Consider the following 48906-nt stretch of genomic DNA (forward strand, 5'->3'; position numbering starts at 1 on the left):
GTTGTAAGTCCGGTTCGGGGGCGAGTGTCCGGAAACCTACCGCAGCAATGCGGCAAGGCGCTGGGTACTTAGCCTACGGAACTCTGTGAGCATGGCAGACGGGCGTAAGTACCACAGCAATGCAAAGAGTTATTATACGGAGATCCGGAAGATCTCCGATGAGCTGTGCAGAAAATATGGTCTGTCTATCATTGAATCCAATCAGAAAAAATCAATCCCTTATGTACAGTGGAAAGCAGAACAGGAAGGAAAGCCGACATGGAGAACGGCGATCCGTTTGGATATCAGGGAATCGGTACAGGAAAGCTACTCCTGGTCACAATTCCTAAAAGAGATGGAAAAGCGGGGTTATACATGGAAACTGAACAGGAAATACATTTCTTTAAAAGCTCCGGGAATGGAGCGGTATATTCGTCTGCGTTCCCTTGGAAAAAATTATTCTGAAGAGGAAATACGTGGGCAGATACTACAGCCCAAGGTGAAACGAGTCTATCAAAAGGCAGTACAGATTCATCCCAAAAAGAAACTGACCGGGATTCAGGCACTGTATTATTCCTATTTATATCAAATGGGGGTACTGCCAAAAAGACCGAAAAGGAGTCCATACGCTGTCAGAGAGGATATCCGGAAACTGGATCAGAGGATTGAACAGATTGAGTTTTTAATGAAGCATGACATTACGACCAGAGAACAGCTTGCCACATACCGTGAGCCGTTACAAAAGCAGATTTCAGAACTGATGAAGGAACGCAGAAAGCTCTATCGGAATGACAGTGAAGACAGTGGAAAAGCACGGCTGTCTGAAATCAATGAGGAATTAAAAAATCTCGGAAAAGAAGTCCGTATGACCGTCCGGATTGAAAAGCATTCATTGGAAATCGAAGAAAGACTTCGAAAGGCAGAAGAACAAAACCAGAATGAGAAACGTGTGGAACACAAAGAAAAAGAGAGTCAGGAGGTGAGATAAGTATGAATTACGGAGCAGAACCGGCAGATCAGGTGGTGCGGTACAGTCTGGAAGGAATGGAATACTCTTTGAAGATTACCGGAAATGTGGCAAAGCATGTGGCAATCTTTATTGCGGCCGCCCTGAAAGATCAGAAAAAGACAAGAGGGAAAACAAGGCTTACCAGAATGTTAAAGGAACAGCGCCCGATGAAATTTTTTACCGTTCCGGGTGACCGCTTAAAAGAATTTGCGAAAGAAGCCAAAGCGAGAGGTATCTTATATGTTGTCATCAAAGATAAGGTGAATCCGGATCAGACAGAGGTCATGGTATTTGCAGATGATGCAGCAAAGATGAACCGGGTATTAGACCGGATGAATCTGGATTTTGTAAAAGCAGAATCAGGCTCTATGGTTACAGAAGCAGTGGAAAAAGAGAATGCACCGGAAAAGGCAGAGAACCAGATGGAAAAAGAAACCGGGGAGAATGTACGGACAGAGACTGTTGTCCTGCCGGAAGGCAAGATAGAATTTGAACTGGATGATGCGGAAGAAATGTTCCAGATCGGGGATGAGGCTTTCCCGGAAGGAAATTTTACACATGCGCAGGAGGGGAAAGCAAAGAATCCGTCCGAACCTTTCTCGCGCAACAAAAATATTTCTTCCGGTCGGGAAACTAGCTGGGAAGAAAAGAATGAAAAACCATCTGTGCGGAAAGAACTCGGAGATATCCGTAAGGAACAGGAAGAGAAACGTAAGAGGCCGGACAGACGGAAAAATGCCAGAGAGAGCAGGAAGAAACGTAAGAATATGAAAACGAAAGGCAGGTAATGTATATGGATTTAACAGACATGATTTCAGGTGGAACGGAAGAACAGCAGATTCCTGAACAGAAATTGACCAAGGAAGAATATGCAGCCAAGAAGCAGCAGGAAAGAGAAGAGGTATGGGCTGAAGTAGATTCACAGGCACAGGGAGTTTTTCAGGATGGAGAAAAACTGAAAGGCTTTCTGGATTTTATGGCAGAGTGTAATACACAGAGAACTCCGAATCTGCTTTTGATCTACGGACAGCATCCGGATTTTAAGGTGGTAAGGTCTTATGAACGCTGGAGAGAAGAACACCGTTCAGTAAAAGCAGGGGAGCATGGCATTACTTATATGATTTCCACTGAATACGAAAAAGACGGAGAAATGCGGAGAGGATATACGATCGGAAAAGGATTTGACATCAGTCAGATGTCAGGAAAGCCATTAGAAGAACGCCCACAGCGAAGTCTGACAGAACTGGTAGGAGTTGTCTTAAAAGACCAGTCGGTGCGTGTACAGATTGAGGATAATCTGCCAGACAAAGTGCAGGCCCAGTACAATCCGAGATACCGTACCATTTATATCCGCAACGGAATGAGTGAAGTAACGACATTCCATGCACTGAACAGAGAACTGGCATGTGCAGCACTGGACCAGCATACCGGAACCTACAGCCGACAGAAAGTCAGCGCACAGGCATATTGTGCGGCCTATGTGATTGCAAAACGTTATGGTGTGGATGTTACCGGATTCAATCTGGAGTATATTGCACAGAGAAATGAATGTGGAAAGAAAGATCCGCAGGAACTGAGAGACTTTTTAAATGATGTCCGTCAGGCTTCCTACAGTATACGAAACCATATCGAACGCAATTTTGGTGCAAAGGAACAGGAGTATATAACCGATGAGTTCGCAATCGGAGACCCTGTAAAAATACCGGAAACCAAGGATGAAAAACCATCTGAACAAGTATCCGGAAAAGAGAAAAAAGCAAAGAGCCAGCCGGAACGATAAAAGTGAAAAAGTTGGACGGTTGGAGTAGCTATTACGGAGGTCTTGTGATATGGTTGGTGTAATAAAAAAAGGAGGTCAGCCAGATGACAAAATACTATTTGAAGATGGATAACATTATGAAAAATATGTTCGTGGTGGCACTGAATGATGAGCTGCAGGCACAGAGTGAGCAGGATGAATGTTTGGAAGAAACGAAAGCTCTTCTGAAAAAAGTAAGTGAATACGACCTCGCCCAGAAACGGCTGCAGATTACAGCCGGGGAACAAAGGCAGATCCGTAAGGCACTGAACAGGCTTAGAAGTAAATATCTTGCAGCCGGAAGATATAGTGATGGAATAGATAAAATCATTATTCAGGTTGCAAAACCGAATACCACCAGACACATGTTCTGGTAGAGAAAGGAGTGGTTGATTGGTCATTTATTCAAGAGAAAAAGTGGCACGACTTAGAGAACAATATCCGGCAGGAACAAGAATCTGTCTGGATTCGATGGACGGAGAAGCGGGTATGCCGCAGGGACTGGAAGGAACTGTGCAGTATGTGGATGATGCAGGTCAGCTCGGCATCAGTTGGGACAACGGCAGAAGTCTCTCACTGATACCGGGAGTGGATTCCTTTCATAAGAAAGAAGGACAGGAACATCCAGAAGAAAAGCCACGCAAGAAAAGAGAATCTGACTTGCAGAGATAAGTAAAAAAAAGCAGGACTTGGTTCTGTGTCTTGTCTTTCTGCCATTTGTCTGGTGGGCGGCAGCGATTACCGCTTGTGCCATTGCACCGGATAAGAATTTTATTCAAATCTTAGAAACGCTGAGCGAAAAACTCGAACAGCCGTTTTTTATCACGTATACACCGTATACGTTCAAATGTATTCTGATATTCACAGCAGCCTATTTCTTAGGCATTGGTATTTATGAATCCCAAAAAAGAAATTATAGAAGAGGTGTGGAACATGGTTCCGCAAAATGGGGCAACGTGTCCGAAATCTGCAGACGTTACTGCGAAAAACGATACACGCAAAATCTGCTTTTAACACAGCATTTCCGTATGGGACTGGACGGCTATAAGCACAAACGAAACCTAAATGTGCTGGTAGTCGGAGGTTCAGGAGCTGGAAAGAGCCGGACGTATGCAATCCCAAACATCATGCAGTGCAACTGTTCGATGGTGATTACTGATCCCAAGGCAGAACTTTTGCGTAAAACCGGAGGTGTTCTGGAACGGAATGGATATGAAGTCCGGGTTTTTGATTTGATCAATCCGGAGACTTCCTGGTGTTATAATCCGTTTGCGTATGTCTGGGATGATAAGGATGTACTGAAGCTGATCAATAACCTGATCCGCAACACAACACCGAAGGGAGCGCAGAGTTCAGACCCGTTCTGGGAGAAGTCCGAGACTGCACTTTTACAGGCACTTATGCTGTATTTGCTGCATGAGGCTCCACCGGAAGAACAGAACTTTCCGATGATCATGGAAATGCTTGGAAGCGCTCAGGTCAAAGAAGATGATGAGGATTACCAGTCCCCATTGGACATTTTGTTTGAAAGACTGGAAATGCGGGACCCGGAGAGTATTGCGGTCAAGCAGTATGCCATTTATAAGCAGGCAGCCGGAAAGACTGCAAAGTCTATTTTGATCTCGGTTGGTGTCCGTCTGGCAGCTTTTAACCTGAAACAGATTGCAAATCTGACCTGTACAGACGAACTGGACTTATACAGTATCGGGGAGAAAAAAGTAGCACTGTTTTGCTGTATTCCGGATGCCGACACCAGCATGAATTATCTGGTCGGCATGATTTACAGTAATCTGTTTCAGACACTGTATTATGTGGCAGACCGGAAGTACGGAGGAAGGCTTCCAATTCCGGTACACTGCATTATGGATGAATGGCCAAACGTAGCCTTGCCGGATGATTTTGACAAGATTCTGGCAACCATGCGTTCCAGAGGGATTTCCTGCAGTATCATCATCCAGAATATCGCACAGATGAAAGCCTTATTTAAAGACTCGTATGAGAGTCTGATCGGCAACTGCGATGAATTTTTATATCTGGGTGGAAATGAAAAAGAAGGACATAAGTATGTCTCGGAATTATTGGGAAAAGAAACATTGGATACCAATACCTACGGACAGACAAAAGGGCGTAGCGGCAGCTATTCGGTGAATTATCAGCAGACTGGAAGGGAACTTTTAACACCGGATGAAATACGGCTTTTAGATAACCGCAAAGCGATTTTGTTTATTCGTGGGGAGCGTCCGATCATGGACGATAAATATGATTTAAAAAAGCATGTGAATTTCAGATACACAGAGGACGGTGGTGCATCGCCTTATGATTATGCGAAAACACCACTGGCTCACGACGACCTAAAGATTGACATTAACAGATTAGACGACTACGAACTGCTGTCTACCGAAGACATCCTTGGTGAATAGCAGTTTTTTGATGGATTGGAGTGATGTGTATTGAAGAAATTTCTCACAGGAGAAAAGAATAGAACAAAAAAGAATACAACTGAAAAAATGACAACCCCGATGCCGATGGGGAGAAAACAGAAAAAGTGGATGAGCCTTTACATGGCACTGGTACTGACCGTAACGGTTGGAGCAACGACCGCATTCGCAGCCGGTGATCCGTTGTCCGTTATCAATAACCTGTCTACTTTTATTTTTTCCCTGATTCGTGCAATCGGTTTGATTTTGCTTGGATTTGGTGTTGTGCAGGTTGGTCTGTCTTTAAAAAGCCATGATCCAAGCCAGAGGGCAAATGGATTTCTGACACTGGCCGGAGGAGTAATTATTACGTTCGCCAAAGAAATCCTGGATCTGATTATGGCGTAAGCCTCTTTGAAAAAGTATATCAGGAAACAGCAGGAGTGCCGGAAGGTACTCCTGCATTCAAAAGTATGTTCAGGGAGGTGAAAGTTTTTGAGCGATAACTGGATTGTACAGAATCTGAACTCTGCGTTGTCTACATGGAGTGAAAAGATGGCAGAACTGTGGACACTGCTTACTGAAAATCCGGCAACTTTTAAAGGCGGCGGCATCTGGCGGATTATGACCAATATCAATGATGCACTGACAGCTATTGCCTATGGATTACTGGTGTTGTTTTTTGCAGCCGGAATCATTAAAACGTGTGGCAGTTTTACAGATCTGAAAAAGCCGGAACATGTGCTAAAAGCATTTATCCGGTTTGCACTTGCTCAGGGAGCAATCACGTATGGAATGGAACTTATGCAGGCACTGTTTTCCATTGTGCAAGGAATCGTGACAACCGTAATGAGTGGCTCCAGTATGGCAGGAAGCGTGACGGAACTGCCAACGGAGATTGTAGATAAGATCGAGAGTGTGGGAATGCTGGAATCCATTCCATTGTGGATTGTCACACTGCTTGGCAGTCTGCTGATCACCGTATTGTCATTTGTGATGATCCTGACAGTGTATGGCAGAATGTTCAAAATCTATATGTATACGGCAATCGCCCCGATTCCGATTTCCTCGTTTGCAGGAGAACCCACGCAGTCTATTGGAAAGAACTTTATCCGTTCTTATATAGGCGTGTGTCTGGAAGGGGCAATTATTGCACTGGCGTGTATTATCTTTTCTGCTTATGCGGCAAGTCCTCCGGCAGTGGGAGATACGGAGCTGAGTGCAGTTACAATCGTGTGGAACTATGTAGGAGAACTGGTATTCAATTTATTGGTACTTGTTGGAGCAATTAAGGCATCTGACCGTATTGTCAGAGAAATGATGGGACTTGGAGGTTAAAAAATATGGATACAAAGAAAACATTAAGATATAACTGGGAATTCGGACGTGAGACAGTAGCGATACGAGTGAGCTCTTATCGGAACAATGGGAATTTATATGTAGGACTCTGCCATAAGGAAGGGAGAGACTGGGAAGATTTTGGAGATGTAACCATTAATCTGCCCTATCAGTTCTTAGAGCCAAATGAGGCTTTTATAACAGGAGATTTTACCAAGGATATGCTTCATTTTATCAAGGAACATAAACTTGGAAAAGTGTTGAATGAAACAGGAAGATCAGGATATGCAACCTATCAGAAGGTAGCGTTTGACCTTGCAAGACTTGCGGAATTTGATCCGGAAGGCGTTGCGGAACACTGTAGATTTGCCGGGATAGAAGTACCGAAAGAAAAACCACAGAAAACGAAGAAACAAAACAGGGGAGAGGAACGATAATTTATGGAAGTAAAGATGAACAAAGAAATCAGGGACTATCAAGAATCCATGTTTATGGGACTGGACCTGAGACAATGTGTGTGTTCTGTTCTTGCGATTCTTACAGCAATCGGAATTTACTTTGGAATGCGTGATATTACCGGACAGGAAATAACCGGATGGCTGTGTGTGCTTGGTGCTGCTCCATTTGCTGCCTGTGGCTTTTTCAAATATCATGGTATGACAGCCGAACAGTTTTTATGGGCAGTGATCAAATCCGAATTGCTGTATCCGAAGAAACTGGTGTTTCAGTCGGAAGATATCTACTACTCCTGCATGCAGGAGACCATCTCGCTGGGAGAAAAGAATCAAAAGGATGGAGCGGAAATCATAAAAGAGCGGGAGCAAAAAGCAGAAGCAAAACAGAGAAAGAAACGCAAGGGAAGGAGTGATGCCTTTGATTAAAACCTTAAGTCAGGCACTTCGGATGGATAAGGAACGCTTCAAAGTTCCGAAATCCGTCCAACAGGCAATTCCCATCCAGCGAATCTGGCCGGATGGAATTTTTCAACAGGGAACGAAATTCTCAAAAACATATCGTTTTACAGATATCAACTATTATATTGCGAGTAAGGACAATAAGACAGAAATGTTTCTGGATTATTCTGAACTCTTAAATTCACTGGATTCCGGCATTTCTGCCCAAATTACCATCAATAATCGGAGAATCAATAAAGAAGAATTCGAAAAGTCTATTCTGCTTCCAATGAAGGAAGATGGACTGGACCACTATCGGGAAGAATACAACGAAATGCTCCTGTCTAAGATTACAGGAACAAACAACAGCATCTATCAGGAACGGTATCTGACCGTCAGTGTACATAAAAGATCGATTGATGATGCAAGAACCTATTTTGCACGTATCGGAACAGACATCGTAACACATCTGGCAAAGTTATCGTCCACAGCAGAAGGACTGGACGCAGAGAGCCGGCTCCAGATTTTCAGGGATTTCTTCAAGGGAGATGTCCCACAGGCATTTCCGTTTGATCTGAAACAATTTGCCAAGAAGGGAACAAGTTTCAAGGACTGGATGTGTCCGGATTCTATGGAATTTGAACGTGACCATTTTAAAATCGGTGACAGATACGGAAGAGTCCTGTATATGCAGGATTATGCAAGTTATGTCAAAGATGACATGATTTCAGAATTGTGTGACTTTAGCCGGAATCTGATGTTGTCGATTGACATCCTGCCAGTCCCTACGGATGAAGCGGTAAGGGAAATCCAGAACCGACTGCTTGGTGTGGAAACTAACGTGACCAACTGGCAGAGAAGGCAGAACGCTAATAATAACTTCTCGGCAATCGTACCATACGATATGGAACTTCAGAGAAAAGAAACCAAGGAAATGCTCGATGATCTGACAACCAGAGACCAGCGTATGATGTTCGGGATTTTGACAATGGTACATCTGGCAGACAGCAAAAAGCAACTGGATTCCGATACGGAACTGATTCTGTCAATCGCAAGAAAGCATCTGTGTCAGATGGCAACATTAAAGTGGCAGCAAGTGGACGGACTCAATACAGTGCTTCCTTACGGACTGCGAAAGATCAATGCCCTGCGTACATTGACAACGGAATCAACGGCTGTTTTAATCCCGTTCCATACACAGGAAATCCTGCAGCCGGGAGGTATCTATTATGGGCAGAATGCAGTCAGCAAGAACCTTCTGGTAGCCGACCGGAAGAAACTGATGAATGGAAACAGTTTCCGGTTGGGCGTCAGTGGATCAGGAAAGAGCTTTTCGGCAAAAGAAGAGATTGTGCATCTGGCATTGAGTACCGATGACGATATCCTGATTCTTGATCCGGAGTCCGAATTTACAAAATTAGTAGAGGCTCTGGGCGGACAGGTTGTAAAAGTATCTGCGACATCAGACAATCATCTGAATGCAATGGATATGGACGCAGCCTACGGCAATGAAAAGAATCCACTGATTGAAAAATCGGAGTTTATCCTGTCTGTGTTCGAGCAGTTGGTTGGAGCAGGAAATCTGTCGGCAAAAGAAAAGTCGATTCTGGACCGCTGTGCTGCAGATGTGTACCGGGATTATATCCGAAGTGGTTATACCGGAGAAGTTCCGACATTGAAAGATATGTACCGACAGTTGATGTTACAGCCGGAAGAAGAGGCAAGGGGACTTGCACTGTCATCCGAACTTTTTATCAATGGAAGCCTGAACACCTTTGCACAGCCGACCAATGTGAATAAGAAGAACAGGATCATGGATTATGATATCCGGGAACTGGGGGAACAGCTTATGCCACTGGGAATGCTGGTTACCTTAGACAGTATTTTCAACAGGGTAATTCAGAACTGGAAAGAAGGAAAAACGACATGGATATTTGCCGATGAGTTCTATCTGTTATTCCGCTATGAATACAGTGCAAATTTCTTCTACCGACTGTACAAGAGAATCAGAAAATACAATGGATTCGTGACAGGTTTAACCCAAAATGTTGAGGAACTTCTGAAATCGGACACTGCAAGACTGATGTTGGCAAACAGTGAGTTTTTGATTCTTTTGAATCAGGCAAGTACAGACAGGGAAGAATTGGCAGCTCTTTTGAATATTTCCGAAAACCAACTGTCCTATATTACAAATGTATCGGTTGGCAGTGGCCTAATCCGTTGCTCTGGGAATATCGTACCATTTGAGAATACGTTCCCAAAGAATACAGACCTTTATAAACTAATGACAACAAAACCGGGAGAATCATAATGAAGAAAAAAGAAGAAGTAACGATAACTTTTTATGCTGCAGAGTGCGGTGAGTTCCATGATTTAGGAGAATATACAAAATGCAGAACGCTGGAAGAGGCATATAAAAAGTACCAGAAATATTGTAGAACATCTGCCAATATGTGTCCGGCTATTGAGTTTTCTATTCATGATCCAGAATCAATTTATTCAGACATGGAATATCCATTACCGTTGTCATCAAAAGACAGGGGAGACTTGGAACTTGTGCCATATTACAACGAACATCCACTGGTAAATGAGGCAATCAGACAGGTGGAGCAGTTGCAGAAACAGCAGGAAAAAAAGAAACATCGGGATGTTGCCCGATGAGATAAGAGATACGGAAAGAGGGTGACCGGATGAAAGATATCAAGGAACGGGTAAGGGATAAGAATCCGAAGATTCGAAATCCGGCTGCCCGACTTCCGAAAGAACTGGTTCGCTCAGCGGTTCTGGAAGCAAAAGAAAAGCCAAGGGAACTACATGAAAAAAGCAGTGGGCAGTCAGAATCCCCAACACAGTATGGAACTGAAAAAATAGAATCCGTACAGTACAGAGCGGCGAGTGTGGCAGGAAAAAGTATAGGGAAAACCACATATCAAGGTGGAAAAAAACTTGCTGGAGTGACCTACAGGAAGATAAAGGAAAGAAAAAGCAGACAGGAAGAAGCGAAAGCTGCCGAAGAAGCAATGGAGCAGGGGGCAGAAAGCGGAAAGAAATTAATCAAGTTGAAACCGGAGCAGGCAGCACTTGCCAAGGAGAATGGTAAACGGCAGGTGAAAGCAGCACCGAGAGTGGTAAAAGTATCCGGTCTGTCTCAAGAAAAAATAAAGACACAGGCATCCATGCAGAAACAGCAGATGGAAAAAAGTCTTCAGGCGATGCAGAAAGCAAGAGCAGCCCAGATGGCAAGAAAGTCAGCACAGGCATCGGCAGAAAGTGGAAAAGCAGTCCTTCAGGTAACTGGAAAGGGTTCAAAGTTATCCGTACAGGGAATTACAGCAGCGATTCAAAAAGGGGTAGTAGCTCTTGAAAAAATGGGAAAATGGATTGCTGCCGGAGGTAGTGCATTTCTTCTGGTATTTATTCTGATTGTGGGAATCATTGCAGGAGCAGCTTTCAGCAGTAATTCGGAAAGCTCCGAATCCCTAAGTGAAGAAGTGCTTGCGTATACTTCTGTGATACAGCAGTATGCATCCCAATACGGCATTCCGGAATATGTGTCTGCGATACAGGCCATCATGATGCAGGAATCTGGAGGCAGGGGAACAGACCCGATGCAGTGTTCGGAAAGTCCATATAATACAAGATTCCCACACACTCCTGGTTCTATTACTGATCCGGATTATTCGATAGAGGTTGGAGTACAGACCTTTGCAGACTGTATCAGACAGGCAGGATGCAGCAGTCCACAGGATCTGGACAAGCTGAAACTTGCATGGCAGGGATATAACTATGGAAATGGCTACATAGGATGGGCATTGCAAAGAGGCGGTTATACAGAAGCCAATGCATTGCAGTTTTCACAGGAACAGGCAGCTTCGCATGGATGGAGCAGTTACGGAGATCCCCAATACGTTCCCCATGTGATGCGGTATTATTCCGGTGGCAGCCTGTTTGCTGGTTTGTTTGGTAATCAGCAGATTGTGTCGGTTGCAATGGGGCAGCTTGGAAACAGTGGCGGTCAGAAGTTCTGGAGCTGGTACGGATTTGACAGTCGGGTAGAATGGTGTGCCTGTTTTGTAAGCTGGTGTGCGGATCAGAGCGGTCTGATTGCAAGTGGGAATGTTCCTAAATTCTCATTGTGCAGTGATGGAGTGTCCTGGTTTCAGGGAAAGAATAAGTGGCAGAGTGGCGGAACAACTCCGACAGCTGGAATGATCATCTTTTTTGACTGGGATCATGATGGAACATCGGATCATGTAGGAATAGTAGAAAAGTGTGAAGGTGGAAGAGTTTACACGATTGAGGGAAATTCCAGTGATCAGGTACGGCAGAGAAATTATGCAGTAGATTACAGTTCTATAATGGGATATGGGGTGATAAATTGATGGTTTCTTTCATAATTTGTTAAGGATTTTATAAGGGAGTTAATGAATTCTTTGGAAAATAGTCACAAAATAGGCACAGTTGATTGATAAATTGTTATTGTAACTTTTAGTGATAGACATATAAAGAGTTAGAAATCTTTATAATTGACTTGAATTAGGAGGTAGTGAATATGAGTGATCAGAATGTAAAAGCAGCACAAAAATATTTAAATGCGATGTTTGGTGGACATAAGGATTGGGTAAAACTGGATGAAGATGGAAAGACCGGAACAGCCGTGATGCAGGGAATCATTCGTGCATTTCAGATTCAGAATGGAATCTCAACGATTACAGGAACGGTTGGACCACTTACTATTAATACCATGAAGAAGTTAGCCATTATTACAAAAATGGATCCGAATGATACTCCGCAGGTTAATGTATGCTTGATTCAGTGTGCTCTGTTTTGCAAAGGATATGCTGCTGGAGGAATTACTGGAATTTATTATACATCAGGAGTAAATGCAGTTAAAAAGATGCAGGAAAATGCAGGACTGGAAGTTACGGGCAAAATTGATTGGAAAGTTTGGTCTGGATTGTTATCCCTAAACTGGTTTACAAAGGTTTCTGGTGGGGATTCCAATATTGTTCTTATTCAACAGCAATTAAATAGTGACTGGTCAGATGTTATTGGTGTTGGACCTTGTGATGGAATTGCCTCAAGACAGACAATTTTGTCTTTAGTTGGTGCATTGCAGGCGGCTGAAGGAGTTACAACTGAATTAATTACAGATTTGAATTCAGTTAATTTTGGCGATGCAACAACAAATGCGTTTCCGGGTACATTACAGAACGGACAGAACTCGACGAAATATGTTCCATTTAATAAGATTGCTCAATACGGACTATATTTTAACGGATATAATCCGGGAAGATTCGATGGCGTGTTTGATTCGACTACAGAGTCAAAGGTGTCAGAATTTCAGGAGTTTTATGGTCTGACAGGAATTGGACTTGTAACAAAAGGAAAAGTAAATGTTTCTACTATGAAATCATTGCTTACGAGTAAAGGCGATACAAACAGGGCAGCAAAAGCGTGTGACTGTGCAACAGTATTAAATAAACAACAGGCATTAGATATAAAAAATGCAGGGTATACTCATGTAGGACGTTATCTGACAGGTTCTGTTGGAAAAGAACATACACCGAAATATTTGACATCAACAGAAGTGAAAAACATTGAAAATGCAGGATTATCGGTATTCCCGATATATCAGGATGGAGGATATGAATTAAACTATTTTAAGGATCCGTCCCAGGGAAGTGTTGATGCACAGACAGCAATTTTAGCAGCCGAGAGAATCGGTATACCAAGTGGAACGACTATATACTTTGCAGTGGATTTTGATTGTTATTCATATCAGATTGATACATTTATTATACCTTATTTTGAACAGATTCACATGATCTTTTTCAGTTCGACAAATGATAAAAATTATAAAGTCGGCATTTATGCACCAAGATATGTATGTACTAAAGTTTATGAAGCAGGATTGGCAAGTAAATCATTTGTGGCAGATATGTCAACTGGATTTAGCTGTAATTTGGGATATTCGATGCCGAAGAACTGGGCATTTGATCAATTTTGTGAGTTGAACTCATTTTCTTCATCACCTTCGTTCCCACTGGATAAAGATGCATATTCAGGGAGAGATACTGGATTTAAAAAGTTCGATGCCGTATCGACAAAAACAGATGAGGAAATAGCGCAAGAAAATCTTCGGGCAAAGGTAAAAATAGCACGAAATCAATATGTCTATAATGTAATGGAGCCGCTTGGTTATCTGAATAAAATTATGGATGTGGGTGTGGAGTATGATAAGGAAATTTCACTGGGAACAATGATGAGTCCTCAAGGAGCAATTGATATTTCTACTAAAATATCCACATCGCTTGAAAGTTCAACTGGTAAAATTTATAATATAAAAGTGGATATAGGAAATGATGGAGAATTGACACAAACTTGCAAAAATCAAATTATGGAGATTTCATCAAATTTATCAGATACAGGTATAGAGGGAGCAGATAACTTTGGAAATACGATAGAAAAAATTGCTTTATCGGTTAAATCTGGTAATATTGCTTTTGAAATAAATAATGTTTTTGCCAATAGTGTAGAGTTTTCCATTGTATTTAGTACATCAGATTTGCTGCCAGAAGAGGAAAAAGAGTGGACAATATCGGTTGCTTTGATTTTTACAATGACATTAAATTCTAATAGTGGTCTTGAATTTAATGTTGTAGAATTCACAAAAGAGCATAGTAATATACTGGCAGGAGCCGTAATATTAGTTCTTGCGGGTGCATTAGTTGTAAATGCAATTCCGTCAATTATTGCTTTATTTTCAGCTGGAGCAGGTACTGTTTTTGGTTTGTTGATTCAAGCGCTGTAAATTGTAAAAGAATAAAAGAGACAATGGCCAGAGGTTCGATTTTATAAAGAGGACCTCTGGCAAAAGGGGGATTAAGAAGAATGCATATTAAATCAATTGTGTCAGATGAGGATAGGGAAGAATTAGAAAGAATGCTTTCGCTTGGGTTTATAATTCCTAATCAATTATTTAAAACAAGACAGAAAAGTAGAATGATTATCTATATTTTTACACCTGTAGAATTTTTACTGTCGATTAATTGTTATCTGTCGGAAAGTTATTTGATGTTTGGAATAGGGATTGGAACTTGTGTGGCTTGTGTGGCTTGGATTATTTGGTATCAAATGATTGGTAAAAATTTTGAAAAAAATGTTCATGAATTTGTCTGGGGTAGATCAGGATATGAAACGGTGGATATCGATGAAAACGCAATTAAAATAGATGAAGATCAAATTTATGAATTTAAAAATATTGATAGAATGTTCTTATATAAAAACTTCTTTTTTTTCATAACAAATGAAAAGAAAATATTTATATTTAAAACGACAGATATGGAGTCGGATGAACTTATAAAAATTATTAAAACAACAGGGATTTTATTTGAAAAAAAAGAAAAACCATTTAATATTTATAAGTATTGTAAAAAAGGAAAAAGTTTTTAAAAATAAGCAGAGGATGGTGGATTTATCATCCTTTTAGAGAAGAGCATGTATTTTAAAGGGAATCTGGTTTTGCCAGTCCCTTTTTTGCCATCAAAAACGTTGATGTTTTATCAAATGACGCTAAAAATAAAAAGAATAATGCAGGGGGTGACATTATTAGTTATTGCTGTAATATTTGGATAAAATATAAATAAAACATAAAAAATATAAATAAATTATAAAATGGCGACAGTTTTTTCTTGCTCAAGTGTTTATTATATAGAGGACAAAATAAGACAGCAAAGGAAGTGGTGCTGTTGCATCGGAAAAATGACACAAAATTAGTGATGTCCATTCGGGAAAAGAATTGAAGGGGATTCTTTTCCCCATTTGTCGTGTTACGAAAGACTGAGGGTGAGAAAATATGCTGGAACTTGCAATCTGTGATGATGATATCATCCTGTGTAATTGGTTAGAACAGAAGCTGCTCCATTATGGGAAAGCGAATGACTGTCAGATATCTGTAGAAATATACTATTCTGCGGAGCAGCTTCTTAACAGGCTGGAAGAAGAATCCTACGATATGTTATTCCTTGATATTTGTCTGGAACATGAGAATGGAATTGATATCGGAACAGAGATACGAAAGAAAAATTATGGAAAAGAACTGCAGATTACCTATATTTCAACATATCAGGAATATGCAATGAAATTATTCCGCATCCATCCATTTGATTTTCTTGTAAAGCCGATCCGAGAGGAAGAACTTTTCCGGGTAATAGGTGAATTACGAGAACTGTTAAAAGAACGGAAGAAAATATTTGAATATACAGATACAAAAGGAATCCACAAAATTTCTTATGACAAGATCCTGTATTTTTATAGTCTGGGAAAAAGAGTACATATCGTGACATCGGAAAAAGAATTTGAATATCGAGGAAAATTAAAGGATGTAGCGGATGTAACAGAAGAATATTTCTTACTGATTCACAAGTCCTATCTCATCAATATGGAACACGTGGAGCATTACAAATATGACAACGTGGTTATGAAAGACAAGACACGTCTCAGTATCAGTAAAGCAAATCGCAAGAAGGTCAGGGAAAGACTATTACAAACGGAGAAGAAAAGATTATGAATATCCATTTGATCACTTATCTGACAAGTAAATTATTCTGGATTTATACTGTGTTCCGTTATAATACCATCCTGTATCCAAGAAATGAGGATACACAAAAGCTATTTGCATATTTTTGTGCATATCTACTTTCCTGCTGGGGAAGTATGCAGTGGGGAACGATGTACGGAGATCTGATCTTTGAGCTGATCGCTCTGTTAATTATAACAGTGGCATATCAGGCAGACTGGCAACATCATGTCTGGAATACACTTATGGTATATATTATGGGAATTTTATGTGATGGGATTCCAATCGTGCTCTTTCAACGGTATGCGGTAGCAAGAAATCCGGTGCATCATCACATGGGACCGGGAACTATCGTAATGGGAAATTTTATATTCTTTTTACTGGAAGTTATTATTGAAAGAAAAGTGGATGTAAAGAGAAGTTATTATATAAAGAACCGTCATTGGCTTGCTATGCTTTCTGTCCCGGTGATCAGTATTATAGTCTGTATCAGGATATTGCTGCTAGACAGAAGAGGTGTGCGGTCTACGATTGTATTATTCTTACTGTTTATCAATGTGTTTATTTTTTATCTGCACGATGAGGTTCAGAAAAGTTATATTGAAACAGCAAAACAGGAAGAGATGAAGATTCAGATGAGCCAGTATGCAAAAGAACTGGAGATGATGATGAAATCACAGGACAGGCTGAATAAGATACATCATGATTACAATCACCATCTTACAACAATAGGGGCAATGGCAAAAACGGGAGGAAATGAAGAGATTCTATCGTATCTGAAACAAATGGAGAATATAGCCGGAACAGCCTTATGTCATCATTTATATACAGAAAACCGTAATATGAATAATCTGCTGAATTATATTCTGGAAGATTCGAAATCAGTAATTGAAAATCCAGAGATTTCTGTGGAAATACCGAATCATATAGGGGAAGAACTATTTGATTTAAGTATAATTGTGGGAAATCTTATGGATAATGCTATTCGTGGGACAGCAGCTTCAGATGAAAGGAGATTATCGTTTCAGATGTATTATCGAAAAGGAATCATGAATATCCAGATTGAGAATAGCATAAAAGATACACCAAAAGTGCGGAATGGAATTTATCTGACAACGAAAAGCAGGAAAGAAGGACATGGAATAGGATTACAAAATGTGAAACTCGTAGTAGAAAAGTATCATGGTCAGATGGAGATCTGCCATACGGAGAAATCCTTTCAAGTGAAAATATTATTATATATGAAATTAGATGAAAAATAGTAAGGCGATGGTGTCTTACTATTTTTTTCGACCGATTTCGTCTATTTTTGCCACCTCAAGGGTCATTTTTACCATTTGTGAAAATTTTGTGATTTTTCAGATTATAGTAGTGCAAAAGTCAGAAAAAAAGGAGGGTAGCGGTTATTTTGTAAAGGAATTATAGAAAAAGATTACAAGAGGGAGAAAGAGACTATGAAGAGATTTCGAAAGTCGGCTATAGCCTTAGTACTTGCACTCCTGATGGCACTACAGGGAACAGAACCTATCTTTGTACAGGCAAAAGAGGCCATTGAGGACGTACAGAAGAATGCAGATTTCTCCAGACCAGAGGCTTTGACGGAAGAGGAAGCCGGGATAACAGATTCCACATCTGGAGAACAAGATAAGAGTCAGCAGTCTGATGCGGACGTACAAAATAAAACGACGCCATCAGAAGATACAGAGACTCAGGAAGAACAGACAACTCCAGCGGAAGAAACAGAAGAAAATCCGCAGGAAAAAGAAGTGGAGTTGAAAGAACCTCAGGATTACTATCCGATTCCGGAAGAACCGGAAGGTGAACTGATCGATTATGATGCCATCTCCAAGACTTATAAGACAGGAGACAAGCAGTATACAACCGTTTATGGAGGTTATGTCGGAACTTATAAGAATGAGGATGGAGATACCGAGCTGGTTGATAATACACTTGTAAAACCAGAAGAAGCAGATACTCCGGCATCCGAAGAAGCACAGGAAGCTAGCAGTGCATCGAAGGATGACCAAAAGGAAGAGAAAACAGAAGTTTATCAGAACAAGGCAAATGACTATGCCATTCTTCTTCCAGAACAGATGTCAGAAGAGAATGGTGTAACGATTGAAAATGGAAAGACCAGAATCGGGATCATTCCGGTAGATGGAGATTATACACATTCCGTTATTAAGGACAATGCGATCCTTTATAATGAAGTTTATGAAGGAGCGGATGTTCAGTATACGGTACTGGATTCCAGCATTAAGGAAGATATCGTACTTCAGCAACCAACAGACAGAGAATCGTATGAATATGAACTTCAGATTCCGGGATATCAGGCTGAAGTAAAAGATAATCAGGTATACATTTATCCAGAAGGAAAAACAATCAAAGATGCAAAGTATCTTCTGGAAGCACCGTCTATGGAAGATGCTGCCGGTGAGATCAGTTTCCTGATCACATTGGAACTTCGGGAAGAAGATGGAAAAACAATCCTGACCGTAAAACCAGACAGGGATTGGCTTTCGGCAGAAGAACGTCAGTATCCGGTCAGGATTGATCCGACACCAGTGGAGATTCAGAAGAGTTCCTTTAACATGATCGGTGTGGAAGAGGGAAGTCCAACCAGTCAGATTGGAGACAACAATTATCCGTATGTCGGATTTGATGATGGTATTAAGTCTGGGAACCTTGCAGGATTTGGTACTGCACACCAGAATTGCCGGACTTATATCAAAGTCAATTCTGATTTTAGTCAGATCCCGAAAGATTCAAAAATCGACAGTGCAACCTTTGCAGTGAGCCAGCGGACAGCATATAGTGGTGGTACATCGCAGTTTGGTCTTTACCGTGTGGATCAAACCTGGAACACATCGATTACATGGAAAACAAAACCAATGCAGCTTACATTCCAGGATGTACAGAATGCAAGTACCGCAAGGAACAGTTATATCAATTATGACGTTAAAGATCTGGTAAATGACTGGGTGCAGGGAACGCATGCGAACAACGGATTTGCACTGGTAGCAATCGCAGAGGCAAATAATCTTGGGGCATCCATGCAGTGTGAAGTGCTGAATAACCGAAATTCAGCCTATGGACCGAAGCTCAGTATCCAGTGGTCTCCGGCAGAAGATCCATATCTGCGAGATATGTCACTGGATGAAACAACCATCCTGCTTCGCCCGATGACAGAAAAGAATACAAATGGAAAGCTGAAGTTTGATGCCGTATTTGCAGACGGAATTGCAAAGAGCAAATCTACAGTAGAATATTATCTGCTCCCAGATGAGGAAAATGAAGAACATCACGAAACAGATGCAAAACCATTGTATTCCTATCCAGACAGCACTGAATACAATAAGCAGTTCCCGGAGGCGAATAAGTATTACAGCAAAGATTCCAACTGGCAGAGTGCTTTATATTCAGGACTGACAAAAGATAAACTCTATAAAATAAAAGCAAAAGCATCAAAAGAAATCGATGGCAAACTGGAAACCGGAAAAGAAGTGACCAGTGACAGCTTTGTGATCTATGAAGTGAAGCAGTTTGATACATTCCCAAAGATTGCAAAATATTATGGTGTTCCGCTTAAGAACATTATGAAAGACAATCAGGTTATGGATGCACTGGTAGTCGCAAACAACACGATCTTTATCCGTAACCCACAGACAAATGTTCCATATAGTCCTGCACCGCTTACCGATCAGGATAAGATGCGGATTGACGGAGCATTGATGGGAAGAGGCCTGCACTGTGAATTTGGATTTGAACCAGTCAACTTAAATACTGGTAACTTCTACATGGATCAGTCCGATGTGACGATGAATGAGCTGAATGGGGAATTTTCCATTACAAGAAGCTACAATTCCCAAGGAACAGACCAGCATTCCATGTTCGGACGTGGATGGAGCTTCAACTATGACCAGTCACTTTCTCAGATGGAGGACGGAAGCCTTCTGTATATGAGAGGGGACGGAAGTTATCTGATCTTTGATAAGAATGAAGATGGCAGCTACACTGCTCCGGATGGTTATGTATACGATTTAAAAGCAGTCAGCTATAAAGATACAGACCATGACTACATTGGATGGGAACTGACAGATGCGGATCAGAGTATCTGGTCATTTGATAAATACGGAATCTTACGTTATGTAACGGATGTGAATGGATTTAAGACAGTATTAGATTATGACGATGATTATAATCTGAGCAAGATTACCACACCATCCGGAAAAACATTCGGGGTAAAACAGGATAAATTCGGGCATATCAAGGAACTGTCTCTTCCAGATGGTGGAAAAGTTTCTTACAAATATGATGAGCAGGGAAACCTGATATCTGTAACAGACCCGAATGGAACAACAAAAGAATATCAGTATGATGATGACAGCCGTATGACAAGCTGGAAAGATGAGAATGGCAATACGGTTGTAAAGAATACTTACGATAAAGAAGGAAGAGTTGTAGAGCAGACTGATGCAGAAAAAGGAACGGCAACTTTCAAGTACGGAAAGAGTTCTACTATAACATCGGATAACGAAGGAAATAAGACCGTTTATCATTATGATGATCAGTACCGCACAACATCCATTGAATATCCGGATGGAACAACCTGTGAAAAGACTTATAATGCAGAAAATCAGCTTGCTTCCGAAACGACAGCAGCCGGAACAAAAACTTACACTTATGATGCATTTGGCAATGTAGCAACGGAGACAAGAGAGGATGGAAAGACAGCCTCTTATGCTTATAATGAGCAGAATAAGCTGACCAGTGCAACTGGATATAACGGAGCAACGGTTACTTACAGTTATGACGGTAATGGAAATATGGTCACATCTACAAAACCGGATGGAACAGCCATTACCTATACTTACGATGACAAACATCGTATGGTATCCCAGACAGACGGCAGAGGTGTCACAACAACGTATTCGTATGACGGAGCAAACATGACCGGATATGTGGATGGAAATGGAGCAGCATGGGGATTCACGTATGACGCGATGAATCGTGCAGTTACCATGACAGATCCACTTGGAAATGTAACCTCGAACAGTTACGATGCGAATGGCAATCTGACTTCCAAGACAGCAGCCGATGGCGGTGTGACCGCTTATACACTGGATGGTGTGGGAAATATTACAGCAAGTACTGACGCACTGGGGAATACCACCACTTATACTTACGATAAGATGTACAACATGACCAGTGGTACAGATCCGAAAGGAAATCAGATCAGCTACGTTTATGATAAGAATTATCAGCAGGTCAAAGCAACCGATGCAAAAGGAAATACAATTACTTATAAGTATGACAGCATGGGACGTGTCATAGAAGAGAGTAATAAAGATTTTGGAACAAAGCTCTATGAATATGACAAAGCAGGAAATCTGAAAAAATATACCGATGGAAATGGAAATGCAACCGTATCCAAGTTTGATTCTCTTGGACAGGTGCTTCAGTCCAAAGATGCAGTTGGTAATATAACCAAATATGAATATGACGCATTAGGAAATGAAACCAAGATTACTTATGGAGATGGAAGCAGCCATTCCAAGGAATATGATAACTGCGGAAGACTCGCTAAAGAGACAGATGAATTAGGTGCAGTTACCACTTACGCTTATGATGCGGCAGACAATCTGGTATCAAAATCAGATGACAGTGGAAGAACCTGGACTTATACCTACGATAATACAGGAAATCGCTTAAGTGAAACCAACCCAGAAGGTGGAACTACCACATATACTTATGATAAAGCAGGAAATCTGGTATCTTCTACCGATGAAGAGGGAAGAACAGATACTTATGCTTACGACAAGGCAGGAAATCTGACTACATCCAAAGATGCCCTTGGATATACCGTATCCATGAAGTATGATTTAAATGGAAATCTGGTATCCTCTACCGATGAAAATGGAAATACCAGTGCCATGACTTACGATGGTAATGGAAACATGACATCGGTAAGCGATGCAAAGGGCAACATTACAGCAATGAAATATGATTCCACCGACAATCTGGAACAGACGGTGGATGCCCTGAAAGGAAAGACCACTTACGAATACGATTCACAGGGCAACAGCACAAAGATGACAGATGCCCTCGGCAATGCGTACAGCTATGTATATGATAAAGAGGGAAATAACACATCCATAATACTGCCGACAGGAGACAAGGTGCTGATGGAGTACGATGCCATCGGACAGCTTGTAAAATGTACGGATGCACAGGGACTCGTAATTACCTATCAATATGACGGAGCAGGCAATCTGATCCATTCCTCCGACAATGGCGGAAACAGTATGGATTATACATATGATGGTGCCGGAAATGTACTGACACAGACCGATGAACTTGGCAGGACAGCAACATACAAGTACGATCAGTACGGCAGACTCCTGAAACTTACTGAAGCAGACGGAAGTACCACATCTTATGAATATGATGTTATGGACCGCATTACAGCGGTAACGGATGCGGAAGGTCATAAAACAACCTTTACCTACGATAAAGTCGGCAACCAGTTATCCATGACAGAAGAAGAGGAAGCCACATATAAATACGCTTACGATAAGAAAGACCGGGTTATTTCTCAGACAAATCCACTGGGAGCATCCAGCACCTTTAAGTATGACGGAAATGATAATGTGACGGAATCTGTCGATGAAAACGGTACGGTTACCAAGTATGCTTACGATAAAAATGACAATCTCGTATCCCAGACAGACGGAAATGGAAATACGACAACCTACCAGTATGATGAACTGGACCGCAAGATCGGGGAGACTTCTCCGTTAAAAGAAACAAATGAATACCGTTATGATGCCATTGGAAATCTTACCAAATCAAAAGATCCGATGGGACTTATTACGGAATACAAATATGACAGCTTAAGTAATCTGACGGAACAGATCTCTCCAAAGGGAGCAGTTACCAAATATGATTACGACAAGCATGGCAATGTCATTTCTGCAACGGATGCAAAGGGAAATGAGACACAGTACAGTGTTGACCTGAATGACAATGTCACAAAGATGACACAGGCGAATGGCGGAGAGTATACCTATAGTTATGATAAAGCCGGACGTCTGAAGAGTATGACCAGTCCACTGGGTTATACCAAGAATTTCTCTTATGATAAAGTGGACAACGTGGTAAAAGAAAGCGACAGCTTAAAGAGTACTACCACTTATACTTACGATAAGCTCCATAACATGAAGTCTTCTACCAATGCACTGGATGGAACAACCAGCTTTTCTTATGATAAGTATGGCAATCTGGTGAAGGAGACAGATCCACTTGGACGGAGCAATACCTACAGTTATGACCTGGCAGGCCAGATGACTTCTGCAGCTGATCCGCTTGGTAAGATAACTGCTTATACTTACGACCCGGCAGGAAATATTACTGAGATCACCAAACCGGGTGGAAGAAAGACCAGCTATGGATATGACAAGAATTATAATGTGACATCTGTAACAGACCCGATGGGCTATGTTGCAAAGACCGTCTATGATAAAGATAATCGTGTAACAGAAGAGACGGATGCACTGGGACAGAAGGAATCCTATACTTATGATAAGGACAGCAGGGTAACTTCTATTACAGACAAGCGTGGATTCACAACGGGATTTGATTACGATGCACATGGTAATATTCAGGTTGTTACAGATAAGACCGGATTAAAGAGCCATCTGGAATATGACAAGAATGATAACCTGACCAAAGTAACTGATGCCCTTGGCGGTGTAACAACTTATGGTTACGACAACATGGATAACCTGGTGACCTTCACCAATGCAGCAAATAAGACAACGAATTATACTTATGATCTGGAAGGCAACCTGACATCCATCAAAGATCCGGCAGGAAGAACAGAGAAATTCGACTATGATGAAAAAGGCAGACTGACCGGACATACACAGGCAAGTGGCAAGAAAACCACGTATGATTACGACAAACTGAATGACCTGTTGGAGAAATCATATCAGGACGCAAAAGGCGAGACATCCGAAAAGGACGTGACCTACGCATATAACAGTGCCGGGGAACGGGTATCCATGAAGGATCAGACAGGCAAGAGCAGCTACGAATACGATGCACTTGGAAGAATCACCAAAGTGACAAGCGGTTCGAAAAAGGATGTCAGCTACGTTTATGATGACGCAGATAATCTGCAGGCAATCGTATACCCGGATGGGACAAAGATCAGCTATGAATACGACTTAAATGATAATCTGGTAAAACTGACAGACCGTAATAGAAAAGTAACCACTTACAAGCATGATGCACTGAACCGTGTGACAGAAGTTACTAGAAGTAATGGAACAAAGACGGAAGTATCTTACGATGCAGAAGATCATATCACAAAGATTGTGAATACCTGTGGTTCCTGCGGCAAAGTAATCAGTACTTATGAGTACAAGTACAATGATCAGGGATATGTAGTTGGAGAAACAGCTACGGAACTGGAAGCTGGAACAAGAAAGACGCCAAGCTGGGAAGACTGGTACAACTGGGGCGATACACAGAAAGAGACAGACAAAGCAGACTGTGAGCATCAGGAAAAAGAGATCCAGACGACACGTACCTATGAATACGATGACAACTGGGAACTGACACGCTGTACAGAAAAAGCAGAGGGCGGTAAAAAGACAGTCCATAATTATACTTATGACAAGATTGGAAACCGGACCTCTTACGAGAAGATCGAGGATGGTGTCAGCAAAGCAAAATATAACTATAAGTACAACGATTCCAACCAGCTCATCAAACGCACCAATGCAAAGATCTGGGGCGATCCGGGAACAACCTACAGCTATGATAAAGATGGCAATCTGATCCAGGAATGTGATAAGACAAACAGTGCAGATCCGGTTACTTATGAATACACAGCAGAGAATCGTTTGGCAGTAGTAAAACAGGGTGGAACAGTCCTGATGGCAGCCATGTACGATGGAGATAACAACCGGGTATTCGAACTTGATAACACCTATAAATGGGAAGACTGCTATGGCGATGAAGTCCTGATCCCGGCGAACCAGCGTACCGAAGATGGAAACAGCCCGAAAGAGCAGCTTGCCTCTCTGGTAAAAGGCGGTTCCAATGCCAAAGGATACACACTGACAGAGTATATCAACGATATCAATCGCGAGAATACAGAAGTCCTTGCAGAGTATGGAGCAGACGAGAAAGTACGTCAGGCTTATACTTATGGAGAAAGTGGAATCGGAGAACGGGTAAGCGTTGATAAATCGGAAGAAAGCAGTTATTATTTATATGACGGAAGAAACAGCGTGACCGGAATCCTGACCGAAACAGCTAATCTGACGAACAGTTATCAGTATGATTCATACGGTAACCTTACATCAGGAACAGCAGACGGTGTCAATTACTACGGTTACAATGGGGAGTCCACAAATGTAAAAACAGGACTTCAGTATCTGCGGGCAAGATACTATAACGCAGAGAACGGAACCTTTACAACTGAAGATAGTGACCTTGGAACGACAGAAAATCCATTGACCAGAAACCGCTACGATTATACGACCAATAATCCGCTGAATTACAGTGATCCGACAGGACATTCATTGTGGAGCAGGATTAAGAGTACAGCTAAAAAAGCAGCGAAAGCAGTCAAGAGTGTCGGCAAGAAAATCGTTAATACTGCGAAAAAGGTAGTCAAAACAGTAGTAAATACAGCTAAGAAAGCAGCAAAAACTATTGTTAACACAGTGAAGGGGGTAGCAAAAACTGCCAAAAATGCAGCTAAACATGCAAAACAGACATATCAATCTGTGAAAAATCGTGTAACCAGTAGCAGTACATATCAAAAGATCACATCCAGAGGAAGTCAGTTTATTCGTTCTGTAAGCAATGGGGTACAGAAAATTGGAAAAACTTATACATCTTTCAAATCCTATGTTTCAGAAAGAACGGCAGAAATCCGCTCAGAAGTGGTACGACATATGTGTACGACAACAAATCGTATTACAGATAAGCTTGGAAAAGTAGACTGGAATGCGGTGAAAAAAGTAGCCATTGGTATAACTGCGGTTACAGTTTCTGGTCTTGTAGTTGCTGCAACAGGCGGTTTGGCTGCAGGAGCAGTTCTGGCAGCATTGCCAGCAATGGGTGGCTTAGGAACGGCGATGGTTTCAGGAGCAGTTATTGGAGCTATTGGTGGAGCTTCATATAGTGCAGTGAATTCAGGTTTGTCTGGAAATAGTCTGAAACAAGTAGCAAAAGATACGTTAGTCGGTGGTATTGCAGGAGCAGTGACAGGTGGCGTTATGGGTGGCCTTAGTTATGGGGCTGGGAAACTTTTGAATGTAGTAAGGAGTGCAGGAAGTACCCATAATGATGGGATTGATAAATCGTTTAAAAAATTAGTTGCAGAAGTAACCGAAACAAAATTGCCAGAAGGCACTTGGGAAAAACCACCATTAGAGCGAGGAGATATTATTGACAAAGCTATGGGAAATAACTTGGGACACAATTTCCCGACCATAGATAAAGTAGAAAATGGTGTTGTGACTAGTGTTAAAAGCCGAGACTTAGGTGCAAAGACTTATCAAAATGGTAATAAATTGGAAAAGGTAATTGTCAAGGACATTAATAAAGTTTCAGGATTTATAGGAGAAACATTTAATGGTAAATTTGTTAATGCGGAAGAAATAGTGGGTAGACAATTACAAGTAGTTGTTCCAAATGTAACATTAAGCGAAGCTCAGATAAATGCAGTTAATAATGCTACAAAACATGGTATTGATAAAGGTGTTAAACTCATTATTACAGTAGGAAAATAATAGCAAAGTAAATAGCTTAAGGGGAATATTTTATTCCCCTTAAGTAATAGAGAGGAGAAAACGGATATGATTTCTGTATATTATAATCAAAAATATGGTTTCTTAATTGTGCCTAATGCCATTGAAAGGTTTATGGGATGTTATATTTCTATCGAACCTACAATTGAAATTATGGCTGAAGAAACAATAGATAAGATAGGCTGTGCAATTAGAAAAGGAATAAAAATTGCAGAAAGTTCCCCAAAAGTAGACGAATCTCAATTAAACAATTTTTGGAAACAAACAAAATATAAAAGTTTTCCAACATTTTCCAAGAATTATCAAAGAATTGATTTGAAACAAAATGGAGATGAATTAGAAATTAGAAGATGGGAACGGAATAATAGAGGGGGATATTCGCGAAAAACGGAAGAAAAAGATTATATTAATTTTATAGAAATGTCGGATTATGAATTGGGCTTGTTTATAAAAAAAATGTTTGAACCATGTGAAATTAGAATTGATGAAACAGAAAGATTTGAAACATTAGAGGGGAAAATAATTAGTTATTCGATTCCAAATGAGCATTATAAAAATATTGGTGATGGTCATACAGATTCTTATATGACATATAGAAATGAAGATTATGATAAGTTGTATATTTCTTTTTTGATAGGTGATGGAACTGATTGTACAGATGAAGTAAGCATAAAAAATCATTACAAAAAAATATACAAGCAAATGTCGAATATTAAATTTGAAAGTAAATGTAATAAAAAATATGTACATTTTTTAACAGAAAATGGAGAAGTATTGCTGAGTTTTATTGATAATGGTTATGTGGAGTTTTTTATGTGCATTCCATATAATATTGAAAGAAAAGTTCAAAAGGAGTCAATAGAACAGTATTTAAAAATGTTATTTTCGATAAAAATTGAAGATAAATAAAGCGTGAAGGAGAGAATATGCAAAAGAAGAATTGTGTTTTGTGCATAAGTATAGGAATTATAGTATGTATATTGTTATCAGCTTGCTCCAGACAACCAGACTTTGATGCCAAATCCTACGTCCAAAGTTCTCTTGATGCACACTATCATGGAGAATATAAGGACTATGCGAATCTGTTAGAAATCTCGGAAAAAGATGCCAAGAAAGAAATCGAAGAGGATTTTAATGAGAGTATCCAACAGCAATTTGATGATTCCGATAACATTACGGATAAAGGAATTGCTGATTATGCGGAAAAACTGACAGAAGTAAAGAAACTGGCAAAATACAAAGTACAAGATGTGAAAGAAGAGGATGGAGTCTATACAGTAAGTGTACAAGTTGAACCATCCAATGTATTTCAGACATTGCAACAAAGCTCTACAGAGGTAAGCAATGAAAAAATAAAGCAGGGATTGGATGGAAATGATCCGGAAGTCTTTGCAGCTGTATTAACAGAAAGTGTCCAGAAGAGTCTTGAAAAGAACAGATATGGAAAAGCTGTTACTGTAAACGTATCCGTGGAAAAAGATAACTCAGGAAAATATGGTCTTTTGGATACAGAGATGAATAAGTTGGAAGCAGCGATGTTCCCAACAGAATAAGAATGAATGGAAAGCTATCAGAGGAAAAAAACTGGTAGCTTTCTTTTAAACTCCAAGACAAGAAAACTTGTTAAAAAAGCTATTGTAATAGTAGAAAAATTATAATAAATAATGGATGACAAGAGTCTTTTATTCATTATGAGAAAAAGAAGGAATCTCCTATGAACCAACAAGAAATATTCACGTAAGATGGAAAAAAGTGCTGTAATCGAAGAGGTTGCAGCATTTTTTTCTTCGACATTTTTCGAACATTATAACGTACCTATCCGGTCACCGCCATGCTCCGATTTGATTTCTATATCAAAAATCAGATCGGAGGAAAGATAAATGGCTTATAACAAGACAAGTGAAGAACGAAAGTGGAATTATTGGAAAGAACAGGAAGAAAAGAAATTGCGTGAACTGGGAATGGAAGAAGAGAAGATCCAAAAGCTGCGCCAGATGGACAGGGAAGACTTTCTGGAAGAGCGCAGATACCGGGAACATCTGGATGAAACGATGCAGGATATGGATTCCATAAAAGAAAAGGACAGCGAGCTGTTTGCAAGGGATGTAAAGGAGCTTCTGGATCACATAGGTGATAAGCGAATCTATGAACTATTGAAAGAAACGGAGCATCAGACACTGGAAATCCTCTTACTCAGTACATGGGGATATTCTGGAAGAGAAGTTGCTAAGATTATGGGAATGGCAGAACAGACGATTTATACCAAAAGAAACCGTTTGAGAAAAAAATTAAAAAATTTATCAAAAATTGAATAATTATGGCGTTTTTCGTCGGCTATTTAATAGGCAGGTAAATTTTGCCAGTGTACTTTGACAACCTCATACCAGCATTACAGGTACGTTCCCGTAAGTAGAAGCGTGGCAGGAAGACGCGAGGACAGATGAAAAGGGCATGGAAGAAATTAGACCAGAAAGTGAGAGGCAGAGTTCTTTTGTGGCGTTTTCGTTTCGAGCGAATCATCTTTAACTGAAACAGGACCGTGGCGGTCTTTTGCGAGGATCACTTACGAGGGGATAATGATACATAGGAACTGCCAGTGAGCAGAGGATGGACTTTGGGTTGTAATCAGCAAGACTTTTAGAAAATCCGTGAGCGGTGCAATGCCAAGCATCCGCCTGTAATGTTCCCGTAAGGCAATGGGGGAGTCGAGGACAAATACAACGCCAAAAATCAAAAGTATAAGAAATCAAGGAAGAATGTGTCGTTGATATCAGATACATACGGCTGTAGGGAGAAATCCTTTACAGCCGTATTGATGTGATATCAGCACGCATATCAGGTAACAAATTATGTATTACACAAGAGAATATCTCAATAGAGCGCATCGAGAAATTGATACTATTTTCCGAGTGCTGTTCCCGGAACATGGAATGGCAGTAAGGGAAGAACAGATTATGTTATGCCACAAAATGCTGGATAACCTGCTGGGAAGAAACATAGCACTGTGTGACGCGGGTGTCGGTATCGGCAAGACGTATGCCTATCTGGTGGCCTGTGTTCTGATGAGAAAATATTCCCTCCTTGCAGAAGGATGTTCCCCTTATGAGCAGCGTCCGGTCGTGATATCCACTTCCAGCATTGCACTCCAGAAAGCAATTCTTACAGAATATATCCCTTTTCTCTCCCGGATTCTTCAGGAGAACGGGACGATTCAGGCCCCTATTAAAGCTGTGATACGAAAAGGGAAAGAGCATTTTGTCTGCGATGAGAGGTTGGAGCACCGAATCGTTGCAATCGAAGAAAAAAACAAAAATGCGTTGCAGAAAGAAGCTCTGCTGTCGTTGAAAGAACATTATGATATGGACGAAGTGTCCAACTTAAGTGGGTTTGACAGAAGGATGGTGAGTGTACCGAAGTTCTGTTCGGGAGACTGCCCGAAAAGAGGCTCATGCAGGTATCAGCAGTATCTGGAGCGTTCCAGAGATCATGAAATGTTCATTCAGATCTGTAATCACAATTATCTGCTGGCTGATGGTTATCACAGGCTGCAGGATTACCGCCCGTTATTAAAAGACTACCGAGCATTGATTGTCGATGAAGCACATAAGCTGCCGGATGCGGCAAAGCAGATGTTTGGGAAGAGCCTCTGTTATGACGATATCCGAGAAATCTGCTTTTATCTTGGGAATGAGTACCAAGGCCCGGAGATAAGAAAACTGTCCGGGACGATCCGGATGGTGCTGGACATCATAGGAGAAAACCACAGAACCAGATATGGGATAAAAGAAGAATTCCACATGACAGAAGAGTGTGCAATGTATTTATATGAGGGGATACAGACCATGAATAAGATCATAGAAAAATTAGAAAAGAAGATTCCAAAGTGGATCAGAAACAAGCTGGAAGAAACCAAAAGTGTGCTGGAATGCTTTTTCCATCAGGATAAGAAGTATGTGCTGCATCTGAAGCAGGACCATGACCACCGGATTATATTGTGTGCATCCAGCAGACGGATTCCACAGTATCTGGACCAGATGTTATGGAGCAGAGGAATGGGAGCGATTCTGACAAGCGGAACTTTAAAAACCGGACAGGGATTTTCCCACATTCGGAAAATGACAGGATTACAGAGAGTGCGGAGAGTCCGGGAATATGTGGCAGACTCCCCGTTTGAATATCAGAAGAACTGTCTGTTATATCTGCCAAAGAATTTGAAGACATGCAGAAGAGAAAGTCAGGAAGAGGCAGAGATGATAGCAGACCATATCCATTCACTGATCTGTTCGACTTACGGGCATACGCTAGTGCTGTTTACATCTTATCATTTGATGGGAAACGTTTACCAGATGTTAAGGGATGAAATTCCGTTCCCGATGATAGAGGTGTGGAGACATTCACCGGAAGAGATCACAAGATTTAAACAGATGGACAATGCTGTCCTTTTTGCAGCCGGCTCCTGTTGGGAAGGAGTAGACTTCCCTGGAGATATGGTATCTTCGCTGATTATAGTAAAACTGCCCTTTGCTGTTCCTGATCCCATCAGTGAAGCACAGAAGAAGGAATATGCCAGCCTGAAAGATTATATTCAGGCAGTGATTGTTCCAGACATGCAGAAAAAACTAAGACAGGGATTCGGACGTGCTCTCCGCACCGAGACAGATACTTGTGTCGTGTCCATTTTAGACGAGCGTGCAGGAGAAGGTGGCAGGTATCATGAGGAAGTAATGTGTGCGCTTCCGAGCTGCAAGATGGCAAAAGATATCAAGGATGTCCAGCACTTTATTCGAAACCGGAAAGGCGTGGAATACTACCTGTAACCGTTCGTGGTTCTGCTACAGAAAAAGCAGATTTTGCACGAAAAGTTTGGTGGTATTTCAAGGGCGTTTTCGGTGGGATTGTTGGTATTGATGAATAGCTATTTCGGCATGAAGTGGGTATACTGTGTATAGCGTTAGAGGAAAGGAGGCAGCTTATGATATACAAGGTGGAAACGATAAAAGATGGAACAGAAAAATATTTTTTCATCAGAAATCTGGAAACAATGAGTATTGAAGAACTGCCAAGTAAATATCTAATGCATAAGATTAAATGTAAACGTTCACCAAATACAGTGAAACGCACAGCATTTTCAATCTGCTATTATATGAAATATATGGCAGAGAAAGAAATGGAACTCACAGAAGTCTATCAGTTAGATTATGAAAAACAGACAGAACACTTTGTGGAATTTTTATACTGGCTTAAAGCCGGAAACCATACAGAGCAAACGGCTGGAGAAAAGAAGTGTCCGAATGAAGGAACCTGCAACGCATACTTAAAAGATGTGTTCAGGTTCTATTTATTTATAGAGGCAGAATATGAACAGTACGGAAGTCTCAAAACCTTATCGTATAACCAGATTATAGCGGTTAATCAGGTGGGAGTAAAAAAGGTACTGCGGAATCATTCTTTTAAAGCCTATCTGAAGGAAGAGGAACATCGTGGGAGAACAGCAAAAGAAAATCAGATTATTACAATTTTACAGGCCTGTACGAACCGAAGAGATCAGCTTCTGTTACTTATGTTAGCAGAAACCGGATACAGAATTGGGGAACTACTGGGAGTAAAATATGTCAAAGATATTGATTATAGGAATCACATGATAAGGGTATGCTTCCGGGAAGATAATGAAAATGAAGCGAGAGCCAAAAATGCGGAATACAGAAGTGCCAAGATAAGTAATGATACGTTTGAATTTCTCATGGATTATCTGGCAAAATATCGGAAAATCCTGCAACATCAGGATTACCTGTTTGTGAATATCATGGGTGAGAACATTGGAAAGCCATTAAGAGTGGACAGTGTATATGATATGTTGGACCGAATGGAAAAGAAAACCGGAGTTAAAATCACACCCCACATGTTACGTCACTATTTTGCAAATATGCGAAAGCAGGCAGGATGGGAACTGGAAATGATCAGTCAGGCATTGGGGCATAAACATTTGGATACGACTATAAAGTATCTGGACTGGCTGGATGATGAACTGATAGAAGCAAGTAATGAGTTTTATGCACAACACACTGCTATTTATGGGGCGGAACGTCTGCTGGAGTAGGGAGGTGTGAGAAATACCTATATATTTATTGCAACAGGCAGAACACATAACAGAATCTGAAGTAGATATTGAGAAGAAAAAGCAGGAACTATATTCAGAAATTGATGCACTTGGAATAAAAAGCGATTCAAGAATTAACAAATTGAAAAAGTTCTTGGCAGATAGAAAAATCTGGCATCTGGAAGAAATGGATTATCCTTTGCGAAATTCGTATGAACAATATTTAAGAGGACAGATACGATCACAAATTGTATCTTTCTATTTGAAAATATATGATACGGTAAAACAACAACATATCTATCAACAAATGCAGACGCTAAATGGAAAGCGGATATATGAATGGAAATATCAAAATAAAATTTATTTTCTGAAGTATTATCCGGAAAAGGAAATAGCTGAGACCTTTGAAACTTCTTATAAAACAAACCTATTGGTGTGGGATTTTACACAAAATTGTTCAGAAGTTTTAAAGAAACAAATTTTTTATACGTTGAGTCGTATCATTGCCAATACTTCAATGTCTAAGGCTTATAGAAATGTCAGGTTAAAATCCTTAAAACTTCTTTATGATTCTTGTGTTCAGTTAAATATTACGGATATTGGATTGCTGGAAATGGAACAAGTGGAAACTATTTTAAAGAATTTTCCCGAAACGAGTCAACGAAGTATTTTAGGTGAATGCAGAAGAGATGCGTTTATGCAGCAGGAACAGATCCAATGGGAAGCAAATGTATGGTATCTGGAACGATTACATCTTGGAAAACATCGGATAGACGAAAGTAAATCCTTAATTAGCATTTCTTTTATGGAAGTCAAGGAAATACAGAATCGAGAAATTTTACAGGCATACATGAAATATGAACTGGGAATTACTGGACAGGCAGTCAGCACGATTGTACGAAGATTTGTATGTATTAGAAATTTTATTGAACTGCTGGAACAAGAAAAGATACTGGCGATTCATGCAACTGTCGCAGAAGTAAAAAAGTATGCAGACGGCTTGCGAGAACGGGGAATACAGGCAAAGGGATTTAATGAAAGAATTTTCGGTATCGGTCATTTTTATAAATTCATGGAAGTTAAACAGTATATTACAAGAATGCCATTCCGAATTGAATATTTCCAACAAAAAGAAGTAATAGTACATCATGATCGTAGCGTTGAGGAAACAGTATATATGGAAATTTTGAAAAAATTATATCTTTTTCCAGAGCGATTACGATGTATGTTCCTACATCTGTGGTGTCTAGGATTACGGGCGAGTGAAGTGTGTACATTGAAAGGAAATGCTTATTATCAGCAGGGCGAGGATTATTGGATTCAGGTGTATCAGGTCAAAATGAAGAATTATAAAAGGATTCCAATCCCACAGGCACTTTATCAGATTATGAAAGTATACTTGAAAAAACATGAAATTCAGCCTGAAGAATTCATTTTTAAAAACAGCAGAGGTGGTGCTTGTCTATATGGTACATTCCGAACTCAGATGATAGAAGCGTGCCGGGAAAATAAGATTGCAAATGGAGAATATTTATTTCAATCACACGATTATCGACATACAGTAGCAACTATGTTTTATGACAGTCATGTATCACTGCAAAGTATCAGGGATTATCTTGGACATACTTATGAAGAGATGACAAGACAGTATATTGATTATATGCCGCAAAGGATTGCAAAAGCAAATGATGAGTTCTTTGAAATGCAAGGAAGTAGTTTAGCATCATGGCTAAAGAAAGAGGAAAAAGATGGAAAATGATATTATATACTTCAGCGATTTCCCCAATTTACAAGAAACAGGGACACGTAAGGATAATGGAAAATTTGATTTAACGTTGCTTCCAACGCAAGAATTAAAGGAAGAGTTTCGAGGTTATATTATGTATCGCTGCAAAAACGGAACGTTTAGAGCATTGATTCAGGATCGAACAGCTTATAATCATATTGCAAAGTTTTTGAACAGCAGAATAAATCGGAGAATCAAAAGCCTTGGAGATAGAAATCCAGAAAAATGGATATCACTTTTAAAAGGCTGGATGTTAGAACAGGGAATAACTATTGTAAAAGAAAAGAAGAGTGTGTATGGTACAGTAAGCTATGGCGAAGCAGTGACGATATTATATTTCAGAAACGTACTGAAATTTTTAGGGCCAGAAGATTTACGGGATGAGATAGAAAAAGATGTTTGGGAACTAAAAAATCTGGATATTAAAATCAGATCCAATCCAATTTATAATGTAAAAACACTGGATTTCAGAAAAATATATCAGCCAGATATCAGGGAAGAATGTAAGAAAGCTGTTTATATGAATCTGCAGTATGAAGCAATAGGAACTGTACAGGGAGAATTGACAATAATGAGGATATTCTCAGAATATCTCCAAAAAGAGTATTCCAAAATAAAAAGCTGCAGTGAAATAGACAGAGAAGTGTTGGAAGAATTTTTGATACATCTGTCAACAAAAGATACTTCCCATAGTGCGAATAGTTCTTATGTAATTTCATTAAGACGACAGTTAGAGACAATCGGAAAAATTTACAGCTATGAAAGATTGGAGCATTTATTTATTAATACGGATATTCCACCGGAAGTAAATGCAGAATTTAGAGTGTATTCTGATGATGAAATGAAACGACTGAATGCGGAAATTACACAGATGGATGTACAGATTGCAAGATGTCTTCTGATACATCAGATGCTTGGAACTAGGATATCAGATACCCTTACACTGAGACCAGATTGTCTGACGAGAGAAAATGGCCAAGATATGATTGAAATATATCAAGTTAAAACTAAAAGATATAAAAAACCGATCAGTAAAGAACTTGCAAAACTGTTACAGAGTTCTATTGAATATACACAGGAAAAGTTCGGTGATACAGAATACATATTTGTTAATGAAAAAGAACCTGACCGCCCGATGCAGTATATGGCTATAAAAACAAAAGTCATGTCCATGATACAGGAAAAGCAGTTGAAAGATGATCATGGCGAATTATTCGGGTTTGGAACGCACATGTTCCGGCACTACTATGGCGTCAAACTTACAGAAATGCATCTGGATGACTGGACGATAGCGAGACTATTGGGGCATAAAAGACTGAATAATGTACAGCATTACCGGAAAATGAGCAATCAAAGAATGGCAGACGAAACCAGAGAAGTAAGACAGAGGATGAGTGACATCATATATATGAGTCTGGCAAGATGGGGTGAAGAATATGAGCAAATACGACAAGATGATTGAGGAAAATCAGAGAAAAAGTAAAGAGAAAATTGAACTGGCATTGCAAGCAATACAAGATATGCTGGCAAATAAAGAACGTATCAGCGTTCCAAAGCTGATGAAGAAAACTGGATTGTCGAGAGGATTCTTTTATAAAAATCCAACCGTCCGGGATACATTGAACCAAGCAGTAGAGCAACAGGCCGGAATGATAGATCCAAGAAGAGAAATTCTGAACATGGCGATGGAAAAACAGATTGAACTGTTGAACCAGAAGGTGGCAGCTCTGAGCAGAGAAAATAAGGAACTGAAGAGAAAGAACGAAAAGTTACAGAAGGCATTACGGAAACAGGATTTGAATTTTATTAAGAACTTATAACATTGAAAATAATAAGATGGAAGAGATGTGTGCAGACACATCTTTTCATCGTTGAGGATAAAATATATAGAATGAGAATGGGATTGTTTTATGGTATACTAAAAGTGAAATGCTAACTTTGATATGAGGTATAAAACAATATGACAGAAATACAAATTAAAAATTTAATTAAAGAATATGAAAAAGAATATATTGAGTTTATGGAAATTGAGAAATTACCACAGTATAAGATAGATTTTTTTGAAATTAATGTTGAGGAAAGCGATGCAGCAGGATTCGCTTCAGCCGCCCAAGCTTACTATAATACGAAAACAGATGAACATATATTAAGGATATGCAAAAGTTCGGAAATACCAAGGTATATTGTGTTTCATGAATTTACGCATATTTTAGATACGGAAATGTATGCAAAGCAAGATTCTTGGAAATATATGGCTTTGTCTGGTTATACAGAATATCATGCAGCACAAGTTGAATTGATGATAATGTTAGGAGCAGATAGTATACAAACTCAAGATTTTTCATTTACAGTTGATGTTGAAATAGGTAATAGTACAGTTAGGAATTACCTAAACTCAAGACATCAATTAGTAGTGAATATGATGAATAGAACAGATTTTCCAAGAGATATTGAAGCATTAAAAACAACGGTAGGTGTGCTATATAATTATTTTGGAGTGCGTTCTATATGTAAAATGTATGCGAAAGATTATACTGAAGAAGTGGATAACACAATTATTATTCAGAAACTTTCAAAAGTATTATTTGAAGAGATAAATAGCTTTATGGTTGGATGGTTTAATGAAGCACAAGTAGAGCTGAGCTTTGTGTCATATATGAAAATAATGTGGCCTATGCTTCAAAGCTATTTTGGAAAAGAATGAAAGATAGTAACAGTAAACACAGTTTTGTATACAGTTAAACCCAGTAAAATCAACGCATGAGGGGAACTGGCTACATTTTAGTTCCCCGTGTGGTGGGGGATTGCGGCATGGCCTGTAAATACTTTTGTAGAAGCCAATGATTTCACAGGAAAGACCGTCATTCCCTTCTGCACATCAGCAAGTTCTGGTTTGGGTGACAGCGGTGAACTGCTGGCAGAGCTGGCTGGAACCGGAGATTGGCAGGAAGGTATGAGATTCAGCTCCAGTGTTTCAGATGAAGATGTGGCGGTCTGGGTGGAAAGTCTGGAACAGTAAAATAAGGCCCAGAAGTTTCAACGAATGACGCGGTGCTTTGGCAGGTTCCTATGAATAAGAAGGAGGATTTCAGACATGCAGGATACAGAGGCAGAAAAGAAAGAAATCAAACGCCGCTTCCAGCTCTGGATCAGACCGTCCACCCTGGAGCTGGCGGATACTCTCTATAAAAAAGACAACTGTGACAGCAAGAGCGAATTCATCGAAAAGGCCGTGTTGTTTTATGCCGGATATCTTTCCGCAGAGGACAACAAAACCTATCTCCCTAATATCGTCACCTCCACGTTGAAAAGCATTGTAGCGGAGAGTGATCACCGGCAGAACCGGATGATTTTCAAGCTGGCCGTGGAGCTGGCGGTCATGATGAATGTGGTCGCAGCGAATAACAACATCGATCCGGTGTTACTGGAACGCCTGCGGGGAGAATGTGTCAAGGAAGTCAAAAGGCTGAATGGCTCCTTCTCTTTTGATGATGCGGTGAGCTGGCAGAAAGGATGGGAAGAAAACGAGTAGCAATTGAAAACGAATTGCAATCCCCGGTTCCTCTTGATATAATAATGGTTAGATATTACTAACTCATTTGCATATAGGAGGATAGATAGCCATGTCCGAATTTGGTATAGTAGAAGATACAATGTTTATTCCTATGGTGGGAAGGATTTACGCCAGCGAAAAGTTTCCGGGTATTTTATATGATAAAAAAGCACTTTCATTAAAAGAAAAGCTGCCATCCGCACTGTTGGAAACAGGAAATCAAAGTCAATACACGCTACTGGCTTCTGCATCCCGTTCCGCTAATATGGATCGGCATATCCAGAACTTCCTGAAACGTAAGCCGGATGGTGTTGTCATACAGTTGGGCTGCGGACTGGAGACAACATATGATCGCAATGACAATGGGCAAACCCAATGGTATGCTGTAGACCTTCCGAATGTAATCGAATACCGGCGCAGTTTGCTCCCGGAACCTGAGAAGGAAACTTATCTTTCAGGGGATGCTTTTTCAGACGAATGGCTCAGGCAGATCCGAAGGAACATGCCTGATACGCCTCTTCTGGTTACTGCAGGAGGTTTGTTCCATTACTTTCAAGAGGAAAAAGTTTTTGGCCTTCTGCAGATGCTGGAAGGTTTCGGGAATATAGAGCTTGTGTTTGATACGGTAAATAAAAGCGGCATGAAAATGTTGCAGAAGAAATATATGAAGCAGATGGGACATGAAAATGCCCGAATGTTTTTTTATGTGAATTCGGCTGAAGATCTGGTTACCACACTAGGTAGAGGTGTCAAAGTATTGGCGGATGAACCATATTACAAGTTTATCAAACGAGATGGATTAAAAATCATTACAAAAATCAGTATGGATATTTCAGATCGATTTGGAATGCTCAAAATGATCCATCTGGAGTGGAGGTAATGTAAATATGGTGGTCATGATAGAAAGTCTGATTGGTATCTTATTATTCACAATCCTGATTGTGTCGCCGACGCTGAAAAATCCCCTTGCCTCAGTGGGAGATTATCCCCGGCCATAAGGGAGAAATGTATGGAATTAGGATTAATCGAAAAAAGAGAACAACGTTTCCCAGGTCAGATATCATCTAGAAAGGAATCGCCCTGCTTGCTTTTGTGTTCATCTTCGCTGTTATCCTGAAACAGTTTAATGGAGCGGATACATTCTGGAAAGGGGTTCGGGATTCCTACATGATCTGGCTGATCATTGATTGGTATGATGCTCTTGTACTCGATAGCATCTGGTTTTGCCATTCGAAAAAAGTCAGGATACCAGGCACAGAGGATATGGAAGAATATAAGGATTACTGTTTTCATATTAAGCAGTCCTGTATTGGTATGCTTCTTGGCTTGCCCGCCTGTCTTGCAGTGGGAGTGATTACAGCAATCCTCTGATCAGCCATCAAATGATATAAAACAGAATATGATTCGCATTCAGTAGGAAATCTCTTACTATGTCTCCTGCTCTTCCTTTACTCTAAAATGGAAGGAGGTTTCTCATGACCCGCCATGTCACTATCAAATGATTAACAGGTAAAAAATGAATTGCAATCCTGCATGTCTCCTGATATAATAATAGTTAGCTATCACTAACCTATTTGCGCATAGGAGGGTACATCCATGTTTACTGTTCGTCCATATAAGGAAGAAGATGCTGCGGCCTGCGGGGATTGCTTCTACGAAGGATTCTTTTCATGCTCTGTGGATCAGAACGATAAAATACTTTTGCGTGACTACGCACAGATCCTGATTGAAAAATGCAATTTCACCTATGTTGCGGAAACGGAGGATCATCAGGTCGTAGGATTCATCTGTGGAAAATATGATAAGCGTTTCAGCAAGGCTCTGGCAGCTCAGTATGAGACAAAAAAGCACTATGGCCGTTGGTGTAAAATGTTCCTCAAGTTCTATCTGAAAAGATATAAAATGTCAGCACCATTCCAGAAGCAGTTTGATGCCTTTTTCCGTCAGCTACAGGAAAGGGATAAGGAAACCGTTGGGAAATGCGATCTGGAACTCGTTGCCCTTTCGTCCAAAAGGAATTACAGAAAGGGGTTGGGAACCGCATTGGTCACACAATTTTTGAATCGGGCAAAAGCTGATGGAGCAGATCGTGTGCGGCTTTTTACGAACACTCTTGCATCGTGGGAGTTTTATGAAAAACGTGGATTTAAGAAAGTGGCAGAGAAGCCCTTTCAGGATGGCTCCGGCAATCAGTCCCTCGTTTATGAGTACGTTTGAGGAGGAATAGAATATGAAAAACACCATCTGTGAAAAACTGATGTGGTCAGCGATGACACCTGCTATTTTCAAATATATCGCAGCCAATTGCAAAAATACGGATACATTCAGGGTGAAGAAGAAATCGCGTAAAAACTTTAAAGATATGTTGGCGAGGACACCCGACATAGGCGGTTTTACGAAAAATCCTCTGCGAATCTGTCTTTCCGGCGGAATTGTCTGGATGGCAGTTTATAAGGCAATGGATGGGGCGATGAGCCATGAGCAGTTCGGGGAAATGGTGACAGCCACGATGCAGGCGTCGCTCATTAAAAAAGCTTTCGGGAGTAAAAATCCATTTGATATGGAATATCAAAAAAAGAAAGTCAAGAAGGACAGAATTGCAAATGCCATATCCGACAGCGAATTCAACTGGATGACGGAGACGATTCCCGGAAGGGATGCAGACGAATACACCATCAACTATCACAGGTGCGGCCTGTGTGCGCTTGGAAAACAGGAGCATTTGGAAGAACTGATACCCTATATGTGTGCCATGGATTTTATTTCTGCTGATCTCATGGGCGGCGTGTTATACAGGACAGGTACACTTGCAGAGGGCGCAGAAAAGTGTGATTTCTATGTTTGCAAAAAGGACTCTAAATGGGATAAAGAAAGAAAATACGGACAGCAATCCAAGCTGCAAAAACAGGGAGAGTTGGGAAAGTGGAATATGTGACGGTTGCACAGGAGGGCTTCTATGGACTTTATCATGTCCCTGTTAAGGATCATGATCCCAAAAAGGTCGTCATCGTAGTAGGCGGCAGCGAAGGGAATGAAAATATCCCGATGAATGTGGGTGCTATGTTTGCCAGGTGCGGCATCGCCGCGTTAGGTATTTGTTACTGGAACGTAGACGGGCTGCCGAAAGAACTGGTTCGGGTGCCTGTCGATCCATTTGAAAAAGCGATCCTGTGGCTGAAAAACAAAGGATATGAAAAGATTATCATGTATGGCATTTCAAAAGGCGCTGAACTGGTATTGCTTTGCGCTTCTCTTATGCCGGATATCTGCGGCGTTGTTGCCCTCTCCCCGATCCACTGTATATGGGGAGGCATGTACGGGAATAAAAGCATGGCATCGAAAACTTTTTCATCTGCCTCCGAATTCACATACAGGGGAAAAGATTTTCCGTGTATGACAGCGCATCTGAAATATGGGCCGGCAATCCGGAACCTCATCCTCCATCAGCAGTTCGAGTTATCCTACATCTACGAAGAACCGCTGAAACATTTTGATGAGGATACAGCCATTCATGTGGAGAACATTCAGGGAAACATTTTATTTATTTACGCAAAGGAAGATCTCATGTGGCCCAGCAAAGAGGCAGTGGCATATATGGTAAACCGCCTGGAAAAACACCGGTTTGCTTTCCGGGTGGATGTCTTGGAATATGAAAAAGCAAGCCACATTCTTGTTCCATTAAATCCATCTAAGCTGAAAATGTTTAAAATTGAGAGACAATATCCGGAAGATTGCAGGCGCAGCCGTGAAGACGCTTTCCATAAAACGATAAAATGGATATCGGAGGTAAAGTGAATATGGCGGTCATGATAGAAAGTCTGATTGGTATCTTATTATTCACAGTTCTGATTGTGTCACTGACGCTGAAAAATCCCCTTACCTCAGTGGGAGATTATCCCCCGGCCATACGGGAGAAATGTATGGAATTAGGATTGATCGAAAAAAGAGAACAACGCTTTACCAGGGCAGATATCCTCCGAAAGGGGATCGCCCTGCTTGCTTTTGTGTTCATCTTCGCTGTTGTCCTGAAACAGTTTAATGGAGCGGATACATTCTGGAAAGGGTTTCGGGATTCCTACCTGATCTGGCTGATCATTGATTGGTATGACGCTCTGATACTTGATTGCATCTGGTTTTGCCATTCGAAAAAAGTCAGGATACCAGGCACAGAGGATATGGAAGAATATAAGGACTATCGTTTTCATATCAGGCAGTCCTGTATTGGTATGCTTCTTGGCCTGCCCGCCTGTCTTGCAGTGGGAGCGATTACAGCAATCCTCTGATCAGCCATCAAATGATATAAAACAGAATATGATTCGCATCCGGCAGGAAATCTCTTTCGAGGTCTCCTGCTTTTTCTTTACTCTAAAACGGAAGGAGGTTCCCCATGGCCCGTCTGGTCACCAAATTTAAGTACCTGAAGCCGGATCAGGAAAAGCCCATCGGCGGGTATGCCACCTACATCGCCACCCGTGAAGATGTGGAGAAGATCGATGAGTCTTTCAAGCTGGCTCCGGCAACAGTGAAACAGCAAAAGCTCATTGAAAAAATCCTGCGGGATTTTCCGGATAGCGCTGCGATGCTGGAGTATGAGGACTACCAGAGAGAAAAGACTATGGGTACCGCTTCTGAATTTATCACCCGTGCCATTGAGGACAATGCCCATGAGATCCTGAACCAGAAAACCTATGCTGACTACATTGGAACTCGGCCCGGTGCGGAGCGATTCGGCAGCCATGGGCTGTTCACGGATGATGGTGTCCAGGTAAAGCTGAAAGAGGTATCCCAACCATGATACCTGGATTCAGGTGTATCAGGTAAAGATGAAGAATTATAAGCGGATTCCCATAGCGGAGGGCCTGTATAAGATCATGGAAGTTTATATCAAAACCCACCAGATCGGGCCGGATGACTACCTGTTTACGAACAAAAACGGCGGCCCTTACCGGAGCATGACTTTCCGTCATCAGATGAAAAAGTTCTGCGAAGACCATGAGATTGACGGCGGGGATTACCTGTTCCAGTCCCATGATTACCGCCACACAGTGGCGACGATGCTTTATGACAATGGCGTATCCATACAGGGAGTACGGGATTACCTGGGACATGATTATCTGGAAATGACAGAACAGTATATAGACTACATGCCCAAAAAGATCGCAAAAGAGAATATGGGATTTTTCCAAAAGCCGGAACATAATCTGGCGGCTGGTTTGAGAAAGAAAGGAGGCAGAGATGGAAAATAGACTGTACTATTGGAAACTGGCATGCTATGAAACCTCCGGGAATCTGCCGAAAAGAGCTATTGGAAAAAGCAATTTCATTGACCTTTCCCTTCTTCCAAAAGAAACTATGCGGGAAGAATACAGACGCTACTTCCTGTACAGAGGCGGTCAGGTATCGCTGAACACTATCTGTCATGAAAAGGCATATTACCATCAGGTGTGCAAAGCCCTTCAACTGCGAAAAAACATACCTGACAGTTTCCTCGGCTGGCAGCCATCCAAATGGATCGAACTATTAAAGATATGGATGCTGCAGAACGGCATCCCGCTTTATGAAGAAAAAGAATCGGTATATGGTACGAGAAACCGGGCGGATGCAAAGGTGATTCAGCACCTGAAACGCTTCCTGCGGTTCATCCAGCCGGAGGATATGCGGCCGGAACGGGACAAGGATATATGGGATCTGAAAAAACTGGATATCCCTATTAAAGAAAATCCGATTTATAAAACGGAAACACTGGATTTTACCGGAATCCTGCAGGAAGGTCTGAGAGAGGAAGTAAAACAGGCAATTGACCAGAATCCTACTGGCAAATTTAGATGGATGGGGTGAAGAATATGAACAAATACGACAGGATGATTGAAATGAACCGGGAACGAAGCGATGAAAAGATTGCTGCGGCGAAACTGGCAATCCGCAAACTGTTAGATCAGGGAGAGAGGGTATCGGTTCCGCAGCTCGTAAAGATGACAGGAGCTTCCAGAGGATTCTTCTATAAGAATCCCATTGTGAGGGCCGAAATTGACCTGGCTATGGAACAGCAGGCCGGAACCATCAATCCACGCAGAGGTATCCTGGACAAAGCAATGGAAGGACGGATCGATCTCCTTCAGGAAGAAATTTTCCGGCTCCGGCAGGAAAATCAGGCGCTCCGTGATGAAAACCAAAGACTTCAGAAAATCATTAGCAAGAAAAGCCGGAGTGAATTCCGAAGCTTGTAAATAACAAAATATAGGAAAATACATAGAGACAGTGGATCAAGCAGCCGCTGTCTCTTGCCATTCATAAAACGTATGGTAAACAATTAAACATAGGTATTTGTATAAACAGGTGAGCCAGAGTACAATGTAAATAGGAAAGGTCGGAGCAATATGCTACTAAAAAAGAACAGAAAACACACTTGTGTAAGCCGTTAAGCCCAGTGTTTTCAAGGGCTGGAGAGGACGGGCTACATTTTAATACCCGAACTGGTGGTACGGCGTACCGATGGCACTTCTGACATTTCTGGAAGAAAACGATCTGTCCGGAAAACAGGTGTATCTGTTCTGCTCCCACGGAACCGGAGGGCTTGCAGACAGCGTAGAGATTATTTCGGAAGCCGTTCCGGAAGCGGAAATTTCGGATGATATTTTTGACTGTTACGAAGAAGATGCCTCATCTTCTCAGGAGGAGATTCAAAGCTGGGCAGCCGGACTTGGCTATTAAAAAAGAGAATGGAGGAAACACAGATGAAGATTGTTGTACTGGAAGGAAGCCCGAATAAGAACGGATCATCCAACATGCTGGCAGAGCAGTTTATCAAAGGCGCTCTGGAAACCGGGCATCAGGTGGAGGTGATCGATGCAGCACGTGCAAAGATCCATCCTTGTACCGGATGCATTCACTGCGGTTATGACGGACCGTGTATTCAAAAGGATGAAATGGAGCAGATCCGGGAAAGCATTCTCGGAGCAGATATGATGGTATTCGTCACACCGCTTTATTATTACGGCATGTCGGCACAATTAAAAATACTGATCGACCGTTTCTGTGCATTTAACGGAAGCATCCAGAGAAAACAAATGAAATCAGCAGTGATCTCAGCGGCATGGAACAGCGACAGCTGGACCTTTGATGCATTGAAAGCACATTATGACACGCTGGTACGCTACCTGAATCTGGAAGATCTGGGGGCCGTTTACGGGAAAGGATGCGGAACGCCGTCCATGACAGCGCGGTCCAAATATATGAAACTGGCATATGATCTTGGACGATCCATATAAGGATATTTAATATGAATGAGGAGGAATCAGTCATGAAATATACGAAATTAGGAAATTCTGATCTGCAGGTGTCACGCATCTGCATGGGCTGTATGGGATTCGGTGATGCAAAGAACGGACAGCACAGCTGGACTCTGGACGAGGAGCACTCCAGAGAAATTATAAAAAAAGGACTGGATCTGGGTGTGAATTTTTATGATACTGCGATCGGCTATCAAAGCGGAACAAGTGAACAGTACGTGGGACGGGCGCTGAAAGATTTCGCGAAGCGGGACGAGGTCGTCGTGGCAACGAAATTTCTCCCGCGGACAGAGGAAGAAATCGCCCAGGGAATTACCGGGCAGCAGCACATTGAACGGATGATCAACACCAGTCTTTCCAATCTGGGTATGGATTATGTCGATCTGTATATTTACCATATGTGGGATTATCAGACACCTCTTTATGATATTATGGACGGGCTGAACCGCATTGCGAAGGCAGGAAAAGCACGTTATATCGGCATTTCCAACTGCTTCGCATGGCAGCTTGCCAAGGCAAACGCACTGGCGGAAAAAGAAGGATTTGCAAAATTTGTATCAATTCAGGGACATTATAATCTGATTTTCCGTGAGGAAGAAAGAGAAATGGCAAAGCTCTGCGAGGAGGACAATATCGCCATGACACCGTACAGCGCGCTGGCAGGCGGAAGGCTCTCCAAACATCCGGGCGAGACCTCAAAACGTCTGGAAGAAGACAGCTATGCAAGGCTGAAATATGATGCTACCTCCGCTCAGGACGCAGTCATCATTGACCGTGTGGCAGAACTTGCAGATAAAAGAGGGGTCAGCATGACGGAAGTTTCTTTGGCCTGGCTTTTAACGAAAGTAACTGCTCCAGTTGTCGGCGCAACGAAACTCCACCACATTGAAGGGGCCGCAAAAGCAGTAGATCTGGTGCTTGCAGAAGAAGAAATCAACTGGCTGGAAGAACCTTATGTACCGCACCGCCTGGTCGGTGTGATGGCGCAGAATACAAAGTCTGCGGCAAAAGAAAGCCATGTATGGTCTACAGGTAATCAGGAGATCGAGACAGAATAGAAAAATTACAAATTTTTTTACGGACAAAGGAGCCGCTGCATCAGTTGCAGCGGCTCTTATAAAATTGGGCGTTCTCTCTTTCCGGTCATTCCGTGCCGGAACCGGATTCTGCTTCCTGTCCATCCTGCGTACCGGCAGTAATTTCCAGTGTTCCGCTCATACTTTCGATCAGCTCTTCGCCGGAAACAGACTGGCCAAGTTCATACAGACCACCTGCGGCCCCAAAGTCATCATAAAACATAACGACATCGCCCCACGGCTCATAGTAAGCAAGGGTACCGGCACCTGCATCCGCTAGCGGAGTACCTGAGGTGTGAACTACTCACGACTAAAGTCGCGAGCTTCCGATACAGTTTGAACCGACGTTTTTAAGTGACGGCTCACTTGTAAAGGTATTTCCTGCTTCATTTGCCTGATGCCTGCCTTTTGGGCGGGTCTTATTCTGGCTCTCTGTACCGGACTTCCGGAAACAGTCTGCGCTATACGCAGTGCAGGCTTTGTGGGCTTTCCACGGCTCCCACGGTTCCCCGAGGTACCACGATCTTTGTTTACGGGTTACAGAATTTATCGACAGCAACTTTGTTAGCCACATATAGTTTACAGGTGTTCATTTCTAAGGTACAAATTCGGTATTTTTTCTCTCTTACACGGTAACAATGATTCCATTCTTTTGCAGCAGCCGGATTCCTTCGGCGAGGATATTATTTTTTGCATTCACATCCCTGTTATGGTAAGTGCCACATTTTGGGCACTTCCATGAACGGATCACAAGGTCTTTTACCACTGTATTTTGAAATCCGCAACGGGAACAGGTCTGGCTGGATGGAAACCAGCGGCTTACCTGTATGAAATGTTTTCCCTGACGTTCCATCTTATACTTTACCATTGTCAGGAACTGCCCCCAGGAAGCAGAAGATATCTCCTTCGCAAGGCGTCGGTTTTTGACCATCCCACGGATGTTCAAGTCCTCACAGCAGAATACACTGCATCTGTCTACAATCCGGCGACTCAGTTTATGCTGGAAATCTTTCCGCTGGTTTGCAATTTTCCGGTGCTCCGCAGCTACTTTTTGTTTGGCTTTCTCCCAGTTTTTAGAGCCGGTGTGGGTTTCCTTGTCATACTTCTTTCTGGACAGGGATTTCTGCAGGCGACGCAGACGCTTTTCATGGATACGGATCCACCGTGGGTTCGGTATCTCTTTTTCCCAATCTTCGCCGCCGATAATAGCAAATAGCTTGATTCCCATATCTGCAGCCATGATATCACGAACCGACATTTGATTCAGCTGCACTGGGGATTCTACAACTGTTTCCAATTGTAAGGATGCGGTATAACGATCCCCTTTCTTTTTCACTGCAACGGAAAGGATGGATGTCCCATGCGGCACCAGGGTTTGAATGGTCTGCTTTTTCGGCAGGATAAACCGTACCAAGCCGACTTTCGGCAGCTTGATATATGGCAGTCCGTCATGCTCTTCCAGGCGGATATTGTTACCTGTCCACTTTGTAGTATAGGTATTCCCTGACGGCTTCCATTTAGAAGCAAATTTAGGGAACGCGGCCCGACCTTCAAAGAAGTTTTTGTATGCCGTGTCCACATGCTCTATGGCGGATTCCAGGGCAAATTTATCAGAAAGAGTCAAAAAACTATACTGTTCCTTTAGTTTTGGGAAGTATTTCTTTTTATAGACATCCACGGGTAAAGTTTTCCTGGTTTCTTTGTAATAAGCGATACGGTCATTCAGATATTGATTGCGCATAAAACGTGCGTTCCCAATTTGCTGCGCAAAGCCGGCTCTCTGGCTGTCGTCCGGGATCAGCTCCATCACAAGGAGGTGAATATGGTCAGGCATGACCTCCATGGCAAGACATTCCATCTGCAGTTGTTCCATAGTTTCCAAAAGGTGCCGTTTTGTTTCAGCTGCAACCATCCCGACAAGTACGGGTTTCCGGTATTTTGTCACCCAAACAATATGATATTGTAAAAGATACACGTATCCACTACCATGTGTAACGTTGGTATGTTCTGCAAAAATATAGTTTTTATCCATATTTAAAGTATACCATATACAGGTAAAAAAGAACAAACGTTCTGCTTGATTTGATTTAAAAAAGGACGGCTTACTCACGACTAAAGTCACGAGTGTGCACCGTCTATTTCATCAAATACCTATATATAATGCTTTGCCATAGCTTGCACGAAGGTTAATTGAAAAATTAATTGCAACATAGGTTGTTGCAGTTAGAATTACAAGGCATATGGGCCATGAAGTTGCAGTT

General features: G+C 41.4%; 42 protein-coding genes and 2 pseudogenes. 41 read left to right on the plus strand and 3 right to left on the minus strand.

Annotation, left to right across the window (positions count from 1 at the left end):
* Positions 1-91 precede the first annotated feature (91 nt).
* The 30 genes from FGQ85_RS12440 to FGQ85_RS12585 all read left to right on the plus strand — a co-directional run bounded on the left by FGQ85_RS12440 (position 92) and on the right by FGQ85_RS12585 (position 39160).
* Positions 92-967: a relaxase/mobilization nuclease domain-containing protein gene (locus FGQ85_RS12440; RefSeq protein WP_347563097.1), complete on the plus strand. Its 876-nt coding sequence runs from the start codon at positions 92-94 to the stop codon at positions 965-967.
* 2 nt (positions 968-969) lie between these two features.
* Positions 970-1776 carry a PcfB family protein gene (locus FGQ85_RS12445; RefSeq protein ID WP_004614511.1) on the plus strand — a complete coding sequence of 269 codons (807 nt, stop codon included), beginning with the start codon at positions 970-972 and terminating at the stop codon, positions 1774-1776.
* Positions 1776-2768 (plus strand): ArdC family protein, encoded by a 993-nt coding sequence (locus FGQ85_RS12450; RefSeq protein ID WP_110102387.1) that lies wholly within the window; start codon positions 1776-1778, stop codon positions 2766-2768. Before FGQ85_RS12445 ends, FGQ85_RS12450 begins: the two co-directional genes overlap by 1 nt.
* 83 nt (positions 2769-2851) lie before the next feature.
* Positions 2852-3163 (plus strand): hypothetical protein, encoded by a 312-nt coding sequence (locus FGQ85_RS12455; protein ID WP_004614509.1) that lies wholly within the window; start codon positions 2852-2854, stop codon positions 3161-3163.
* 40 nt (positions 3164-3203) lie between these two features.
* Positions 3204-3458 (plus strand): DUF4314 domain-containing protein, encoded by a 255-nt coding sequence (locus FGQ85_RS12460; RefSeq protein ID WP_227084817.1) that lies wholly within the window; start codon positions 3204-3206, stop codon positions 3456-3458.
* 23 nt (positions 3459-3481) lie between these two features.
* Complete coding sequence (locus FGQ85_RS12465) at positions 3482-5206, plus strand: VirD4-like conjugal transfer protein, CD1115 family (protein ID WP_179976722.1); 1725 nt, start codon at positions 3482-3484, stop codon at positions 5204-5206.
* Positions 5207-5293: 87 nt separating this feature from the next.
* On the plus strand, positions 5294-5611 hold the full coding sequence (locus FGQ85_RS12470; RefSeq protein WP_006426976.1) for a hypothetical protein: 318 nt from the start codon (positions 5294-5296) through the stop codon (positions 5609-5611).
* Between the two features lie 87 nt (positions 5612-5698).
* Positions 5699-6541, plus strand: a complete 843-nt coding sequence (locus FGQ85_RS12475; RefSeq protein WP_171027960.1) for a hypothetical protein — start codon at positions 5699-5701, stop codon at positions 6539-6541.
* Positions 6542-6546: 5 nt separating this feature from the next.
* Positions 6547-6978: a DUF4313 domain-containing protein gene (locus FGQ85_RS12480; RefSeq protein ID WP_055215240.1), complete on the plus strand. Its 432-nt coding sequence runs from the start codon at positions 6547-6549 to the stop codon at positions 6976-6978.
* A gap of 3 nt (positions 6979-6981) precedes the next feature.
* Positions 6982-7422 (plus strand): PrgI family protein, encoded by a 441-nt coding sequence (locus tag FGQ85_RS12485; RefSeq protein WP_023923453.1) that lies wholly within the window; start codon positions 6982-6984, stop codon positions 7420-7422.
* The gene (locus FGQ85_RS12490; protein WP_055215243.1) at positions 7409-9745 is read left to right on the plus strand and encodes a VirB4-like conjugal transfer ATPase, CD1110 family; all 2337 of its coding nucleotides are present in this window, start codon (positions 7409-7411) and stop codon (positions 9743-9745) included. Before FGQ85_RS12485 ends, FGQ85_RS12490 begins: the two co-directional genes overlap by 14 nt.
* On the plus strand, positions 9745-10095 hold the full coding sequence (locus FGQ85_RS12495; RefSeq protein WP_006426970.1) for a hypothetical protein: 351 nt from the start codon (positions 9745-9747) through the stop codon (positions 10093-10095). The genes FGQ85_RS12490 and FGQ85_RS12495 overlap by 1 nt, the downstream gene beginning before the upstream one ends.
* A gap of 29 nt (positions 10096-10124) precedes the next feature.
* On the plus strand, positions 10125-11816 hold the full coding sequence (locus FGQ85_RS12500) for a lysozyme family protein (protein ID WP_006426969.1): 1692 nt from the start codon (positions 10125-10127) through the stop codon (positions 11814-11816).
* A 170-nt stretch (positions 11817-11986) separates the two neighbouring features.
* Positions 11987-14248 carry a glycoside hydrolase domain-containing protein gene (locus FGQ85_RS12505; protein WP_007884642.1) on the plus strand — a complete coding sequence of 754 codons (2262 nt, stop codon included), beginning with the start codon at positions 11987-11989 and terminating at the stop codon, positions 14246-14248.
* 80 nt (positions 14249-14328) lie between these two features.
* Positions 14329-14889: a hypothetical protein gene (locus tag FGQ85_RS12510; protein WP_006426967.1), complete on the plus strand. Its 561-nt coding sequence runs from the start codon at positions 14329-14331 to the stop codon at positions 14887-14889.
* Between the two features lie 403 nt (positions 14890-15292).
* Positions 15293-16006, plus strand: a complete 714-nt coding sequence (locus tag FGQ85_RS12515; protein ID WP_138373597.1) for a LytTR family DNA-binding domain-containing protein — start codon at positions 15293-15295, stop codon at positions 16004-16006.
* Positions 16003-17277 carry a sensor histidine kinase gene (locus FGQ85_RS12520; protein ID WP_138373598.1) on the plus strand — a complete coding sequence of 425 codons (1275 nt, stop codon included), beginning with the start codon at positions 16003-16005 and terminating at the stop codon, positions 17275-17277. The genes FGQ85_RS12515 and FGQ85_RS12520 overlap by 4 nt, the downstream gene beginning before the upstream one ends.
* A 192-nt stretch (positions 17278-17469) precedes the next feature.
* Complete coding sequence (locus FGQ85_RS12525) at positions 17470-26826, plus strand: DNRLRE domain-containing protein (protein ID WP_243128554.1); 9357 nt, start codon at positions 17470-17472, stop codon at positions 26824-26826.
* A 66-nt stretch (positions 26827-26892) separates the two neighbouring features.
* Complete coding sequence (locus FGQ85_RS18595) at positions 26893-27753, plus strand: contact-dependent growth inhibition system immunity protein (protein ID WP_007884653.1); 861 nt, start codon at positions 26893-26895, stop codon at positions 27751-27753.
* A 17-nt stretch (positions 27754-27770) separates the two neighbouring features.
* Entirely contained in the window at positions 27771-28397 is a 627-nt protein-coding gene (locus FGQ85_RS12535) for a hypothetical protein (RefSeq protein WP_007884654.1), read from the plus strand.
* 327 nt (positions 28398-28724) lie between these two features.
* Complete coding sequence (locus FGQ85_RS12540) at positions 28725-29159, plus strand: hypothetical protein (RefSeq protein WP_007886453.1); 435 nt, start codon at positions 28725-28727, stop codon at positions 29157-29159.
* Positions 29160-29693: 534 nt separating this feature from the next.
* Positions 29694-31661, plus strand: a complete 1968-nt coding sequence (locus FGQ85_RS12545; protein ID WP_110102393.1) for an ATP-dependent DNA helicase — start codon at positions 29694-29696, stop codon at positions 31659-31661.
* A gap of 155 nt (positions 31662-31816) precedes the next feature.
* Positions 31817-32941, plus strand: a complete 1125-nt coding sequence (locus FGQ85_RS12550) for a tyrosine-type recombinase/integrase (RefSeq protein ID WP_006426957.1) — start codon at positions 31817-31819, stop codon at positions 32939-32941.
* 28 nt (positions 32942-32969) lie between these two features.
* Entirely contained in the window at positions 32970-34700 is a 1731-nt protein-coding gene (locus FGQ85_RS12555) for a tyrosine-type recombinase/integrase (protein WP_007886448.1), read from the plus strand.
* Complete coding sequence (locus FGQ85_RS12560; RefSeq protein WP_006426955.1) at positions 34690-36189, plus strand: tyrosine-type recombinase/integrase; 1500 nt, start codon at positions 34690-34692, stop codon at positions 36187-36189. The genes FGQ85_RS12555 and FGQ85_RS12560 overlap by 11 nt, the downstream gene beginning before the upstream one ends.
* Positions 36164-36547, plus strand: a complete 384-nt coding sequence (locus tag FGQ85_RS12565) for a DUF6262 family protein (protein ID WP_015513361.1) — start codon at positions 36164-36166, stop codon at positions 36545-36547. The genes FGQ85_RS12560 and FGQ85_RS12565 overlap by 26 nt, the downstream gene beginning before the upstream one ends.
* 140 nt (positions 36548-36687) lie before the next feature.
* Entirely contained in the window at positions 36688-37431 is a 744-nt protein-coding gene (locus FGQ85_RS12570) for a hypothetical protein (protein ID WP_006426953.1), read from the plus strand.
* Between the two features lie 87 nt (positions 37432-37518).
* Positions 37519-37746 (plus strand): flavodoxin, encoded by a 228-nt coding sequence (locus FGQ85_RS12575; protein ID WP_347563098.1) that lies wholly within the window; start codon positions 37519-37521, stop codon positions 37744-37746.
* Positions 37747-37821: 75 nt separating this feature from the next.
* Positions 37822-38259: a hypothetical protein gene (locus FGQ85_RS12580; RefSeq protein WP_138373599.1), complete on the plus strand. Its 438-nt coding sequence runs from the start codon at positions 37822-37824 to the stop codon at positions 38257-38259.
* Positions 38260-38350: 91 nt separating this feature from the next.
* Positions 38351-39160 carry a class I SAM-dependent methyltransferase gene (locus FGQ85_RS12585; RefSeq protein ID WP_138373600.1) on the plus strand — a complete coding sequence of 270 codons (810 nt, stop codon included), beginning with the start codon at positions 38351-38353 and terminating at the stop codon, positions 39158-39160.
* A gap of 173 nt (positions 39161-39333) precedes the next feature.
* On the opposite strand, the gene FGQ85_RS18410 is transcribed toward FGQ85_RS12585, so the two are convergent.
* A complete protein-coding gene (locus tag FGQ85_RS18410; RefSeq protein ID WP_162607699.1) occupies positions 39334-39573 on the minus strand; it encodes a hypothetical protein in 240 nt (79 codons plus the stop codon).
* 303 nt (positions 39574-39876) lie between these two features.
* On the opposite strand from FGQ85_RS18410, the gene FGQ85_RS12595 reads away from it, so the two are divergent.
* From FGQ85_RS12595 to FGQ85_RS12645, 11 genes and pseudogenes are all read left to right on the plus strand, one after another.
* Positions 39877-40497 (plus strand): GNAT family N-acetyltransferase, encoded by a 621-nt coding sequence (locus tag FGQ85_RS12595; protein WP_138373601.1) that lies wholly within the window; start codon positions 39877-39879, stop codon positions 40495-40497.
* A gap of 13 nt (positions 40498-40510) precedes the next feature.
* Positions 40511-41215, plus strand: a complete 705-nt coding sequence (locus FGQ85_RS12600) for an L-2-amino-thiazoline-4-carboxylic acid hydrolase (RefSeq protein WP_022789868.1) — start codon at positions 40511-40513, stop codon at positions 41213-41215.
* The gene (locus FGQ85_RS12605; protein ID WP_022789869.1) at positions 41203-42075 is read left to right on the plus strand and encodes an acyl-CoA thioester hydrolase/BAAT C-terminal domain-containing protein; all 873 of its coding nucleotides are present in this window, start codon (positions 41203-41205) and stop codon (positions 42073-42075) included. The genes FGQ85_RS12600 and FGQ85_RS12605 overlap by 13 nt, the downstream gene beginning before the upstream one ends.
* 125 nt (positions 42076-42200) lie before the next feature.
* Entirely contained in the window at positions 42201-42563 is a 363-nt protein-coding gene (locus FGQ85_RS12610; protein WP_202879148.1) for a hypothetical protein, read from the plus strand.
* A gap of 104 nt (positions 42564-42667) precedes the next feature.
* Positions 42668-43075 carry a hypothetical protein gene (locus FGQ85_RS12615; protein WP_138373602.1) on the plus strand — a complete coding sequence of 136 codons (408 nt, stop codon included), beginning with the start codon at positions 42668-42670 and terminating at the stop codon, positions 43073-43075.
* A 13-nt stretch (positions 43076-43088) separates the two neighbouring features.
* Positions 43089-43526 carry a tyrosine-type recombinase/integrase gene (locus FGQ85_RS12620; RefSeq protein WP_343215514.1) on the plus strand — a complete coding sequence of 146 codons (438 nt, stop codon included), beginning with the start codon at positions 43089-43091 and terminating at the stop codon, positions 43524-43526.
* Complete coding sequence (locus tag FGQ85_RS12625) at positions 43516-44118, plus strand: hypothetical protein (RefSeq protein ID WP_138373603.1); 603 nt, start codon at positions 43516-43518, stop codon at positions 44116-44118. The genes FGQ85_RS12620 and FGQ85_RS12625 overlap by 11 nt, the downstream gene beginning before the upstream one ends.
* 5 nt (positions 44119-44123) lie before the next feature.
* Positions 44124-44507 carry a DUF6262 family protein gene (locus FGQ85_RS12630; protein WP_138373604.1) on the plus strand — a complete coding sequence of 128 codons (384 nt, stop codon included), beginning with the start codon at positions 44124-44126 and terminating at the stop codon, positions 44505-44507.
* Between the two features lie 250 nt (positions 44508-44757).
* Positions 44758-44991 (plus strand): annotated as a pseudogene (locus FGQ85_RS12635) (hypothetical protein); the annotation flags it as partial.
* Between the two features lie 23 nt (positions 44992-45014).
* Positions 45015-45548, plus strand: a complete 534-nt coding sequence (locus FGQ85_RS12640; protein WP_138373605.1) for a flavodoxin family protein — start codon at positions 45015-45017, stop codon at positions 45546-45548.
* A 32-nt stretch (positions 45549-45580) separates the two neighbouring features.
* The gene (locus FGQ85_RS12645; protein ID WP_138373606.1) at positions 45581-46627 is read left to right on the plus strand and encodes an aldo/keto reductase; all 1047 of its coding nucleotides are present in this window, start codon (positions 45581-45583) and stop codon (positions 46625-46627) included.
* Positions 46628-46712: 85 nt separating this feature from the next.
* Here FGQ85_RS12645 and FGQ85_RS12650 read toward each other — a convergent pair.
* Both FGQ85_RS12650 and tnpA read right to left on the minus strand, forming a co-directional pair.
* Positions 46713-46907 (minus strand): annotated as a pseudogene (locus tag FGQ85_RS12650) (cyclophilin-like fold protein); the annotation flags it as partial.
* Positions 46908-47270: 363 nt separating this feature from the next.
* Positions 47271-48677 carry an IS200/IS605 family transposase gene (tnpA, locus tag FGQ85_RS12655; RefSeq protein WP_138373607.1) on the minus strand — a complete coding sequence of 469 codons (1407 nt, stop codon included), beginning with the start codon at positions 48675-48677 and terminating at the stop codon, positions 47271-47273.
* Between the last annotated feature and the right edge of the window lie 229 nt (positions 48678-48906).

Source organism: Pseudoflavonifractor sp. BSD2780061688st1 E11, assembly GCF_005844125.1.
GTDB classification, from domain to species: Bacteria; Bacillota; Clostridia; order Lachnospirales; family Lachnospiraceae; genus Sellimonas; species Sellimonas catena.

Bases quoted from the DNA above. Each gene is read 5' to 3' on its own strand.
- FGQ85_RS12505 (WP_007884642.1), top strand. From the start codon at position 11,987: ATGAGTGATCAGAATGTAAAAGCAGCACAAAAATATTTAAATGCGATG.
- FGQ85_RS12565 (WP_015513361.1), top strand. From the start codon at position 36,164: ATGAGCAAATACGACAAGATGATTGAGGAAAATCAGAGAAAAAGTAAA.
- FGQ85_RS12625 (WP_138373603.1), top strand. From the start codon at position 43,516: ATGGAAAATAGACTGTACTATTGGAAACTGGCATGCTATGAAACCTCC.
- FGQ85_RS12640 (WP_138373605.1), top strand. From the start codon at position 45,015: ATGAAGATTGTTGTACTGGAAGGAAGCCCGAATAAGAACGGATCATCC.
- FGQ85_RS12595 (WP_138373601.1), top strand. From the start codon at position 39,877: ATGTTTACTGTTCGTCCATATAAGGAAGAAGATGCTGCGGCCTGCGGG.
- FGQ85_RS12450 (WP_110102387.1), top strand. From the start codon at position 1,776: ATGTATATGGATTTAACAGACATGATTTCAGGTGGAACGGAAGAACAG.
- FGQ85_RS12490 (WP_055215243.1), top strand. From the start codon at position 7,409: ATGCCTTTGATTAAAACCTTAAGTCAGGCACTTCGGATGGATAAGGAA.
- FGQ85_RS12560 (WP_006426955.1), top strand. From the start codon at position 34,690: ATGGAAAATGATATTATATACTTCAGCGATTTCCCCAATTTACAAGAA.
- FGQ85_RS12485 (WP_023923453.1), top strand. From the start codon at position 6,982: ATGGAAGTAAAGATGAACAAAGAAATCAGGGACTATCAAGAATCCATG.
- FGQ85_RS12615 (WP_138373602.1), top strand. From the start codon at position 42,668: ATGGCCCGTCTGGTCACCAAATTTAAGTACCTGAAGCCGGATCAGGAA.
- FGQ85_RS12610 (WP_202879148.1), top strand. From the start codon at position 42,201: ATGGAATTAGGATTGATCGAAAAAAGAGAACAACGCTTTACCAGGGCA.
- FGQ85_RS12515 (WP_138373597.1), top strand. From the start codon at position 15,293: ATGCTGGAACTTGCAATCTGTGATGATGATATCATCCTGTGTAATTGG.
- FGQ85_RS12630 (WP_138373604.1), top strand. From the start codon at position 44,124: ATGAACAAATACGACAGGATGATTGAAATGAACCGGGAACGAAGCGAT.
- FGQ85_RS12510 (WP_006426967.1), top strand. From the start codon at position 14,329: ATGCATATTAAATCAATTGTGTCAGATGAGGATAGGGAAGAATTAGAA.
- FGQ85_RS12580 (WP_138373599.1), top strand. From the start codon at position 37,822: ATGCAGGATACAGAGGCAGAAAAGAAAGAAATCAAACGCCGCTTCCAG.
- FGQ85_RS12440 (WP_347563097.1), top strand. From the start codon at position 92: ATGGCAGACGGGCGTAAGTACCACAGCAATGCAAAGAGTTATTATACG.
- FGQ85_RS12540 (WP_007886453.1), top strand. From the start codon at position 28,725: ATGGCTTATAACAAGACAAGTGAAGAACGAAAGTGGAATTATTGGAAA.
- FGQ85_RS12585 (WP_138373600.1), top strand. From the start codon at position 38,351: ATGTCCGAATTTGGTATAGTAGAAGATACAATGTTTATTCCTATGGTG.
- FGQ85_RS12570 (WP_006426953.1), top strand. From the start codon at position 36,688: ATGACAGAAATACAAATTAAAAATTTAATTAAAGAATATGAAAAAGAA.
- FGQ85_RS12545 (WP_110102393.1), top strand. From the start codon at position 29,694: ATGTATTACACAAGAGAATATCTCAATAGAGCGCATCGAGAAATTGAT.
- FGQ85_RS12500 (WP_006426969.1), top strand. From the start codon at position 10,125: ATGAAAGATATCAAGGAACGGGTAAGGGATAAGAATCCGAAGATTCGA.
- FGQ85_RS12445 (WP_004614511.1), top strand. From the start codon at position 970: ATGAATTACGGAGCAGAACCGGCAGATCAGGTGGTGCGGTACAGTCTG.
- FGQ85_RS18595 (WP_007884653.1), top strand. From the start codon at position 26,893: ATGATTTCTGTATATTATAATCAAAAATATGGTTTCTTAATTGTGCCT.
- FGQ85_RS12525 (WP_243128554.1), top strand. From the start codon at position 17,470: ATGAAGAGATTTCGAAAGTCGGCTATAGCCTTAGTACTTGCACTCCTG.
- FGQ85_RS12455 (WP_004614509.1), top strand. From the start codon at position 2,852: ATGACAAAATACTATTTGAAGATGGATAACATTATGAAAAATATGTTC.
- FGQ85_RS12520 (WP_138373598.1), top strand. From the start codon at position 16,003: ATGAATATCCATTTGATCACTTATCTGACAAGTAAATTATTCTGGATT.
- FGQ85_RS12495 (WP_006426970.1), top strand. From the start codon at position 9,745: ATGAAGAAAAAAGAAGAAGTAACGATAACTTTTTATGCTGCAGAGTGC.
- FGQ85_RS12600 (WP_022789868.1), top strand. From the start codon at position 40,511: ATGAAAAACACCATCTGTGAAAAACTGATGTGGTCAGCGATGACACCT.
- FGQ85_RS12550 (WP_006426957.1), top strand. From the start codon at position 31,817: ATGATATACAAGGTGGAAACGATAAAAGATGGAACAGAAAAATATTTT.
- FGQ85_RS12480 (WP_055215240.1), top strand. From the start codon at position 6,547: ATGGATACAAAGAAAACATTAAGATATAACTGGGAATTCGGACGTGAG.
- FGQ85_RS18410 (WP_162607699.1), bottom strand. From the start codon at position 39,573: ATGAAAACAGTAATCCTTATATTCTTCCATATCCTCTGTGCCTGGTAT.
- FGQ85_RS12470 (WP_006426976.1), top strand. From the start codon at position 5,294: ATGACAACCCCGATGCCGATGGGGAGAAAACAGAAAAAGTGGATGAGC.
- FGQ85_RS12535 (WP_007884654.1), top strand. From the start codon at position 27,771: ATGCAAAAGAAGAATTGTGTTTTGTGCATAAGTATAGGAATTATAGTA.
- tnpA (WP_138373607.1), bottom strand. From the start codon at position 48,677: ATGGATAAAAACTATATTTTTGCAGAACATACCAACGTTACACATGGT.
- FGQ85_RS12645 (WP_138373606.1), top strand. From the start codon at position 45,581: ATGAAATATACGAAATTAGGAAATTCTGATCTGCAGGTGTCACGCATC.